The organism is Luteimonas sp. RIT-PG2_3, from assembly GCF_054902115.1.
Map to the genome: position 1 here is coordinate 1 of NZ_JBUBPF010000008.1, position 57671 is coordinate 57671.

The 57671-nt window shown below is 62.6% G+C and carries 37 protein-coding genes, 2 tRNA genes and 1 pseudogene (1 of these 40 running past the window's edge); 10 read left to right on the plus strand and 30 right to left on the minus strand.

Annotated elements, in window-relative coordinates:
• From ACYX7E_RS13095 to ACYX7E_RS13130, 8 genes are all read right to left on the minus strand, one after another.
• Positions 1 to 5019: DNA repair ATPase (locus ACYX7E_RS13095; RefSeq protein ID WP_462081032.1), on the minus strand; the 5019-nt coding region annotated here is incomplete at its 3' end.
• A 170-nt stretch (positions 5020 to 5189) separates the two neighbouring features.
• Positions 5190 to 7184 (minus strand): hypothetical protein, encoded by a 1995-nt coding sequence (locus ACYX7E_RS13100; protein ID WP_462081033.1) that lies wholly within the window; start codon positions 7182 to 7184, stop codon positions 5190 to 5192.
• A 124-nt stretch (positions 7185 to 7308) separates the two neighbouring features.
• Complete coding sequence (locus ACYX7E_RS13105; protein ID WP_462081034.1) at positions 7309 to 7941, minus strand: hypothetical protein; 633 nt, start codon at positions 7939 to 7941, stop codon at positions 7309 to 7311.
• 27 nt (positions 7942 to 7968) lie between these two features.
• Positions 7969 to 8724, minus strand: a complete 756-nt coding sequence (locus ACYX7E_RS13110; protein WP_462081153.1) for a PspA/IM30 family protein — start codon at positions 8722 to 8724, stop codon at positions 7969 to 7971.
• Positions 8721 to 9404 (minus strand): YjfI family protein, encoded by a 684-nt coding sequence (locus ACYX7E_RS13115; protein WP_462081035.1) that lies wholly within the window; start codon positions 9402 to 9404, stop codon positions 8721 to 8723. Before ACYX7E_RS13115 ends, ACYX7E_RS13110 begins: the two co-directional genes overlap by 4 nt.
• A gap of 323 nt (positions 9405 to 9727) precedes the next feature.
• Positions 9728 to 10366, minus strand: coding sequence for a hypothetical protein (locus ACYX7E_RS13120; protein WP_462081036.1), 639 nt, complete (start codon positions 10364 to 10366; stop codon positions 9728 to 9730).
• Entirely contained in the window at positions 10366 to 10722 is a 357-nt protein-coding gene (locus ACYX7E_RS13125; protein WP_462081037.1) for a type II toxin-antitoxin system prevent-host-death family antitoxin, read from the minus strand. The genes ACYX7E_RS13120 and ACYX7E_RS13125 overlap by 1 nt, the downstream gene beginning before the upstream one ends.
• A 234-nt stretch (positions 10723 to 10956) precedes the next feature.
• Positions 10957 to 11652: an aspartate/glutamate racemase family protein gene (locus ACYX7E_RS13130; RefSeq protein ID WP_462081038.1), complete on the minus strand. Its 696-nt coding sequence runs from the start codon at positions 11650 to 11652 to the stop codon at positions 10957 to 10959.
• Between the two features lie 209 nt (positions 11653 to 11861).
• On the opposite strand from ACYX7E_RS13130, the gene ACYX7E_RS13135 reads away from it, so the two are divergent.
• Entirely contained in the window at positions 11862 to 12875 is a 1014-nt protein-coding gene (locus ACYX7E_RS13135) for a hypothetical protein (RefSeq protein ID WP_462081039.1), read from the plus strand.
• 32 nt (positions 12876 to 12907) lie between these two features.
• Here the strand turns inward: ACYX7E_RS13135 and ACYX7E_RS13140 are convergent, their stop codons facing one another.
• The 4 genes from ACYX7E_RS13140 to ACYX7E_RS13155 form a co-directional block, all read right to left on the minus strand.
• Positions 12908 to 15055, minus strand: a complete 2148-nt coding sequence (locus ACYX7E_RS13140) for an Atxe2 family lasso peptide isopeptidase (RefSeq protein ID WP_462081040.1) — start codon at positions 15053 to 15055, stop codon at positions 12908 to 12910.
• A 3-nt stretch (positions 15056 to 15058) separates the two neighbouring features.
• On the minus strand, positions 15059 to 17983 hold the full coding sequence (locus tag ACYX7E_RS13145; RefSeq protein ID WP_462081041.1) for a TonB-dependent receptor domain-containing protein: 2925 nt from the start codon (positions 17981 to 17983) through the stop codon (positions 15059 to 15061).
• An 86-nt stretch (positions 17984 to 18069) separates the two neighbouring features.
• Positions 18070 to 19218 (minus strand): FecR family protein, encoded by a 1149-nt coding sequence (locus ACYX7E_RS13150; protein ID WP_462081042.1) that lies wholly within the window; start codon positions 19216 to 19218, stop codon positions 18070 to 18072.
• Positions 19211 to 19825, minus strand: coding sequence for an RNA polymerase sigma factor (locus tag ACYX7E_RS13155; protein WP_462081043.1), 615 nt, complete (start codon positions 19823 to 19825; stop codon positions 19211 to 19213). The genes ACYX7E_RS13150 and ACYX7E_RS13155 overlap by 8 nt, the downstream gene beginning before the upstream one ends.
• A gap of 451 nt (positions 19826 to 20276) precedes the next feature.
• Between ACYX7E_RS13155 and ACYX7E_RS13160 the strand changes: the two genes are divergently transcribed.
• Positions 20277 to 20411: a diacylglycerol kinase gene (locus ACYX7E_RS13160; protein WP_462081044.1), complete on the plus strand. Its 135-nt coding sequence runs from the start codon at positions 20277 to 20279 to the stop codon at positions 20409 to 20411.
• Between the two features lie 183 nt (positions 20412 to 20594).
• The gene (locus ACYX7E_RS13165) at positions 20595 to 20990 is read left to right on the plus strand and encodes a DUF4124 domain-containing protein (RefSeq protein ID WP_462081154.1); all 396 of its coding nucleotides are present in this window, start codon (positions 20595 to 20597) and stop codon (positions 20988 to 20990) included.
• A 379-nt stretch (positions 20991 to 21369) separates the two neighbouring features.
• On the opposite strand, the gene ACYX7E_RS13170 is transcribed toward ACYX7E_RS13165, so the two are convergent.
• The 6 genes and pseudogenes from ACYX7E_RS13170 to ACYX7E_RS13195 all read right to left on the minus strand — a co-directional run bounded on the left by ACYX7E_RS13170 (position 21370) and on the right by ACYX7E_RS13195 (position 32538).
• Positions 21370 to 23925 (minus strand): coiled-coil domain-containing protein, encoded by a 2556-nt coding sequence (locus ACYX7E_RS13170; RefSeq protein WP_462081045.1) that lies wholly within the window; start codon positions 23923 to 23925, stop codon positions 21370 to 21372.
• Positions 23912 to 24997: a hypothetical protein gene (locus tag ACYX7E_RS13175; protein ID WP_462081159.1), complete on the minus strand. Its 1086-nt coding sequence runs from the start codon at positions 24995 to 24997 to the stop codon at positions 23912 to 23914. The genes ACYX7E_RS13170 and ACYX7E_RS13175 overlap by 14 nt, the downstream gene beginning before the upstream one ends.
• Positions 24998 to 25255: 258 nt before the next feature.
• A pseudogene (locus ACYX7E_RS13180) lies at positions 25256 to 25402 on the minus strand (competence protein CoiA family protein); the annotation flags it as partial.
• Entirely contained in the window at positions 25386 to 26597 is a 1212-nt protein-coding gene (locus ACYX7E_RS13185; RefSeq protein ID WP_462081046.1) for a Druantia anti-phage system protein DruA, read from the minus strand. The gene ACYX7E_RS13185 and the pseudogene ACYX7E_RS13180, both read right to left, overlap by 17 nt.
• Entirely contained in the window at positions 26594 to 31786 is a 5193-nt protein-coding gene (locus tag ACYX7E_RS13190) for a DEAD/DEAH box helicase (RefSeq protein ID WP_462081047.1), read from the minus strand. The genes ACYX7E_RS13185 and ACYX7E_RS13190 overlap by 4 nt, the downstream gene beginning before the upstream one ends.
• The gene (locus ACYX7E_RS13195; RefSeq protein ID WP_462081048.1) at positions 31783 to 32538 is read right to left on the minus strand and encodes a hypothetical protein; all 756 of its coding nucleotides are present in this window, start codon (positions 32536 to 32538) and stop codon (positions 31783 to 31785) included. Before ACYX7E_RS13195 ends, ACYX7E_RS13190 begins: the two co-directional genes overlap by 4 nt.
• 466 nt (positions 32539 to 33004) lie before the next feature.
• Here ACYX7E_RS13195 and ACYX7E_RS13200 point away from each other — a divergent pair, with 466 nt between their 5' ends.
• Positions 33005 to 33238: a hypothetical protein gene (locus ACYX7E_RS13200; RefSeq protein WP_462081049.1), complete on the plus strand. Its 234-nt coding sequence runs from the start codon at positions 33005 to 33007 to the stop codon at positions 33236 to 33238.
• Between the two features lie 180 nt (positions 33239 to 33418).
• On the opposite strand, the gene ACYX7E_RS13205 is transcribed toward ACYX7E_RS13200, so the two are convergent.
• From ACYX7E_RS13205 to ACYX7E_RS13230, 6 genes are all read right to left on the minus strand, one after another.
• Complete coding sequence (locus ACYX7E_RS13205) at positions 33419 to 33898, minus strand: hypothetical protein (RefSeq protein WP_462081050.1); 480 nt, start codon at positions 33896 to 33898, stop codon at positions 33419 to 33421.
• Entirely contained in the window at positions 33891 to 36224 is a 2334-nt protein-coding gene (locus tag ACYX7E_RS13210; protein WP_462081051.1) for a hypothetical protein, read from the minus strand. Before ACYX7E_RS13210 ends, ACYX7E_RS13205 begins: the two co-directional genes overlap by 8 nt.
• Complete coding sequence (locus tag ACYX7E_RS13215; RefSeq protein WP_462081155.1) at positions 36221 to 37729, minus strand: site-specific integrase; 1509 nt, start codon at positions 37727 to 37729, stop codon at positions 36221 to 36223. The genes ACYX7E_RS13210 and ACYX7E_RS13215 overlap by 4 nt, the downstream gene beginning before the upstream one ends.
• 30 nt (positions 37730 to 37759) lie before the next feature.
• On the minus strand, positions 37760 to 38872 hold the full coding sequence (locus ACYX7E_RS13220; RefSeq protein WP_462081052.1) for a tyrosine-type recombinase/integrase: 1113 nt from the start codon (positions 38870 to 38872) through the stop codon (positions 37760 to 37762).
• A gap of 351 nt (positions 38873 to 39223) precedes the next feature.
• Positions 39224 to 39928, minus strand: coding sequence for a glutamine amidotransferase (locus ACYX7E_RS13225; RefSeq protein ID WP_462081053.1), 705 nt, complete (start codon positions 39926 to 39928; stop codon positions 39224 to 39226).
• A gap of 7 nt (positions 39929 to 39935) precedes the next feature.
• The gene (locus tag ACYX7E_RS13230) at positions 39936 to 40862 is read right to left on the minus strand and encodes a dihydrodipicolinate synthase family protein (RefSeq protein WP_462081054.1); all 927 of its coding nucleotides are present in this window, start codon (positions 40860 to 40862) and stop codon (positions 39936 to 39938) included.
• A gap of 122 nt (positions 40863 to 40984) precedes the next feature.
• On the opposite strand from ACYX7E_RS13230, the gene ACYX7E_RS13235 reads away from it, so the two are divergent.
• Both ACYX7E_RS13235 and cuyB read left to right on the plus strand, forming a co-directional pair.
• Positions 40985 to 41899, plus strand: coding sequence for a LysR family transcriptional regulator (locus ACYX7E_RS13235; RefSeq protein WP_462081055.1), 915 nt, complete (start codon positions 40985 to 40987; stop codon positions 41897 to 41899).
• A gap of 70 nt (positions 41900 to 41969) precedes the next feature.
• Positions 41970 to 42731 (plus strand): cysteate racemase, encoded by a 762-nt coding sequence (gene cuyB / locus ACYX7E_RS13240; protein ID WP_462081056.1) that lies wholly within the window; start codon positions 41970 to 41972, stop codon positions 42729 to 42731.
• Positions 42732 to 42798: 67 nt separating this feature from the next.
• Here the strand turns inward: cuyB and ACYX7E_RS13245 are convergent, their stop codons facing one another.
• From ACYX7E_RS13245 to ACYX7E_RS13255, 3 genes are all read right to left on the minus strand, one after another.
• Positions 42799 to 43854 carry a diguanylate cyclase gene (locus tag ACYX7E_RS13245; RefSeq protein ID WP_462081057.1) on the minus strand — a complete coding sequence of 352 codons (1056 nt, stop codon included), beginning with the start codon at positions 43852 to 43854 and terminating at the stop codon, positions 42799 to 42801.
• Positions 43855 to 44186: 332 nt separating this feature from the next.
• Positions 44187 to 44262, minus strand: a tRNA-Glu gene (locus ACYX7E_RS13250).
• A 46-nt stretch (positions 44263 to 44308) separates the two neighbouring features.
• Positions 44309 to 44384 (minus strand) — tRNA-Ala (locus ACYX7E_RS13255).
• Positions 44385 to 44683: 299 nt separating this feature from the next.
• On the opposite strand from ACYX7E_RS13255, the gene ACYX7E_RS13260 reads away from it, so the two are divergent.
• The 4 genes from ACYX7E_RS13260 to ACYX7E_RS13275 all read left to right on the plus strand — a co-directional run bounded on the left by ACYX7E_RS13260 (position 44684) and on the right by ACYX7E_RS13275 (position 51485).
• Positions 44684 to 46168: an aminotransferase class III-fold pyridoxal phosphate-dependent enzyme gene (locus ACYX7E_RS13260; RefSeq protein ID WP_462081058.1), complete on the plus strand. Its 1485-nt coding sequence runs from the start codon at positions 44684 to 44686 to the stop codon at positions 46166 to 46168.
• A gap of 334 nt (positions 46169 to 46502) precedes the next feature.
• Positions 46503 to 48644, plus strand: coding sequence for a S9 family peptidase (locus ACYX7E_RS13265; RefSeq protein WP_462081059.1), 2142 nt, complete (start codon positions 46503 to 46505; stop codon positions 48642 to 48644).
• A complete protein-coding gene (locus tag ACYX7E_RS13270) occupies positions 48644 to 50104 on the plus strand; it encodes a serine hydrolase domain-containing protein (protein WP_462081060.1) in 1461 nt (486 codons plus the stop codon). The genes ACYX7E_RS13265 and ACYX7E_RS13270 overlap by 1 nt, the downstream gene beginning before the upstream one ends.
• Positions 50105 to 50216: 112 nt before the next feature.
• Entirely contained in the window at positions 50217 to 51485 is a 1269-nt protein-coding gene (locus ACYX7E_RS13275; protein WP_462081061.1) for an alpha/beta hydrolase-fold protein, read from the plus strand.
• A gap of 214 nt (positions 51486 to 51699) precedes the next feature.
• Here ACYX7E_RS13275 and ACYX7E_RS13280 read toward each other — a convergent pair whose 3' ends face one another.
• From ACYX7E_RS13280 to ACYX7E_RS13290, 3 genes are all read right to left on the minus strand, one after another.
• On the minus strand, positions 51700 to 54087 hold the full coding sequence (locus ACYX7E_RS13280) for a S9 family peptidase (protein WP_462081062.1): 2388 nt from the start codon (positions 54085 to 54087) through the stop codon (positions 51700 to 51702).
• 211 nt (positions 54088 to 54298) lie between these two features.
• Complete coding sequence (locus ACYX7E_RS13285; RefSeq protein WP_462081063.1) at positions 54299 to 56938, minus strand: TonB-dependent receptor domain-containing protein; 2640 nt, start codon at positions 56936 to 56938, stop codon at positions 54299 to 54301.
• A gap of 418 nt (positions 56939 to 57356) precedes the next feature.
• Positions 57357 to 57671: the end of a helix-turn-helix transcriptional regulator gene (locus tag ACYX7E_RS13290; RefSeq protein WP_462081064.1), read on the minus strand. 789 nt of this gene lie beyond the right edge of the window; the window shows 315 of its 1104 coding nt (coding positions 790-1104); its start codon lies beyond the right edge, outside the window — the gene reads right to left on this strand; its stop codon occupies positions 57357 to 57359.

Sequence of the window (57671 nt, forward strand, 5' to 3'; positions counted from 1 at the left end):
CAGCGCGTCGAGCAGTTGCGGCCATGGCGCCGCGGGTGCGCTGTCCCGCGACTGGCTGTGATCTCCGATCGACTGCAGGCCACCGGCGATATCGGCCAGTTGTGCCACGACGCGACCGCCGACATCGGCCTCGTCGCCGCCCATCGCTTTGTTGCGCAGGAAGTCGGCCTTGATCTGGGTCCAGCGCTTGCGCTGGCCGTCGTCGAGCACGCCGCGCAGTTCGGCCAGCTTCAGCAGGTTCTCCTCGGCACCGGTCGTCAGCAGTTGTGCCTCGCCAAGATAGTGGTCGGAGATCAGTTGCTGCAACTCGGCATCGTTCATCACTGGCGAGATCTTCTCGGCCAGCTTGTTCATGTTGCGGTAGCTGCCCTGCAGCCGGAACGGCGGTTCGACGCGGTAGCGGTCATCCTGGGCGGCACTGACGATGTACTGCTGGTTGACCTTGTAGACGATGTCGCGGACCTTCATCAGGCGCTGCAGCGTGGCGACGATCTCGTTGATCTCGGCACCGCTGTAGGTATGCGACAGCGCGTTGCCGGAGACCTCCTTGCCATTGGCCTTGTCGACCAGCAGGTACAGGTCCTTCAGGTCGCGGGTGGCCAGCGGCGCCAGCACCGGGTTGGATGTCAGGCAGTTCTCGATGTAGCTCAGCGTGAAGACTTCTTCCATGCCGCCGAGTACGTCGCCGAGGTTGTAGATGTCGGCACGGTTGGCCAGCATGTCGGGAATCTTGAAGACTTCGCCGGACTCGGTGTACGGGTTGCCGGCCATGACCACGGCAAACCGCCGGCCGCGCATGTCGTAGGTCTTGGTGCGCCCCTTCCAGACGCCTTCGATGCGCCGCGTGCCGTCGCACAGCGAAATGAACTTCTGCAGGAACTCGGGATGCGTGTGCTGGATGTCGTCTACGTACAGCATCACGTTGTTGCCCATTTCCAGCGCCAGGTTCAGCTTCTCCAGCTCCTGTCGCGACGTGGCGTCGGGTGCCTGTGCAGGATCGACCGAACGCACCTCATGGCCCAGCGCCGGGCCATTGATCTTCATGAAGATCAGGCCGAGCCGGTGCGCCACGTACTCCATCAGCGTGGTCTTGCCGTAGCCGGGCGGCGAAATCATCATCAGCAGGCCCATCAGGTCGCTGCGCTTGTCGTCGCCCACCGTGCCCATCTGCTTGGCGAGGTTGTCGCCGATCACCGGCAGGTACAGGTCGTTGATCAGCCGGTTGCGCACGAACGACGTCAACGGACGGGCCTTGAACTCCGACAGCCGCAAGGCTTCGCGCTCGCGCACGATCAGTTCATGGCGCTCGCCCTGATAGCGGCGGAAACCGGGGACGTAGTGCTCGTCATGCCGGCGCAGCCGCGACAGCGTCTCGTCGATCGACAGCGCCAGCGTGCCCCCGGCGATGCGCGGATGTTCGCCCAGCAGCCCCTGCACGGTGGTCATGAGCTCGATCTGGCGCACCTGGTGCGGCAGCTGCCTGCCCAGCAGCATCAGCGCGACCGCTTCATGCACGAAGCCGGCCAGGCCGGCATGCGCGGGCTGCGCGCACATCGCCTGCAGCCATTGCCGGGCCAGGCTCCAGCGGGCGGACAACTGGTCCTGCAGCCGCGACATCGCGGCCTGGAACGTGGCCGCGAGCCCACCGTCCTGGAGCGATCTGTCGAGCGCGGCGACCAGTTCGGGGGCGTATCGGCTGATGCTGAAATCGGGCCTGCCCGACACGATCTCATCGGCAAGATAGGTCGACGCGCCGCGCGGATCGGGATGGGCCAGGTCGAGCGGATGCGCCTGCGCGAACGCCGCCAGCGCTTGCGTGAGCTCCTGCCGGGCGTGGTCGAGACCGAGATCGCTAGCGAACAGGCGCCGGATCGCATGCGCGGACGTCAGCCGGTCGATCCAGTGCTGGGTCGTCGCATCGGACTGCTGCGACCACCAGGCCAGCGCGAGCGCACGCGTATCGGGGGTGTGGATCAGCGGGCCCGCCTGCTGCCGCAGCGGCAGCAGGGCGCGCAGGATCAGCGTGGCGTCGTGGTCGTGGATGCCTTTCTCGTAGCCATCGCGATAACGCGGCGCCGCGAACTGGGCGACCGTGCGCGACAAGGCTTCCAGGTCCGGCAGTTGCCGTTCCAGCAGGTCCAGCGACAGGCCATCGCTGCCGGCCAGCGCTGCCGACAGGATCTGCCCGGCCAGGTATTCGCCGCGGTAGACCTCGGCGGATTCGGAATCCAGCGTGGCCTGCCAGTAGTCGCGCAGGTGGTCGAGCGCTTCGCTGCGCACCGGCTCCATGTACTCGGTGCCGGTCAGGTGGATCGCCAGTCCGTCGCCGCGCGGCAGGATGGTCAGGTCCAGCGGCTGGGTGTTGACGCTGAAACGGTGGCGCGGGCCAAGCCGGATGACGTTGCCGCCATCCTCGAGCAGTTCGCTGCGGTCGCGCAGGGCGCGCACGGCCTGGTCGCGGGCGGCCTTGATCCTGGCGTCGACATCGTCGGCCTTCATGGCGTCGCGGTAGCCACGCAGGCGCTCGGCGAGTTCGCGCAGCTTGAGGATCAGCGGGTCGCCGGCGAAGAAAGCGTTCAGTTCGTCGGGCGTGGCGAAGCGTTCGGTGCGGCGGCCGAGTCCGTCCAGGATGCGGTTGGCCGCGTCCATGACCGATGCGGCCTTGCGCTGGCGATCGTCGAGCAGTGCCTGCTTGTGGGACTCGAAGGCTTCCAGCAGTTCCTCGCGCTTGCCGAGGATGTCGCCGAGGAACTGTTCGTGCTCGCCGAACTGGCTCTCGAGTTCTTCCAGCTGCACCATCAGGCGCGACAGTTGCTCATCGGCGCGTTCCGGCGTGGTTGCCAGGCCGAGCGCGCTGGTGATGGCCTGGCCGAACAGCGTGAACTGGGCGCCGAACTGCGCCACGGTCTCGGCGCTACCGAGCGACTTGCGCTGCTGCTCGGCGCGCGCACGGGCCTGGTTGAGCCGGGCATAGATCTGCGAGATCGATTCCACGACGCGCGTGCGCTGGGTGGCGTCGTCGACCTTCAGGCTGGCCATCAGTTCCGACAGCATGTCGAGGTCGGCGCTCATCGCGCGCATGCCGTCGAGGTGCTCGGCGAGCTGGCGGGCGGTGCTGGCGGCCGCGGCCTGGCTGTCGAGCTCCTGCAGGCGCTGCTGGAACGGTTGCAGGGCCTTGTCGCTGCCGAGGAACGTGCCGGTGGCGCTGCCGATGGCATCGTGTGCCTGCTGCAGCTCGGCCGTCATCGCGTCGATGGCGGCGGTGTCGATGTAGCGGTACTCGCGGATCGTCAGCAGGTGGCCGCGCTGGCGGGTGATCGCGTTGAGGGCGTCGACGAACTCCTGGATGGTGTTCCAGTTCTCCGGCAGCAGCCGCGACATCAACGTGCGGTGATCGCCGCGGGCGCTGGACATCGCCGTGTCCGACTGGCGACGGATGCTCTCGACCTTCTCGTACTCGTCCAGCACGGACTCGCCGGTCGCGGTGATCTCGTGCAGCAGGGCATCCAGGCCCTCGCAGTTGTCGTTGTCGAACCAGTGATGGGCGTCGAACAGGCGACGGGTGTCGTGGGTCAGCGACTGGTAGCGCTGGACCGAGACCTCCTGTCTGTCGATCGTGCGCGACAGGTCGTACAGGTTCGAGATCGCACGGACCAGTTCGGCATTGCCGATGCGGCCGAGGAAGCTGGTGCCCGGCGGCCGGGTCGCGGCGAACTCGTCGCTGGTGAACGGGGTCTGCCAGACCTGCATCTGGTGGATGCGGGTCGGGTCGTTGTTCTCGGCATGGAACAGCACCATCCGCCCGTCCACCAGGCGGGCATAGCCATGTGCGAACAGAGGGTTCTGCAACTTGCGCTGGATCAGGTTGTAGACGAACAGCGCGGCAAGGCCGCTGGCCCGCTCATAGAACACGTACAGCACGTCCTCGCCATTGGGCGAGCGGATCGCACGCTTGAACTGCATGCCGTCCATGGCCGCATCGAAGGCCTTGTGCTCGCCGTTCTGCAGGTAGTAGCCGCCCGGGAAGATGATGCCGTGGTCCTCGGGCAGCTGCACGCAGGCCTGTACGATCGCATCGACGCGCGTGACCTTGCCGGTCAGCGTGTTGTATACCAGGCCGCGCCACTCGGTTTCCCGGTACGGCAGGATCTTCAGCAGGATCAGCGAACCGACGCGGGCATAGTCGAAGACCGCATCGTCCAGCGACTGGGTCTTGTCGTCGACCGGCTCGCTATAGATGCCGGCCCCGGACTCGGTGTTGTTCTCGACCTTGATCGTCAGGTCGCCACCGGTGGTTTCGACGAATAATGTGTCGTAGATGTTCAGGTGCGGAAAGCGGCCATTGACGGCGATCTCGCGCGTGGCGCGCGTCCATTCGAAATCGAACGGAGGGGGCAGGGCGATGTCGCGCTCGCCACGGGCATCGATGTAGGTGATCGCGCCATCGCTGCCGATCGCCCAGCGGAACACGCGCACGTCGGTGCGGCGTTCGCCGATCTGGAACGACGCCAACAATTTGCTGTCGATGACGATCAACTGCAGCAGGCGCGCATCCTTGTAATACGCGTAGAGCTCGTTGAAGTCGTGGACGAACGCCTGCTGGCCCAGGAAACTCCCGGCCAGTTCGACGGGCGAGACGTCGTAGCCGTCGGGGGTCTCGACGAGCTTGTACAGACCGAAGACGTCCTCGATCCGGGTCTGGGTCTTCAGCCCGATGAAGACGTTGAAGCCGAACAGCAGCTGGTCGCCGACCTGCACGATGTCGCGGCCAACGCAGTTGTTCTCGGTGCGGATGCGCAGGCGCCCGAGGATCTCCATCCGGCTGTCGCCGAACTCCTGCAGGCGACGCGTGTTGAGCGTGTCGGCAACGCCGCGCAGGCGCGCGCCTTGCTCGCTCAGGCGCTTGCGCAACACCTCGTAGGCGCCGCCCTGGGCCACCGCCTGGTCGATCTGCTGGTGGTTGCCAGCCTGGGCGGCGGTCGCGGTGTCCTGCTTGTTGTCGGCGCTACTTTCGGCCATGTCATCTCACCTTGCTGATGTTGCTGCCGGTCCCGGCTTGCCCGTCGCGAACGTGTCCATTCCTGCGTGTCGCCCGTCTCCAGACCTGTCGTTCGATGCGAATCGACACCACAGCCGTCGGTGTGGCCGGAACCTGATGGATGCGGGTTCCGGCCGGCGGTCGGGATGACTCAGCCTTCCTCGACCCTGGCGTGGTCGTCGGCCAGCGGGCGCGCGGCATTCTGGCCGCCGGCGCTGACACCGAGGTAGCGCTGCAGCAGGTCCTGCACCAGCGGGCTCTTGCCGGCGAAGCCTTCGATCGAGCGGCCCAGCGACAGCGACTTGGCCAGCGCGTCGAACATGCCGCCGTCGCCGCCGACCAGTTCCACCTTGGCGCCGCGCAATGCGGTCGCGATGACCTCGGCGTTTTCCTTGGAGACGCTCTTGCCGGCTTCGATCGACGCCAATGCCTGCTCCAGGCTGGTCTCCAGCGCCATCCGGTATTCCTCGTGGTTGCGCGCGGCGTCGCTCATCGTGCCCATTGCCTCGAACTTCGCGGTCAGGCCTTCGGCCTCGGCCGCGAGCTTGCGACCGATCACCAGCGCATCGGCGGAACCGATGGCTTCGGATGCGGTCGCCTTCGCGCGGCCCATCTGCTCCTCGCCACCGGCCTTGGCGGCCAGCGTTTCAGCCAGCACGCGGGCGTCGGCATTGCCCTGCTTGTAGTTGGCCTCGGCCTTGGCCTCGATGACGCGGGCTTCGGCGGCGCCGACTTTCTCGATCGCGCCGGCGGTGGCTTCCTTGACCAGCGCATCGGCCAAGCCGGGCGCGGCCTTCTCGGCCTTGACACCCTCGGCCATCGCCTTCTTGGCTTCGGCTTCCTTGCTGGCGGCGTCGAGCTCCGCCTGTGCCAGCGTGGTGATCTCGACCGCGCGGTGCTTGGCCGCGGTCTCGGCGGCCTCGGCGGCCTTGACCTCGTGCACCAGCGTCTCCTGCGCCTTGGCTTCCGCGGCCAGGATCGTCACCTGCTTGGCGCGATCGGCCTCGGCGACCTGGCGGACTTCATTGATGCGCTCTTCCTCGATCGCGACGGTCTTGTCGATCGAGATGCGCTCGCGGGTGATGTTGGCGACATCCATGCGACCCTGCTCGACGACCTTGTCGCGCTCGACGCCTTGCAGCTGGACCTCACGGTCCGTGGTCACGCGCTCGAGCTGGCGCGCGCGTTCGACGCGCTCGACCTCGATGCTCACGGCACGCTGGCGGTTCTGTTCGGCGACTTCGACTTCGCGGATGCGGTTCTGGTCCCGGATCTGCACGGCCTGCTCGGTTTCGAGTCGCGCGTTTTCGGAGATCAGGCGCTGCTCTTCCTGCACGCGGATGATCTCGGCCTCTTCGCGTGCCTGGATGCTCTCGATCTCTCGCTTCTGCCGCGCTTCGGCCTCGGCCTGCTGGCGTTCCAGCGCCAGCGTGGCCTCGCGCGCCTCGACGTTCTTCTTGGTGATCGCCAGGCGCTCGTTCTGCTCGAGTTCGTTGGTGACCACGTTGTGCGCCGCCGTCAGCTCGGTGATCTTGCGGATGCCCTCGGCGTCGAGGATGTTGGTCGAGTCGAGCAGGTTCTTCGGGGTCTGCTCCAGGTAGTCGATCGCGACGTCCTCGAGTACGTAGCCGTTGAGGTCCTTGCCGATGACCTTGACGATCTCGTCGCGGAATTCCTCGCGATGCTCGAACAGCTCGATGAAATCGAACTTCTTGCCGACGGTCTTCAGCGCCTCGGAGAATTTGGCGTTGAACAGCTCATCGACCGCGTTCTTGTCCGATGCCCGGTCCGCGCCCAGCGCCTTGGCCACGCGCAGCACGTCTTCCTGGGTCTCGTTGACGCGCAGGTAATAGGCGACGCTGATGTCGGCGCGCATGTTGTCCTTGCAGATCAGGCCTTCCTTGCCGCGGCGGTCGATCTGCAGCGTGATCAGGCTGATCTTCATATACTCGGCGCGATAGAGCACCGGGATGATCAACGCGCCGGTGAAGTGCACCTTGGGCTGCGAGCTCATGTCGTTGACGATCAGCGCGGTGCCCTGATCGACCTTGACGTAAAACGCCTTGAACAGGCCGACGATGCCCAGCACGAACACCAGCAGGACCCCCAGACCGATCAGGAACGGGGCAATCATGGACAGGTTCATCACTACAACTCCTTTGATGGATTTCGGTGTCGCTCAAAACGTTCTGGATCGATCCTGCCTACCGGCTGCGAGACGGGATCGGTGGTGCGTGTGTCGTCATGCCTGGCCGGGTCGCATCCCGGAATCAGGCCTGCCTGAATCGTTCCTCGGGGATCACCCGATAGGCATGCTGCTGGCTGTCGAACTCGATCAGAACGACCGCGTCGCCACGCTTGAAACGGTCGGGCGCGCGGGCACGCACCTGCAGGATCAGCCCTGCGCCACCGTTGTCCATCGACGCCATGCCATCGCGCTCGTCGACCTCGGGCGTGGTGACGATAGCCGTGCGGCCGAGCAGGGAAGGGGGAATCGGCGGGCGCAGCTTGACGATCAGCCTGCGCAGCGGTCGCAGCAGCAGCGAGGAGACCACGACGCCGGGGACCAGCGCGGCGATCAGCACGCCGATACCAGCGAGCAGGCGCAGGCTGTCGGGCACGTGTTGCAGTACCAGCAGGTGCACGAAGTACGTCGCCATCCAGCCGAAGAATGACACCAGCAACATCACCAGCATCACCGGCACGCCGCCCAGGCCCAGCCGCGCGAGCATGCCGGGCCCGGTATTGACGTCGACGTCGCTGTCGCCGAGCGCGATGCCCTCGAAGCCGTCGATGTCGATCAGGCCGGTCGCCGCCAGCGCCCAGTAGATGACGCAGAACGCAAGCACGATGCTGTAGGGCAGCGTCGGGAACGTCAGGCAGGTCTGCAGGAACGCGTTCATGGACTTCCCCTGTTCATGGCGATGTTGTCACGGTTGTTTCGGCTTGCCGGGCTTAGGGGGCGCCGGCCTGGTGGTTGTCGACGCAAGCGACGATGCCGACGCCTTGATGCGCTGTTCCAGCCTGGCCAGCACGGCATCCGCCTGTTCCTGGTCATCGATGATCCCGGCTTCCCTCAAGCGTGCGTCCAGCGTTGGCTCTCCATGGTCGTGTGCGTTGCGAGGCGATGGATTGCCCTCCTTGTCCGAAGCGCTGCGCGCCCGCTTCAGCAGGTCGAGTGCGCTGCGCGGCGGTGATGCACCGATCCCCCCGCGTCGCTCGCCGACGGCCTCCTGTGCGCGCTGCAGGCTTTCGCTGACCCGGATGGTGTCGAGCTGGTGCTTCAGCCGACGCAGTTTACCTTCGCCTTGCTGGATCAGATGCTGCAACCGGACAATATGTGACTGGATGCGCGCGATCTGCTCGTCTGTTTCCGACAGATCGCGCTCAAGCCCCGCGATCAGCGTTGCGATATCCCGCGCCAACGCCTTCCGCCGCTGGCGCAACGCCTTGCCGGCCTGATCTTCGCGTTCGGCGATCGACAGCAACAACGCCTGCCGTCGTTCGTCGTTGGTGAACAGGCTGGCCCTGGCGTTCAACGCTTCGTTGCGCAGGTCGCGCAGCGCGGCATCCACGTTGCGGATCTCGTCGTCGAGGATGCGCTGCGAGTGGTTGCCCAACAGGGTGTCGCCGATCTCGTTCCAGTCCTCCTGGGCACGCTTGAGCATCAGCTTGAGCGGATTCATGCGTGCTCCCCGCCATCGTCGTCGGTCGCGACCAGATAGCTGGCGTAGGCTTCGGTCGCGTTGATGACGTTGTCGGCCAGCGTCTCGATCTCGAACCACAGGCTGGCGAAGCTGGAGCGGCTGTCGAGGGCCCCTGACATGATGTAGGCAGGTTCGCCGGCGATGATCTGGATCGAGATCGTCGTCAGCGGCAGCAAGCGGTGCGTCCGCAGCACCAGCGCATTGAAGGCGGCAGGATCGGCGACGGCCGACAGCGGCCACAGATAGGCCTCGACGACGACCTGTTCGACGCCGGCCACCACGAAGACCGGCAGGTCGCCATAGCCATGCATCTGCAGGCAGACACTGGGTTCGGCGCCTTCGATCCATTCGATCGAGACCATGCCGGTGCCCGGATGGCCACCGTGGTCGCCGCCGCTGCTGGGCGACGCATGCGCCGACAACGCTTTGTGGATTGCCTGCGTCGTCCAGGCGGGCGTGTCACCGGACAGCAACGCCACCGCCTCGGGCGCCGTCCAGCCGGCGCTGGATTCGCGCATCGACTTCTCGATCGCGGCGAGGTCGGGGGCGTGTTCGGGTCGGATCCAGACATCCTTCTTGACCAGGCCCTGCTGACGCATCCGTTCCCGGTAGCTGCGCTGGTGCAGGGTCGATGGCTTGGCTGGCAGGGATCCTTTCATGTAAGAAGGCTATGGCTTACATGAAAGCACGTCAAGCGGTCTTTGCGAGGCAGTCGCGCCCCGGGCTCAGCCCGGTCGCGGCCAAGCACCAGCACCGCGCGCCGGGATCGAGCAGCGCAGCCCGACGGTATAAAACGGGTCCGCAACGCGCGACCAGCCCGAGCCCGTGCGGAGGCGAGGGCACGCAGGCAGGGGCCGCGCAGACGGCTGGCCGCGAGATCGCCGTATCGTTACATGCGCCGGTCGAAGCCTTGGGCATGCGAGGCTAGAACTTACGAGGCGAGAGCAGGGCGCGCCGATGCCGGCGTGGCCAACGCGCTTGCTCAGGCCTGCAGCGAGAGCGCGGCTTCCAGCAGCGGCTTGGCCCAGTCGGGCGTGCGCGCCAGCGCGTCGAGGTCGTCCACGGCCGGAAAGACCAGCCTGCCGTCTTCCATCTGCGCCAGCAGCACCGGATCGGGCACCGCTTCGCCGGGGGCGACCTCGGTACTGTTGTCGTAGACCTGCAGTTGCGCCAGCACCGGCATCAATGCGATCAGGTTCTGCAGCGCGGCGGGATAGCGCTCGCGGATCTTGCCGTCGGCAATGTCATGGCCGCCCGCCAGCACGCGTGCGCGGACGCGGGCGATGTGCTGCTCGGGCGACGACAGGCCGCAGAACCAGATCGCCACGTCGTGCGTTTGCGCCGCCGCGTGGATCCTGGCCGGCACCGTGCGGCCGCCCAGCGTGGTCTCGAACGCGTAGTGAAGGTTGTCCTCCAGCGCGACGTCGAGGCGGCGCATGCCTTCCTGCCACGCGGCCGCATTGGCATCGCCCTGGCCGCAGCCGGTCGCGGCGACCAGCTCGCGCGCGAAGGTATCCGGGTTGAACCAGCTCAGTCCCGCCTGTTGCAGCAGATAGCCGCCGATGGAGCTCTTGCCGGCACCATTGACGCCGGCCAGCACATACAGCACGGGTCGCGCCATCAATGGCTCGCGCCGGCCTTGACCTTGCCGCCGAGCTTGGCTGGACCGCGAGCGAGCGCACGCAGACGATCACCGGCGTCGGCCGCCTGCAGCGAGGCCAGGCGTTCGTCGAAACGATGGCGCAGGGTGTCGAGCGCGGACGCGTGCTTCGAACCCGCTTCATCCAGCGCACGCAGGATCACGCCGTACTCCTCGGCCGACAGGATCACGGCCTCGGGTTCGTTGTGGTTGGTGACCACCACCTTGCCCTGGCGGGCGATGGCCTTCATGACGCCGCGCCAGCCGAGCTTCTTCACGTCCGACGCCGGCGCATGCGGCAGGTCTTCGATCGCGTCCAGTTTCAGCATCATCGCCATGGCCCGTCTCCCATCAGATGGATGAGGGAAATATACCCTTTTTGGGTGAAATGGGTATATTTCGCGGCGTGGGGGGGGCATGAACTTGATGTAGAAAGTAATAAATTATTCTCAAATTATTGAATATATTATAATTTATTGACTTGAAAATTGAACGTACCATGGGTTTGTCCAACGCGACCAGCCTGCGTGGGGCGCAGACAGCAAGCAGCTACCGGGTCCGCATCGCCTTGATCAGGAGCCCTGCAATGCGAATGCCACCGCCGCGCGCGCATGCAGCAAGGTGGTATCGAACAGGGGCAGGGGGCTGTGACCAGGCTGGATCAGCAGTCCGATCTCGGTGCAGCCGAGGATCACCGCCTGCGCGCCACGGGCCTGCAGCGATCGGATGACATCCTGGTAGGTGGCCCGAGAGGATTCGCTGACGATGCCGGCGCACAGTTCGTCGTAGATGATCCGGTGCACCGATGCGCGCTGCTGCGCGTCCGGCACCAGTACCTGCAGGCCGCGGTCGACGAGGCGCTGCTTCAGGAAATCCTGTTCCATCGTGAAGGCCGTGCCGAGCAGGCCCACGATCCGCGTGCCTGCGTCCAGCGCAGCCTGTCCTGCCGGATCGGCGATATGCAGGAAGGGGATGGACACTGCCGCCTGGATCCGGTCGGCGACCTTGTGCATCGTATTGGTGCACAGCACGACGCAGTCCGCGCCGCCAGCCTGCAGTCGGCGGGCCGCGTCGACCAGGATGGCGGCCGCATCCTCCCAGCGCCCCGCGTGCTGGGCCTGCTCGACAGGACCGAAGTCGACGCTGTGCATCAGCAGTTGCGCCGAACGCAGGGGCCCCAGCCGGTCGCGGACCTGCTGGTTGATCAGGCGGTAGTACTCGGCGCTTGATTCCCAGCTCATGCCGCCGATCAGGCCGATGGTGCGCATTGGAGACTCCTGTGTGCCGTGTCCGGAAGACGCAGATGCGGTCGTTGGTACCACCTGCCGTGCTGTTCGTCACAGCCGTCGCCGGTGCAGCGCCACGAAAGGAATCATCTGCCTGGCCGCCCGCAGCACAGCCGTTCGATACCGGCTAGGCGTCGACGACCATCATCCTTGTAAGGGCTTCCATGCTCAAGCACATCACGCGCGCCACGTTGTCACTCCTCCTGGCCCTGAGCGCCTCGCATGCCCATGCCGAACAATGGCTGCTGGTCGGCATCGAAGGCGAACAGGCCCCCGACAGGAGCGTTGTCTATTCGCGCTTCAGGGGATTGATGACACCCCTGGACATGCCGCTGGAGGCGGCGACCAGCGCAGGCCCGCAGGCCTTGTTCGATGCCAAGATGACCAAGGTGATGGTGCAGCAGGTGTTCGAGAATCCGTCGGCACCGCTGGCCATCATCTATGAAGTGCACATCCATTGCGGCCGCCGCGAGATTAAGATTGTCGAGGCCACGCTGTTCACCCGCAACAGCACGCAGGAGACTTCGAGTCCCAACGTCACGACCAGGATCGGCGTCGGCTGGCCGAGTCGCGTCCATGCCATCGCCTGCGAACCAGACAAGCTCGACAGCGCGTTGAATGCCGCGGCCAAGGGAAACACGCGACTGCTTGCCGACATGGGGATGGTCCATGTCGGCGAGCTGCCGTTGCTGACCGACATGGTGACCTACAGCTATGCCAATTTCTGGAAGGAAACACCGGAACCGCCGATCACGACCAGCCTGACCGCCGCCGAACTCAACGCGAGGAAGCAGGAAGCCCTGGCCTTCACCGAGCAGATGGCGGAGACCATGAAGAACGTGGAGAAGGAGGCTGAATTCATGCAGGCCATCCATGACAACTTCGATCGCAAGAGCGACGAGCAGAAGCATGCGTTCGCTGGCATGCAGGGCTGGACCGAGGACAGGGTCATCGGTGCATGGGGTGCCCCCGAACAGGCGGCCACCAGCGGCGAGACGCGCAGCCTGGTGTTCGGATACACACGACCCACCTACGAGGTCGTGCAGTCGAGCGTGGACGTCATCGGTGCGCGCGGCAAGGTCGGCGAGATGACGCAGTCGCATGTGCACGAGAGCTTCCGCAACTGTCGCAGGCACCTGGTCTTCCGCAAAGGCGGCAAGGTGGCAGGGTGGCGGTTGTATGACTTCGGTTATGACTGTCCTTGAGGCAGGCTGCCAGAGCAGATCGCCGTCGCCGCTCAGCCTCTGCTTCTGGATTCTCCCGGTCCGTGCTTCACCTGCGACCGGGCATCACGCAGCGCTCTCCATCTCTGGTACTGGTCCGGGTCCACGGGCGTGCTGTCTTCGATGCCCATCAGCCAGAACTTGAACCATTGCACGTTGCGGCGATAGATGTTCAATCGATGCCGGGGCATCCATTTAATGTGGTGTTCGCCGGGAAAGACGTGCATCTCCACGGCTTTGCCGGCATCTTTAAGGGCGCTGAACTCCTGGTTGGAGACCAGGAACTCTTCGTCGCTGACATTGGCCAGCAGGGCCGCGTCGATACGATCCACGTTGAGGTGGTACGAGTTGAGGCGATAGTTCGGGAGCTGGGCCGAGGGTGCGCCGCCCCACCAGTCGCGCATGTGACGGCGCACCTGCGTCGATTCCATGTCGTACCAGGACTCCGGGGTGACCACTCCGCTCACCGAGGCAGCCGTGATCCGGTGTGAGTTGATCAACGCGTAGTGCACCTGCATCGCGCCGTTGCTCAAGCCGGTCATGCCGATGCGAGCAGGATCGATCAGTCCTTCCCGGTCCAACTGGTCCAGGATGCGCTCAAGCGCAGAGAAGGCAGAGATGCGTCCGCGCAGATGATCGAAATCCGACACCTCATCGCGATGCTCGATTTCCTTCAGCATGTCGACCGGAATCGACATGCTCAATACCATCATTCCCTCCGCCGCAAAGACATGCCCTGGATACTCATCACCGGTGTCGCCGCGAAGGAAGCCGGATGCGTTGTAGGGCAGGACCACAAGCGGATAGCGCCGTCCTGGCGTATACCCGGCAGGAAGCGTCAGCCATCCGAAAACATCGTTTGCATACTGGTCTGTCCACGTCAGCTTCCTGTGACGGGTCAAGCTCATCCCGGCGAACGAAGGATTGGGGTCCAGGACCGTCTCGCGCGTTCCATCGGCAAGTGACAGGGCCACGATCTTCCTCGGAGTATCCCGGGTCTCGTGCAGGCAATACAGCCGGCTTGCACGAACCTGGCAATCGTCCATGACGTCGTCTCCGGCCCACACGCTGCGGACGACGTCCTGTTCGGGATTCCAGGCCATAAGCTCGCGCGTGCCTGCGCCGACGTTGCGGCGGATGAAAAAGACTTCTTCCGCGCCCGCGCTCCACCAGGGGCCAGAGAAAGACAAGCTCGCACAGGCGTCATGCCGGCATTCGCGGGTGCGACCCGCGATGGATGCCTGCAACCTACTGCCGGAGACCAGGCCTTTTCCCATGTCCTGGAACCATGCGCCGCGTTTCTCGCTGCCTGCCGCACGCGCCATGCTTGCGCGGTCGGTAGGGGTGCGGGCGAGCGTATCGAACTCGTCGCGTTCGGCAGGCAGCGCCTCTCTTTCGGTCCCGGATGCCAACCCGTAAACCCTGATCGGAGGACGGCAGGCGCGCTCGATCGACACCGTGTCCGTCCAGCCCTCGCCGCACCAGTGACGGGTCGGCCAACGCTCCGAGAACGGCCTGAAGCGGTCGTCGAAAAGATAGCCGCGCTCACCCTCCTGCTGCAGGGCCTGGCGGGTCGCTTCGATCGGCTCTGATACCGAGTACAGCAAGCGAGTGCCGTCCACGGACAGCCGCAGATCCATGACATCCCGGTCGCCGGACGTGATCTGGTGTGGCTGGCTGCCGTCGAGGGGCTGTTCCCAGACATGGACGCGCCCGTCCAGACGCTTGAGATGGAAGAACCGGCTCGAGTCGGCGGCCCATACGGCCGATGCCGGCGGCCTGTTGCCGTTGGTGATGTACATCTTCTCCGGATTCAACAGAAGCTCGCCGCCATCGGCCAGCTCGGTCGATGGATGATTTCCCGTCGTTGAGACCACGTACCACATCAGGCGATAGGTGTTGCCCTGCAGGTCAGGCGTCTGCAACTGGTAAGCGATCCTGGTGCCGTCAGGGGAGACGCTGATCCTGCCCTGGTGGTGCCCACCGATATCGCGCAACTGCACGAGATCCTGAGGGGTGACGTGACGGACCTCGGTCCGTGCTCCTGCGTTTGGGCTTGCGCTGGCCAGCAAGAGGCCACCTGCGATGGCCGCGAGACATCCGTTGCGGATGGCAGGTCTTGTCCTGGCGACGGTGCTGTGCCCCGGTGTGATCTGTGACATGGCTCAGAACCCCTTGACCAGCTGGACATAGGAAAAGCGCTGGCGGATGTCGGCGATGCTGGGGTCGTAGCCGTTGTTGATGACGTCGGAAAACGGGGCTTCGCGATCGAACAGGTTAGCGATGCCGATGCGGATGGTGGCACCCTGCGCCCAGCGCGAATTGCCTGCCCACAGTGCATCCAGGTCCAGTGATCCCTGCAGATCGAAAATGACCTGCGACGGCACCTCCAGCCCGTTGGCGATGTTGTAGTTGGTATCGGCGTACCCCGAACCGTAGCGGCCGATCAGCGAGGCGCCGAACGGGCCGCTCACCCATTCCAGGCCCGTGACGACGCGCCAGCGCGGAATGGTGCCGCGATAGTCGGCGATTCCCACCCGCTCTGTAAGCGGGGCGTCCGGAAAGTCTGCGGCCCGGTAGTTCCTGATCCATGTGGCCGCGAGGGAAGGGCGCAACTGGCCGGACCCGACATCCATCGAAAAGGACATTTCCAGATCGACGCCACTGGTATCGAGAGCGCCGAAGTTGATGGCCGAAAAGTTGACGCTTGTCAGTCGCCCGGGAAGCCCGGCCGCGATGTCCGCTGCGGTGGGCGCCTCGCGGATGACGCGATCCGGGAAGAGGGATTCGTTCCTCAGGATCATGTCGAGGTTCAACTGGTTGGTCCGCAGGTCTTGGCGGATACGCCAGTAATTGGCCGCAATCCGCAGCTTGCCTGCCACGTCCGGGACATAGACGAAACCCGCGGAAAATGCATCCGATTCTTCCGGCTGCAGGTCCGGGTTGCCGCCATAGGTCGCGATGATGGACGTGGTTTCGTTGCCGCGCCGGATATCGTTGGTGACAGTCGACAGCGACAGCGGCATGCTGTTCAGATCCCACAGCGTGGGGGCGCGGAAGCTGTCGCCGTAGGTTGCGCGCAGCAGCAGGGACTTGCTGACGTTCCATTCGACGCCGAATTTTGCGTTGAACGTTCCACCGAAATCGCTGTAATGGTCATAGCGACCTGCGGCGGTCAGTGCCAGGCGGGTACTGGTTCCGTCAACCGACGAATCGCCTGCAATCAACGGAAACCGGAGTTCTGCAAAGCCGGCGGACACCTCGCGACTGGCGCCACCGGGCAGGTAGTCGATGCCCATGCCGGGAAAGGTTCCGGTGATCTCCTCGCTGCGCCATTCGGATCCCCAGGCCGATTGCACGGCACCGGTGGGCAGCGAGAACAGGTCGCCACGCATGAACCCGCTGACGCCTGCATAGTCGGCCGACGCGATGAACCGCTGCCTGTCCGGTGCCTCAAGCAAGGCTCGCGCAATCTCCGGGCTGTTGGCGCGCTCGCCGAACAGGTTCAATGCGGTGGCGGGGTCGGTCAGCGCGAGCAGGGCATCGACCTTCGCGGAGTCCACGCCGTTGGTGGCGCTGTTCTGCCACCCATCATCCTTGCTGCCGGCGGCCGAGACTTCCCAGTCCCAGGCATCGCCGAAGCCGCCTTTCAGGCCGGCGACAAGCCGCAAGGATTCGGAGCCGGTCTTCTGGGCGCGCGGACCGACTTCATCGAACCGATAGTTCACCCGCACCGGCGCATCGAACGGATTGAACGGATTGGTCGCCGGTACCAGCCGGTTGGTGACCACGGACGCCATCAGCTGGTTCTCCGATCGCCAGTGGCTGTAGGTCGCTTCTGCAAAGCCCTGCAAGCGTTCGCTGATATCGACTTCGCCGAAGGCGCTCACGCCATAGCGTTCGGTGGCCGTGACGGTGGATTCGAAGCGCCTGCGCGAATCCAGATTCTGCTGGGCGGCCGTCGCAAGAAAATCGGCGGGCGTCAGCCCGATGCCGGAGGTGCCGGCGGGGACTGCAGCACAGGGCGCGGGCAGCCCCGGCAGGTTGCTGCCATCGGCCGAGCACACCGTTCCGGGATTCGAGGCATTCACGCGTCGGTCCGGGCCACCGAAGGGGCGATAGTCGGCATCCGCTGTCAGGGCCCGATCCGCACCCAGCAATGTGCCGCGATCGAAGTAGTCGAAGATCAGCGTGCCGCGTACCCGGCCGCGTTCGATGCCGACGGTGCCGGCAATGCGCTTTTCTTCCGCGCCATCCGCGGCCGCGCCGTACCGCACTTCGAGGGACGGCCGTTCAACCCCTTGCTTGAGGATCACGTTGACCACGCCTGCGATGGCGTCGGCACCGTAGATCGCGGACGCGGAATCAGGCAACACTTCGATCCGCTCGACCGCCGTCAGCGGGATGGTGTTGAGGTCCACGACCCCTCGCGAACCGAACAGTCCCGAGGTGATCGCGCGTCGGCCGTTGATCAGCACGAGCGTGTTGCCATGCCCGAGTCCACGCAACTGTACGGCCGATCCACCCTCGCCGCCGACGCTCGAGGTGGAGAAGGGCTGTTGGGGGAGATAACGGAAGATGTCTGCGACGTCGGTGACGCCAGACCGTTGCAGCCGCTCGTTGTCGAAGGTGATGACAGGGGAGGGGCCTTCCACGTCGAGTCGGGCCAGGCGCGAGCCTGTGACGGAAACCCTGGCAATCTCCGAGACCGCTTCATCATCGACTGCGGTCTGCGGCGCGGGTCGGGCGGGGCGCGTGGTGGCAGGGGGATTCGTCTGCGCCTTCACGACGACCATGGCTCCCGAGGGATCCTTGCGCAACACCCAGCCGGTCCCTTCCAGCAATGTTGCCAGTGCTGCCTCAGAGCTCAGTTCACCGGATACCCCACGTGTACGGACGCCCTTCATCTGGTCGGCGCGATACAGGATCTGCCCGCCGACCTGCTGTCTGAGCGCGTCGAGTGCGCCGGCCAGATCGCCCCCGGGAACGCTGACCTGTCTTGTGCGCGCATCCTGCGCCCAGGCGGCCAGTGATATCGAACATGCCAATGCGCATGCGATCCCCTTGAACAACGTCGACTTGCTTGCCATGGATTTCCCCGGATAAGGGCGGGCCGATTGCCCGCGTCCTTGTTGGAGACGACGACGGATCGTGTCTACCCCCATCGCGATGGCAATCATTGCCGCTGATAAAGATCGATCCGATTGGCGTGTTTGACGGCTTGCAGCGGGAACATCTGTTCGAGCAAGCGCACGAATCCCTCGCTGTTGTCGGCGCGGAACCCACCATCGATCCGCAGATCGGCCAATGACGGATCCTTGATCTGGAGCTGCAGGGTGTTGAAGCGATTGAATTCCGCGATGGCTTCGTTCAGCGGAGTGGATCGGAACAGCAGTTCGCCATTCCGCCAACCCAGCAGTTGACGCGCCTGTTCGACCGAACGCGATTCGACACGGACAACGCCGTGCGTGACCGTGGCAACAGCGCCTGCCTGAAGCACGGCGCTCGGCATTCTTGTAGCGCTTGTCCCCGTATCTAGGCGCACGGTTCCCTCGGTCACCACCACACGGACAACGCCTGCTTCCCCGCGCACTGCGAAACGCGTGCCCAGCGCGGTGACGCTTGCATCGCCGACGCGGACGCTGAAGGGGCGTCGCGCATCCTTGGCCACCTCGAAGTAGGCTTCCCCCTGCTGCAGGGTGATGTCGCGTGTCCGCCGCGAGAACGAGACATCCAGACGCGTCTCGGCACTCAGATCAGCCCGCGAACCGTCGGCCAGCGGGAAGTCGCCGGTTTGACCGCGCACGGTCGCCACATGGATGGGATCGCTGGCGTTGTGATACTGCATCCAGACCACGCCGGCCAACACCGCACAGAGGCAGGCTGCGGCGAGTCCGGCCGGGATCAGGCCGACGCCGCGCCGACGATATGCGGCTCGCGGCCTGAAGCGCAACTGGGACAGGGCATCGCCCTTGAACGCCGCGTTCTCCATGTTCCCCTGCGCCTCGGCCGCCTCCTGATGCCGAGCGAGAGGCGTGGGCTCGGGCCAGAGCAGCGCCGCACGACGCCATTCGCCCTTGGCCGGGACTTCACCCGGTGACAGGCCTGCGGCAACGGCCTTCAACCGGTCGCCTCGCTGCCACACCATCTCGAGCCTCAGGAATGCGACCTGATGCGCGGTGGCCGCATCCAGCCAGACATCCAGCGCCGACTGGTCGTCGCTGGTCCATGCCTGGCCCCCGTCGCTGCGCCTCGCCAACCATGCGGCGGCCTCGTTCTCGATCCGGCGGTGATCCTGCCGGTGCTGTGGTGTCTGACTATCCATGAGGATGCTCCCTCTCCCTGTCAGCCTTCGGCTGCTCCGGTGCCGCCACATCGGCTGACGGCCGGTTCAAGTAGTGGTGCGCCAGGTAGCGAAGACCCTTGGAGATCTGTTTTTCGATGGTCTTGACGCTGACGCCCTGCCGCCGCGCCACCTCGGCATAGCTCAGGTCCTCCACCTTGTGCAGCCAGACCGCCGCGCGGCAACGGTCCGGCAACTTGTCCATTGCCCCCATCAGCTGGCGCAATTCCTGCCAGATGCTGGCGTGTTCCTGCGGCTCGGGTTCTTCCATAGAGACGTTCAAGGCCTCCATGTCCCCCATCATCTCGATCGAGACCACGCGTGCATGGCGCACCCTGTCGATCATCAGGTTGCGGGCGGTTGCGTAAAGGAATGCCCGGGGCTGGGCGGGACGTGAGAAGCGTGCGGCCTCGTAGACGCGCACATAGGTGTCCTGGCGCAGGTCATGGATTTCCGAACGGTGCGGCCACGAGCGCAGCAGGAAGCGCGTCAACGCATCCTCGTGCACCAGGATCTCGTGCGCAAACCATTGGTTCAATGACGTGTTCATTCCTCGCACTTTAGCGGCATATATGCGGAAATCAGGCATGAAAACACGCCATATCGAGATCGACGGCGAGGATGGGGGTAGGCGACAGCGATGTCCGTCCTAGTCGGCTCGCGAGTGGATTTCCGCGGGCAACACGGTTCCGTTTGTGGCTCGTGGTTAAGGTGCGGAACGGCGAGTCCGACCGGCCCGGACAACACGCGTTGGCGGAGCAGGTGAGTGGTCCCCGGCGTGGCAAGCGGAAAGCGGCCCCAACCTCATGGCCTGCCACGACATCACCTAACTGGACGGTGATCTGCGACGGTCGCTTCGTCGCACGCCGGACCAAAACTGAATGCAGTCCTCGCGCTCAGTGTTTATCCAACATCGTTCCGACGTGCCTCCGACGAAAAGGTGCTGATGCTCCCCGCCAATCCCGGGAAGCGCCCGGAAACGGACACGAACGATGATGCATTCAGGAGCTGCTGCGGGCGGCCGTCGCCGTGGCGACTTCATGCTGGACCTTGACATGTTCGCGCGCGGGGTGCTGATTGCGACCCTCGGCATGGTGCTGGTCACGGAACTGCTCAATACCGGCATCGAGGCAGTCGTGGATCGCGTGGGTTCTGATTTGCAAGCGCTCAGCTAGAAGGCGAAAGATGCAGGATCCGCGGCCGTGACGGTCAGCCTCGGCGTCCACGTGGCGACGTGGGCGCTGGTGCTGTGAGGGGCCCCATGGCGGACAGCCGCATCCTGGCGGTTGTCGCTCCGACGATGTAACCTCGATCGCATTCTGTTTATCGGGGGATTCAGAATGGGGAGATTGCTCTACGTGCTGTTTTTGTTTCCGCTCACAGCATCCGCGCAGACGGTTTACAAATGCGTCGGTGCTCGTGGCGCGACGGTCTATCAGGATGAGCCATGCCCGCAGGGTGCGCGTGCCGACAAGGCGTGGGATGGCGCTGCTCATCAAACGACGCCGGAGCAGCAGCGCGCAAACGATGCGCGCATTCGCCTGACTGAGCAGCAGCTCGCCGCGCGGCGCGCACGGCAGACTGCGTCGGGCAGCTACCACAGTTCCTCGGCTCCCACGGCCTCAGACTCCAGGCATCATCGGTGCGAGGCTGCAAAGCGGAATCGGGACGCTCAGCTTGAACGCATTGGGTTGCGCCGGACGTATGACATCTTGCAGCGCCTTGACGCAGCCGTGTACGAAGCCTGCAAGTGAGCCGTGGTGTAGGGGCAGCCCAGTAGTCCAGCAGGGTGGCCGGGGCATGTCCAAGTCTCAATCGTTGACCCGGAAGGCTTGCCGAACTTGGACCCGAGCCACAACCGGGCTAGCCATGCCTACCAACACAATTTCGCAGTCTTGGTAATTTGATATCGCGTTGCGTGAAGAATACCCAATATTTTGTTGGGCTTTGGTTCCATATTGACCGATCCACTGTTGCGTAAGGCCGGTACGGCCCAGCGTTGCGCCAAGGATTGGGAGACAGTGCAACAATTGTTCCTCCCTTACAGAAGCGGACGGCCTTCAGGTGTTGCGCCAACACCAGCAGAATGGATGGATCTTGAGTTCTGTTCGCTAGGCGAAACTTGGGCGCAAGTTACCTGAATGCAGTAGCTTGTAGAGTGGTCGCGAGAACACTTTCGACCACGGTGCGCTCAGCTCCTTGCAATCGACCAACTTCCTCGACCAACGCCGCATAAATCGGCTTTAGAAGCTGAACATCTTCTTCTTCAAGCTCAGCTAGCTGTCGCTCATTCTTATCCCACTGCGAGTCAAGATCAATAACAACAGCAACGCGTCGAATTGAGCGAGGGAGCTGGAGAGCCATGTCTCCACCTAAGCACGAGAGAAAAACTCGCGCACCTCCCGAGATCTCCCCGGTTGCTGCGTCAAACGAATCGTCAAGTAAAGGTGAAGCATAGGCTTCGATGGGTGATAGATCTGCGTCTAGAACCACTATGGTGTCCAGATCGTGCATGACATCCATAAGAGCTTTCCTGACCGGGGCGCTTGAAGTTAGGCCCATTGGTATCTCCAGAATGCCGCTTAGGGAACTATCGATCCGTCCCAGAACGCGAACCAACTGTCGCGCTTCGTGACCGCGCAACACCAGACAGCCTTTCGCTTTTGCCGTCACTTGCGCCAGAACAACCAGCGCGATGGCTTGTCGACGATTGACACCAAGTGCTACTAGCCGGGAGATCCCCGCGTCCTTGCTAAGAGCGCCCTGCATCTGCCTTATCACCAAGTCATGACTGTTTCCTTCTTTACCGCCCGAGCTCGTAGAACGATCCTTTGAAGCCGACGTGAGTACGCGAAAGATCTCCGCCTGCGCGAGCGAAGCTACACCGTCTTCGATCGCACGTGAGAAAGCCTTTCCCACAGAAGAATCTATCTCTCCAGACCTCTTCTTAATGCGTCGCTCAAGCTCCTTGCTCTCCCGTCGGAGTTCGTCATTCCTGTTCCGCAGCACCTCCAATTCCGCATTCAGCCCGGCTCGCTCCTTCAGCTTTTCAGCGACATGCTGTTCAACAATACCGTCTACGCGCCGGCGAACATCCTCTCTGGACGAGATCAAAGGAAGAATATCTTCGAGTGATTGAGAGTCCAAGATCACTCGATCTAAAGCGTCTGCGACCCTGGCTGCTCGCAAGCTAGCTTCGCCGACTTGTTGGTTGCGAATTAGAGCGGATAGATCTCGAACCTGGGACTTAGTAATCGTTACTTTCTTCTCTTCCGCGATATTCTTTACGAGTTTCTTGAATGCGGTCTCAAGTGGTGACAAATCCAGTTGTGACGCGGGAACCTCAGGCATTCCCATCGATACTTGCCTTCCCTCGAATACCCAAACCTCCAGGGATCCCCACGACTGCCACGGCTGTTCAAAGGCATCGTCTCGCTTCGGATCACACGATTTTGGTGGGGCGATGGCTACGCCGTCTGAAAGAGCGAACAGCGGATACCTCGGGGAAACGGACTTCTTCGAAGACATCAACTCTTTGATATAGCTTCTTACTTCGTCAGGTTCCGAACTTGGAAAAGGAACGTTGACAACCTCGATCAAAAAACTCGGTTCATCAACGTAATGGAACCGAGTCTTCCCAACCGTCACGTCTCTTTCCTCGACTTCCCATCGCACAATATCGCCACGATGCGGCAGATGGCGTCCAGAAGTTCGATGGGACATTACATCGCCACTTTCAGGAAAAAGACGGATGCGCTCTTCTGCTGTAATTAGTGAAATGTTCCCTTCTGCTACCAGCGCTAAAGGGCGAACGAACACCGCTTTATCCGTTTCATTGGAGCAAACCCCAATGATGTCGAACTGAGAGATGTCTGCCTGCTCTTTCAATGGCTTCGGCGCCATGACACGAAGCCCTGAGGACACCGTGGATACGCTGCCGGGCCGATGGCGTGCTTGACTCAGAGCCTTCTGAAGAAGTTTGTGCTCATGGGAGTTTTGAGCAAGTGATTCTGAAAGTAAAACAGCCCTGGCCATGTCTCCGCTGCGGGCGCTCATTAGCGCGTCCACCAACGTTTGGATGCCGTCTGTGTAAGGAGCGAGGGCTTCATCGATAGCTTGCTCATCCCCAACGATCACGGCTGACAAGAGTGTAGCCAAGTGATCTTCTGCTTCGGAGTCAGCCACGACGGATTCGGCCCGATGTCCATCACCTTCGTCGAAGAATTCGGAAACCTGCTCCTCGACAGAGGAGGGGTCATCTAATGGTTCGTGACCAACTGCGTCACCAATTCGGCTCTTCAAGAACATGATGAGGGCAGGGGATGGATCATCGTCGAACAAGTGCACTAACGCGGATCGCGCGAGTTGCTTCCCTCGCTCTTCTGGAATTGGCTCGTCCATCTGTTCGTAGAGAGAAAACTCGGACAGCACATCCTCAACAGATGCCGGCTCAGCCATCGTGATGTTGCTATGGAACCAAGCACGGACGATGTCATCGGTTGACCTGGGAAGTCGATCGCAAAGCGATCGTATCCGCTCAACTCTTCCATAAGGAAGATTCTGCACTCTCGCCTGCTTTAAGAGGAGTTGTCTCTTGGATTCAGTGAAGAATCGCTTTAGTTCTCCCTCATGTGTTCCTTTGGCAAGAAGGAAGAAGAATCTATCTGAGTTCAGATCACGGTACGCCACGAATCACCTCCGTAGACAAGATAGATAGTAGTTTTGGCAGGAGAGCACGCGCATCATGATGATATGCCCATCGGATCAACTGCTCCTTGCTCCTAACCTGTCTAAGTTGGTTCACCGCAAGAGAGCCAACAATAAGTGAAACAGTCACTTCGATCGACGAGTACCATGGTGCGTCGAAGCCTGCGCCATCTGCTTCAACAGACTTGAGAACCTCACCAAACGAGCCCGCATTAAGAGCATCAAGGTGTCCTCCAACAACATACTCGTTCCCATCGGGTAGTGGCCGCAATGCCGCGCCATTCACTCGAAGGTTTCGCCATAGTCGATGCGATGGAACCTTGACTTGCACGTCGAGGGATCTTGCTATCAGCTGGCTCGCGCTCGAATCGAATGTCTGGACAGATTCTTCTCCGACTTGGAGTAGGACGCCCATAGGATAGGAAAGGTCGCATGACGAGAACCGGAGTCGACGCATGGATCCTTGAGTGGTGCCGATTAAAGCCTCCTTGGCACTTCCATCGAAACGGAAGATGAAGAAACCATGAGGAGTCGGTTCTCCGAGAACAACTTGCGCAGTGTCCAGAAGGCATTGCGGCGCCCCGTTCGACGAACGAACTAGGATCTCTGAAACCGAGATGTCAAAGACTGGTACACCATCTGGATCAATGCGATTTGGGGTGGGCCAAACAAACTCTACCTTCTCGCTTCGTTGAATGACCCGCCGCTGCAAGTACGAGGCCAGCTCACCCATCACATCGGTAGAACCTTCCTTGAGGACAGGCAGACGGATTCGGTACGCGAACCAAGCCCTATCAGAGCGTCTCTTTTCTACGTGAAGGTGTTCAAGAATCGGATCGCGGAGTGGGATTTGGCTCACAAGCCAATAGCACTCGCCTAGCTCGAGTGGTTCGCTTGGCGCAAGTAGGATGCCTCCTTCGATCGTGGCGCGGAAGAAATTTCCGGTGAATTTGAACTGAGACAGTGCTTCTTTGATGAGCGAATCTAGCAAGGGCTCGGTTGGTAACGTTTCGAACTCGGCAGGCGGCACCTGAAGGCGAAGGCCTGCAAACATCGGCCGAGCGAGGTCTGCTCCTCGGAACTGACTTGAGGCACGTGAAACGATTCTTATGCGTGAATCGAAGCCACCCGGTCTGGACGGCAGCCGTAAGTACAGACTGGTAGGAAAGGGTTGATCACTCCTCCACAGTAGCGCTGGGTTTCCAAATGCACTTCCCTGATGACGAATGGAGCGTATATCAACAGTGGGCTCGCTCGGTGCTCCTCCTGCTCCCGGCTGGTACAACTCACAGGCTCTGCTTGAATTTCCACCATAGTGCGCGAAGTGCGGCTCTCGAACAGAGCCGCGCCGCAGAAACACACGTTGTTTGCATACCGCGCAGCTAAGCTCTAGCCACGAGTAGACGCCGGGCGCATCTGCCCGGACGTCATGGCCTCGATGATTAATCGCCCATCTCATTGACGGACAGGCCCCGGTCGAGACTCGCGACTGGTCGCATATGGATGGATGCAAGTAGATCGGCCACCTTCCAGTCCTGGTAGCTTCTATCGCGGCCCGCTCTCGGTACTATCCAGCGCTCTCGGGCAATGAGAGATATCTCCGCGACTGTCGGCAAGTTGCCGTACAAAGCCCGCTTGCTATCGCCACACAAGTACGCTTCAGCGTTGCTTGCAAGCTTGGCAATAAAAACCTCGCGGGAGAAGCCGTGGCGCGCAAGTGAGGTATCCATGCCAAGGCGCTCCAATGCACGCCTGATGACACGAATTCGCCAGTTGGGTCCGGATCCAAAATTGAAGCCATCGGCGTAATCATCCCCAATGTAGTCGAGATAGTACCTCAGTTCATCGAAGATTTTTCCGGAGAAATGGAAGTGCCCCCACCCAGAAGTGAAGCCAATCGGCTCAAAGATTTTGCATCCCGAAAGTTGTAGTCGGTTGTAGATTGAGGAGCGACCAAGGGCTGACGTGGTCGTGACAGCCACAAGTTTTGCTCGCTTCTTTTGACCAGAGATCAGCCCAGTTGAGTTGTTATAGCGATGATTGAACGCATCGGCGACATCCCGCGTTCTGATCAGGGACGCAACAAGCTTTCCACCAAGTAGCTGACTGTATGGGGGCAACGCACCGAGTACATATGCATCCATCAGATTTACCAGCGACTCCGCTCGCTGATGATGGTCCCAACCAATGTGTGCATCGCGCGCAGCTTGATTGAAAACAGCATCTCCAAGCGCAATGATGCCCATCAATTTACCGTGCGCGCGGTCCCACACAAGGAAGCGCATGCGGCGACCGTAACCTTCTGAAACGGGTATTTGCCAGTAGAGCGAAGCTATGCGAAACAGATCCGATTGCCAGGTTCGTTTGTGAACGAGTTCCAGCTCTGGAGTGATCGCAGCAGGGTCAATGTCCTTTCCGTCTGCAAACCATTTGATCAAGTTGGCCTGATTGCGAGCCAACCACCGGCTGTTTGCCTCGAGCTTTTCGGCTCGCTGCGAACGATGGAAGTGTCGATATGACTCCTTATCCAGACTGGGTGGCTGAAGAGAGCCGTCCGGGCTCCGCTGAAATCCAAGGTCACGCAGATGCTTGCGCACCAATCTCTTTAGGCGTGCCTCGCGCGCAGATATTTCGATAATCTTAGCTTTGCTCATGACAACTCAGCGAATGCATTTGGCAAGTCACGAGAAAGCTCATAGGGAGTGAACGTGAGGCGGAGAGTTCCGCCTTCACTGACGCGAGCTTCGCAGGCGCGCAAAGATGGACAAGCTGACAAGATGAACCGCTTTCCTTGATGTTCCACTCGCACTTTTGCCTCAGTATCGACCACCTCCCAGCCGGCTAGTTTGATCAATTCGATCAGCGGCATCAACGCCTCTCTTTCCTGGTCAGGCGCCATCTCCTCAGGGACTTCCCCTCTCAAAATGTAGCGCGAGAAGTCCAGACCAAGATTGCGATCCAGATCGGAATGGTGAAAGCGGTTGCCGTAGTGCCGCAAGCAGTTCTCGCAAGATGCTGAGCAAGTGCAGTCCTTCATCAGGCGAACAGCTTCGTCAAAGACGGTGGCGAAGGACTTGCGTGCCTCGAGCGCATAACCAGCTCCACCAGATAGCGTGTCGTACACGAAAATGTCTGCGAACTCAGACTTTCCATCGCTACCGAATCGAAATCCTGCACTCATTTCTCTTGAGTCGACATCAAGGACCCGTGCAATAGATAGTGTCAGTGCGTCACAGAGGGTCTGAAGTGCGTCCTCCAGTGGCTTTCGCTTTCGACGGTCAGCTGCCCCAAATCGCAAGGGGCTGTTCAACGCAACGCGCAACAGAAGAATGTCTGACGGGAAGTCATAGCCAAGGAAAACCCGCCGGAACTCACCGTCACACTTTCCAGGCGGCTGTCCTTTGAAGACTTTTATGTAGTAGTCCCTCGTATGCGATACCTCTGGCTCACCTTCAAGAAGAACCTTGCCACATTTCACACACACTCTAAATCCATCCGCGGCTGATGATGGATCCCCCTCGTTGACCACGACCAGGTTCTGCGTGCGTGTAGCCGCTAGCCCGCCATATCTTCCAAATACTGAGGTTTCAAGTCGACGATCCGAGTCCGGCATTGGCAACTGAGCCTGAGTGACACGACTGAACACTTGCTCATCGTCAAATTCATCAATCTCCCTTTTCCCACTCGGATACACAATCTCCGGGCGAATAACGGAAACGCTGCGCAGGGACTCTGAGCCGCACTGGGGGCACAGCATCTTGCCGTCATCAGATGCTACGAAGCCAGCTGTAAAGGTGCATTCCGTACAGTGCTTATAGATTCTGACTTGCTCAAACAAGGGCTCAGCGCGATTAGGCTCAGTATCTGGTCCAGAAGCAGCGACTGTTCCGATGCGGTACGTCTTCTTGTTCAGCACCACAAGTCGCCCCGGAGCGTACTCTGACAAAGCTACATTCATGCCTTGCTGCGCTTGTTCGCACACCTTGAAGTTTGAGCCTCCGGTCGACTCTTGAACTTGTAGAGAACACAAGTCTCTCGGAAACGCATACGAGGGAAGGAGGCCATGGCCAAAAAGAAATTCAATGAAACTCAGCTCAAGGCCTTCCTTAGTCGACGGCGCAATATTCCTGAGCACTTCGACAAAGTGGCGGGCGACATAGTTCGCATCCATACCGACAGGAAGCCACTGCTGCGCCCGTGCTATCGAGTCTTTTCCAGCTTTGGCATCAAGAAGCCATCGCGTAAATGCAACAAAGCTTGAGGGCATATCCGAGGTGAAGAATTCCCACGTGTCACCCAATGCCGTGAATATGTCAGATGTTTTCTTACCACCGGCCAATGGACGAAAGAAATCTTGGAGCAACTGCGCATAAACGTGACGCGCAGCTATGCGCTCGTTCGTAGTGTCCAATACGGGCTTCGGAGGGTCGCCAGCAAGCATCCTGTCTGGGTTGGAAAAATAATAGGCATCATGGGCGCCAGATTGCGCATAAGTGACAACTGTTGATACCGCTGAGCCTCGACGACCCGCACGGCCTGCTCGTTGCTGATAGTTTTGTCGCATTGGAGGGACATTGCGCATTGCAACCGCAATCAATGAGCCAATATCAATGCCTACTTCCATGGTCGTCGTGCAGCTTAGAACATCTACAGCTCGCTCGCCTGGGCGCAATATGTCGCGAAACTGTCGCTCGAAAACTTCTGTGGTGGGCGCGGGACTATCAGCGTCTTTGTACGACAGTTGCGCGCTGTGCTCTTGCACGTCGATGCTCATCGGCCTCTCGTTAGCTGCGATGGCCGAAGCCACTGGGTCGCGCCAGAACCCCTTGCGAGCGCGCAGATAACTAGTCTTAGCTGGATCAACGAGCGAGGCGCCCAACTGGGTACAGTTTGGGCAATGCCCAAGTAGCAGCACAGGCCACACTGTGTGGCATTTCTCGCATTGCACCCACTTGTCATTCAATGCCGTCTTGAGGACCAAGCGGCTGGGGTTCAAGTAGAGTGAACCGTCCGGCTTCTGTTGACAGAGTGCTCCCGCAAACACACCCGCGATAGCCTTTACGTCAAAGCCGTTAGCCGTAAGCAATGCCTGCTGAAGTTTAGACAGTCCATCGATTGCTTCAGCCGGGTCGTTTGGATAGCGCGAAGCCTTCCTACGAACTCCTTCAGGCAGATCCATGTCGAATGCATATCGAGACAGCAATCTCTGGATCCAAACAACCGCGATCGAATCAATCTGCTCCTGCGGGTGATGGGGCAAGAGCTTCCTGATGGAAGCCAGAGCGGTCTTGCTTGGAATTGCGTAGCCAAGAGTGAGAGCACTGATTGAATAGTATGGAGTTCCAAGCTGCTTAAGTAGCAGTGCTGAAAAGCTCGGGGGAGGTTTTGGAAGTTCATCTAGCGCTGACGCCAAGTCTCCGCCATGGATCTGCTCAAAGTCCCTTATGTGGCCTTCGAGCTTTGATTGATCACCACCATCGAAGAACCTCAGATTGTGATCAACCAAACACTTCAGGAATCCAACGTACAAACGACCGTCCAAGCGCGGGTCCTGGCCTATCGCGATGAGTTCCTGAGCTGCGATGAAAAGGGCTTGACGGAAAACATCGAGCTCAATCTCACGAGGTATATCGCGCGCGAGACGGGCGGCCTTTTGGCGACCATCAGAGAAGATTAGAGTCTTTCGACCGCCATTCGGCGATTGACGGGTGGGCGTCGAAGAAATTGGCTGCGTGGCGACTTGTGCGCGAACGATGTGAGCGAAAGGCGCTTCACCCTTCGTTGCGAGGTCCATAGCAATAGGTGCTTCCTTGCGAACGGGTTGGCGACATGCTGGGCAGCTATCGCTGAGGATATCCCTGCCACGATCTTTGACGGACTTGCTCGGATACAAGAGGGGAAGAAACGCGCCGCTGGATGAACCCTCCGGCTTCGTAGGAACAAGTCTGCCTGTGCGCGCGTGAAGCCATACGACATCCCCCGATACTTCATCTAGATCGCTTGGGGGAATCACATAGAATTGAGCTTCAACAAGCTGCTCATCGCTCCAGGTTCCATTTGAGGCCTTGTGCCAGAGAAAGTCTCCGGCTTGGCGTTGCATGTAGCCTCGGAGATATGCCGCGCCGCACGACCTGTGCGTCAGGAGCTCATAGACGCGAGCGCCGCACTCACATCGCAGTTGTTCGTTGGCATGAAGTCGGCCGAGCATAGATACCTTCTCGCCGGCCTTTGCCGTGCACTCCGAGTTCGTACATGCGTATAGCCCGGCCAAGCCCCTGAAGAAAAGGTGCGATCGAATAGGACAGAAGGGGCGCCCCTTTTTTTCATCTCGCGCAAAAGCCATTAATGCCAGTAGAGACTCAGCAGCATCCTCCTGTCCAACCGCCTCCGGAAAAGCTATCTGCGCCACTGCCGTGAGTGTCGCAGGTGAGTGGCTCAGGAACTCAGCCACTAGCGCAGCAACGGGGAGCTGCTCAAGCAGCTCATATGCGAACTGCTGCATCCGAACCATGGCCGAACGCGGAGCCTCTACATGAATTCCGAGGGAGTTTGCTAGCCGAACCAGATTGGCAAGTGCTTCTTCTGGTTCTATGTGAGCAGTGTGAAGCGACGAATAGTCGAACCCGGCAAAGATCTTCTGCTGAGATGTGCTCGCTTGCGCGCCGCTTCTGCGAAGCTCGGGGACGCTAGTCACAAGATCAAATTGATCAGCAGCCCCGCCAGTCAATCTAGCCGCAAACTCTGTTATATCGTCCCGTGCTTCTTCAGATGAGCCAAGGCTCGCGCTCGTTAGGATGTATCGAATTCTGGTGCGCGGAACTTGTAGGCGCGACTGTAGTCGGCGCAAAAGGTACGCGACCTCGGCACCTCCCGATCCACGATACATATGTGCTTCGTCAAGGACGATAGTCAGATAATTGTCCGGACTTGCGTGAAGCCATTCTGCTGTCTGCTCAAAGATATTAGCTTCCATCGGCCTGAGCATCATGTACTCAAGCATTGAATAATTTGTAACCAAGAGATCCGGACTCGCTTCTTGCATCTCATGACGCGTCAAGAGTTCGACGTCTGAGTGGCCCGTCCTAAGTTCGCTCGCTATGAATGCTTCGAGATCCTTTGCCGGCCATTTCCCTTCCTTCGTGAGACGGGCCCGGTACTCTTCTGTCATCCCGTCGAAGTAGAGCTTATTGATCTCGGCTACAACCCGATCTCTGTTCTTGGCGGGAGTCGCCGTTCCTGGGTATGGCGTCCGACTCGTATACATGCCAAACGTCGCTCGTCTTGCGCTGTTACCTTGGAGTGCTTCACTAACAGTAGCGTCTCCGAACAAACGCCTCAGGCGCGCCAACTGATCGTTGACAAGCGCGTTCATTGGGTAGAGCAGAAGCGCCCTTACTGCAGGCTTCTTCCATGTTCTTTCTGAACGGGACGCTTCCAAGGCCAAACTGGAAAGGATTGGCATAAGGAAACTCTCCGTTTTTCCGGAACCCGTGCCGGTCGCCACAACGAGGTCGCGACCCTTCCCTATGAAGCATTCAATTGCCTTACATTGATGTTCATATGCAATCTTGGGAATTCCGGTTTCCGGCTTGCTCGAAGCCAGTGTCAGAATGGAACTCACTTCTGACGGCACCTCCAGCGCAGAGTAGTTAACACCGGAGGCATACTGCGGCGTTGCCTCTAGCCTTGGCTCCTGATACGTATTTCCAGGCTTGGTGATTATGCGGTCGCGCTCACTGATCAGTGCTTCATCCCAAATGTGGTACTGCGCTCGCAGATACTGGTGGAACGTCCTTAGAAGTGACTCATGGACGGACCTTACAGAATAGGTTTGCGTGATCACTTCGAATTCTCCAGAGCGCAGCCAAGAGCAGAAAGTTGTGCACTCAAAGATGGCGCGAGGCTGGAATCCACGGAGTAGGTAGTGGTGTAGCCTTGACGCGAAACTTGATTGGCCAGCAGAAGCGCGAGGCGATAACCCTCTGTGGGTAGGCGTTCTGATACCTTAAACATCGTTTGAGTCCCTTCCTCATGCACTCTGACGACCACCGGAAGACCAACGAATCTGGCCAGAGCAAACATCACTCGACTTAGCGGCTGCATCACGGGTGCCTCAGTAGCCAAGGCGCCGTTGCGCAGCTCACCGGAGAAGTAGCGGTAGCCCCCAACATGCCGTTGCCGGCACAGGGCTATTCGCTCTGGGGCCAAGATGGCGTAGGGCTGCTTGCTCCAGGAAAAGTGCCGACCGCGACCGCCATTTCCCAAAACCATGAAGTACTCAATATCGTCTGCTTGAAATGCGGCTGCTGCTTGCAACTGGTGGGAAAACACCAGCGCTTTCGCCTGTTTCTCAATAGAGACTCTAGAAAGACCCATCCAGCCAACCAGATCTTGGCGAGGAAACTGGTTTGCGACGTCGTGGCAAACGAACCGTCCAAGCCCGACGTACTGGACATTCCCAAGTTCTGCCGTCTCGGAAGGGACGGCGCCAATGAAGGTGTAGCGTGACTCGACCTCGATCACCCGATAGGGCGTGAGTAGCCAGTAACCCCCAAAGAGCGGTTCGACCTCCCTAAAGAGATGCAGCAGCTTCAAGCCAGGTCGGTAGAGCGAGGGTGCTCCTAAGCGAGCAAATATGCTCCGGATCCGGGAGGTATGGACCGGCCGAGGTTTCAGCGTGTCACTCTCAAGTGAGAACGCCAAGCTATAGATTACCCCTCGCGTGTACTCCAGAAGCGCCGGCCTGTCGCTCTCATCGGGCGACTGAAGCCATGCCTCAGAGACAGGCTGTCGGATGGCCTCCATACTTTGAAATCCCCTAAGCCCCAAAGCTGCGTTCTCTAACACCGCCTCATCCCTCGCCCTCCGGCCAATTGGAGTATACGCAATCTGGTACGGACAGGGCTGGGGCACGGCTTGCCTTTTGCCTAGCGGTCTGTCAATGGGAAATACACGGATTCCTCGGCTCTTTGCTTCGAAGAACTACAATCGCTGGAGTCGAATTGATAGACGAGCCATGTCTTGGCGGAATACCGCCGGCCGAAACTAAGGAGTTGTCGCGATGAGCACCGAAGGGCAGGGGATGTACGAAGCAGACGGACTCAAAGTCCTCGACAACATGGAAGCAGTCAGAGCCAGAGGATTCACTATCTCGTATGACGAGGGCCTGGAAGATCTAGACCGAAAGATCGACGCGTGCTGTGCGCTGCTGCGAGATGACAATGGGCTATGGTTTGTGAGATTGAATGATAAGAATGGGCGCGAGATGCTCGTGTATCGCGATCCTCACCCTTGATCATTGGATTTCCTTACACAAGATGTGGTTACGAGAAAGCTCAAGGCATCGGCCCCGCTGGAGTACTAGTCCCAATGAACTGTCTCCTAACTTTCAGATAATATTTTCTCCATGCTCAGGGCTTTTGCCGACAGCACGTCAAGAATTCGTAACGTGGAGAAGCGGCGTAGGCCAGGTCGGCTATTTTGGCCTACGGGGTGGGAGTGACTCTATTGCCGCCTCCGGCAGCGCGCCTAACTGCGCGAGCTGATCCCTTGAGTCGCGGAATAACTCATAGAACTGCGCCCACTTACTGAAGCCACCAAGTTCGCCAACGGCGCGGATCATCGCAACGTGGGATGCCGTCAGCAGAGCGACCCGAGATTCGAGCTCGGCAATGCGCACGTCGCGATCTGCGAGTGCGCTAGCCGCGGCGGCACCTGAGAGCTTGCCCGTCCTGCCACGCCAACGACGGAACTCGGCTTGCCGTTCCTGATACTGGGCAAGCATGTGGCTGCGTTCGGCGCTCCGGGTGATCGACGACGCCGCATTGATTCGCGGATGGAGCCGTGCAACTGCCCGCGCGGTGATGTCCTCGTCGCGTGAGAGTAAGTCCTCCAGCACTCGGCGCATTTCCCGATCGGAATCGAATGCAGGTTGTTCGAAGCTGTCGTTATCCATCGATGACTCCCGTGCGGTGAGGAAGAGAGAGGTCGGGACCATCGGGAAATGGCTTTTCGCCTTGTTTGGTTGCCAAGAGCGCACGTACGCCAGCAAGCCGGACCTTTGCGTGCTGAATCTGATTGGTGCGCCCGATGCTCTTTGATGACTTGGCCTCAGCGGTCTCGACGGCAGCGACCAGCTTGAGTTCGAGTGTCTGCAGGTGGCGTCGGTTCTCCGGCAAGTTGGTTGCCGAAAGATGGCGGCAGCCGGAAAAGCATTCAAGATGCTTTGGACACGGATCGACTGTGAAGCTGTTCAAGCAATGCCCGTAGGGAGTTGCGTGAAAGCCGTCGGCTTCCACCCTCAGGAACTCGAACGCGGCGGTGTCACCCTCACCGATCTGAATCCGCTTGAATGCATCCACGATTGGACCGCTGGCTTTACCCGCTTGGATCATCTTCGCAACAGTGCTGGCTTTCTCACCGAGCGCCATTTCGACATCATCAGGTAGTTCGAGCTGATCCAGATCTTCGGCTAGGCTGCGATGATCGTACTCGTAGCTCTGAGCTACGCTGCTGCGATTGAAGCGTTTTGAAATGATGGTGTCGGCTACGCCGAGACGGAAAAGCTCGGTATTCTGTAGGTGACGTAGCGTATGGGAGGTGAGCACGAGGTTCTTGTCGCCTTCAGATTCCCCGTACCGTCCGAACAGCGTATCGCGGGACTTCTGCTCGCCAAGGGAAAGACTGACCAGGCTTGTATCGGGCCGGCCAACGGAGACGTATCGAGTGATATCGCAAACTCCGTTGTTTCGCTCCTCAGCTAGGGAACGTTTCGGATGCAGGAAGAGTAGCTCCCAAGAAGCAAAGCTACGGTCGGTAAGACTAAAAAGATCGGTGTCCGGCAACTTGGAAGCGGCCGCAGCACGCAGATAGTTTTCAAGGTCTTCGATTCTCACGAAGACTTGGTTCATGTCCTGCTTGCCCGCTAGCGAGATGGACGTTCCATCAGCGCTTCTTAGTGCCAGTGCACCACCATCCTTACCATCGAACTCGGCCATCCGACGAAAGTACATACGCGCGGTCGCGCTGATGGCGCCTGCAGTCTGAACGCTCATCTTCTCTTGCTCCATCTGGAGCTCGTCGAAGCACTTGGTAGAATATTCTTCCCGACACTTTTGTATCCACCACCGCTTTTTCTGCTCGCTCATGTCTAGCCAGAAAGCGTTTCCGGTGAGGTGCGTGTAGATTTTCGTCAGCGGCACAAGCTCACTCGGCGCAAAGTCTGCTAGAACGCGTCCTGTTTTAGTTTGCTTCCTAAGCGTGTCCCGTAGCGGACTTGTGATCAACGCAGCTCGCGTCAGGGTCTCACTCACAATCTCCTCGAACATCTGAGGCACATAGTGAGTCCTTTCGATGAGCACCTTGCTGTCGGCGTTCCTTGTCTGCTGCTTTTCGGCGAAGTGCCGGATCATGAGCGATTGGGAATATCCACCCAGCTCCCCTGCGAGCCGCTGCTTCGAGTCGTAGTAGTGGCGGCTTGTGCGCCACTCAACAGGTAGGAGCGTGGCCTCTCCGATTCGGAAGCCCGTCAAAATCATGATGCGAATTGCTGCAAAGCGAAGTTCGTCCATGAAGGTCAGGGGCTGCTCAGTCATGACGATCCTGACCAGCTCCCAGAACGCGCGACGTTCGGGTAGGCGCTCTGAGCGCTTGCGCTCTTCCAGATTGTGCCGAATCTCCTCGTGAGAGTTTAGAAACTTTGAACGCCGCGTGGCCCTGGGCTGAAGTCGTACGCTGGCCAGGGCAGGGTAAAGCGGTCCGACGTCGGCCAAGTGGTTGTTATCAAACAACACCTTGGTCAGGCCCGCGATCAAGTCTCCAAGCTTGCCCGATGCCTGAATGCTGTTTCCGGTACGAATCGCACAAACTATGTCGTCAACCGTGACACTCCATGGCTCGCTGTCTACCGCACACGTGGCGATGACCCGCAAGGGTCGCACGACATTGTTGGCGACGTGACCAAAAGAGTTGCGGCGAACAAACAGCTGTTCGATGACCGCTGCTTTGATGAGGTCCTGCCACGCGGGCGACAAAGTGTGACCAGACAGAAGCGGCAGCCCGCTGGAACAGCGGGCAGTATTGAGCGCATCAAGTGCAGACTGTTCCGAACTGAAGTGGCGCAAGAGACACTTGGGAGCGACACCTCCCGCTAGAGCAGTGAGGTCCCAGTGACGCCCTTTGATCGCCGTGCCGCTCTGGTCCAGCGGAATTTCCCAGGCTACCCCACGTGTTGCAGCTAGCTCCTTTCCGAGCCGGATGAAAGCTGAGAAGTGGGGATTCAAGACGGCGAACCTTCCAACTCGGCCACCACCGCCTGAACTTCGGCGATAGTTCGTTCGAGCTGCAGATAGGCTGGCGATACCCCGTTGCCGCGAGATGAGTCATGGAAGAAGCGCGCCACACCTCGAAAGTCGGCTAGTACTTTAGAGTGCACCTGTACGTCGTGAATCGGCATGAACTTCCTGCATCCATAGCAGGACAGGATAGGGTTGTAGGGACACGCAGGCTGCCCGGAGGTGCATCCACCGATCCCCGCAATCGGCGTCCCATGGGGCGCTCCGCCTATCTGCTGAGCTTCTTTCAGTTGCGCGAGCTCTTCAGGATCAATAAATCGGTCATGGGCAATGCGAGCCACGCGCCGATAGATCTCAGAGATTCCCAGTGCCTTGTTCACCCGCTCAGCCTGGTTGGCCGACGTTTCGTAGTACACGAGCGCAGTAGTCTTATCCGAGTGCCCAAGGAACTCGGCTAATTCCTCGTGATTCGCGCCGGCATCAACGAGGCGCTGCGCGGCTGTGTGTCGCAAATTGACCGCAGTCGCACCGATCCGAATAGAATCGCGAAGTGAGGAACTGATGCGACGGCTCGCTTCATTAGCGGATGCGACGCCGAACACTCTAGCGCCCGCATCATCGCCGTTGGACTGAAAGTGCCGATCGATCTCGACGAAGAGTGGGGTCCACTCGCGTTTCACACGCCTGAGCAGCGACTTTGAGGCACTGGAACTCCGCTGCTTTACCATGCGGAATGTGATGTAGACGGACGCAAGCATATCGACGCCTTCCCGACGAATCCTTACATCGCGAAACGTAAGCATTGCAATCTGAATCGGCCTCATTGCGAACTGGTACGCACACAGCAACATCGCTGCATCCTGCACGTCTTCGATAGCCAGCAACGACTTCTTGGCCTGGATGGCCGCCGCATCCAGAAACCGGATTATCGCGGCTTCATCGTCCGCCGATATGAAAGCTTCCCCGGATCGAACGACGGCGTATTTGTCTTTGAAGGGCAGGGGGAGGGTAGATATGACATTGTGATAGGAGTCTGACCAGCTATTGATGCGATGTTGGCAGAGCAGTTTAAGGATCGACTTGGCGCAGACGTAGGCCTCTGTAGGCAAGCATCTAGCGAGAAGGACGGTCCAAACGGAAGCAATTCCTGTAGGTCCAGCGGCCAAAAGTCCAGCAACGTCTTCATGCCTAAGGTGCTTTCCGCCGAGTGTGTACTGTGCGGCGGTCCGTGGCGCGAAGCCCTCTCCAATGATGCGCATGAATACGTGTTTTAGCAGGGTTCCAAAGGCCTCTCCAACTGGGGAGAACTCAATATTGACAAGGCTTCCATTCGCATGGACTGCGAAGCAGTCAGCTATTGAGGGATCTCGAATTGAGCGAAGCGTGTCATCGAAAGCGTCGTAGTACCTGATCACGGGCGGCAAAGGCGGAAGCTGCGCGGCAACTTCACGCAATGGTGACGTTTCGATCTGTGAATGATGATCACGCTGCATATCCACTCATCTTCTTTCCAATAGCGGAATTCAGAAAGGAATTGCTCTCAGAACTTCACTTCGATCATCGAATGCGTTGTTCCACACGGAGGATAGACGATCTTCGAACACCGCTTTCGCATAGCGAATGGGCATTTGTGATTCTCTCGACCAGCCGAAAAAGGCCCTGAGCTTCTGTAGTGCTTCATCCATTGAATCCCCATGGTGAAGCAGCTGATTCAATCGTACTACCGCGCACGTATGACGAAGATCATGGGGTGTGACCGATTGTTTCCCACTTTGTTCCTTCAGCTCTCGGAGACTGGATGGTGGCAGGCCGGCGGATATTTTCAGGAACATCTTGGTCAAGGATTCAGTGGAAAGTGGACTATCCTGCTGTGTATTCAGCAGGAAAGCGTGCCCCGGCCTGCCTCGATAGTTTTCAACATAGCTTTGCACTAGCCGCGCGATCGCTTCGCTCACCGGCACTTGTCGGACAGAGTTGGCAGACTTGATGCTGGGCCTGGAATACCGCGGGTCATCGTCGTTATCGGAGTACGGGCTCGCTTGCACGTTCATCCAGCATCGAAACCTCTGCCGCCTTTCATCAAAGCCGTCCTTGATCACGTCTGCAGTTAGCAGCAGAAGCTCGCCGCGTCGAACTCCTTGATGGAGCATCAACACGAAGGAAATATAAGCAAGCCATCGCGTGTGCTGGCGTGCAAAGGGATTGGTAGCAGATGCCGGGTCTAGCATTTCGTAGAGCGCCTTAATCACGCTCGCCGGCAATGAACGAACCTGGCTCGGGTGGCGGCTCCTGCGGACGTGGAGCTGGCTATACAGGTGGGATAGCCGATGCAAGCGAGCTTCAATCTGTCGGAGACGGTCCGTCGGCAACGTTGACTTAGACAACCAGGTCACCACCGACGTGACAAATGCTAAGCCAGCTCTCCAGCGTGATTCGTCGGCCGGACCAACAGAAGGTTGATTGCGGATGGCTATGAACCAAGACTCTAAGATCTCGGCGAGCACGGCGTCGTTCAAGTGGCCCAAGGCGTCATCCAGCGCGTGGGCGCCAAACTGATGGTCCGCATGGACGTACAAACTCTCGATGTACCGAAGCTTCTTTACCTGGCTAGATGCTGCGAGGTCATGGTTGGACATCAACGCCCAGACGCTAGCCCAGTAACGAGGCAGCCTGTGGACATCGTCAACAAGTAAGGCGCCACGTAAAGAAGCTGGAACTTGGGGGTCCGTGAGCACATTGAGCAAAGGCTGGTTCCTGTTGAGGAAGCAACGCCATATGTACCATTTAACACAGACTCTGTTGCAGACAGAAGGCTCCAATCCGGCGCTTAGACGCAACACAACGAAAAGTACTAGATTTTCGCATAATGTCTATTATGTAAAGAAAGGCATGGGCAGGCGGCGCCAGCCCAGTCCATCACTCGGTGTCCTTCAAGCCCACTTTGTTTGCCCATCCCAAGCCAACGTCGGTCTCCAGACCCATCCCATCTACCCCCGCAACCCATCCACCCAGTCCGCGAACACACGGTTGGCTGCCATCGACAATGCCGGCCCATGTTCGGCGGCGTCGCGGCGGATCTGTTCGGGATCGATCCGGTGTTCGATCAAGGTTTGCGTGTGTGCGGTCAGCCAGCGCTCGATCCGGGTGTAATCGGCTTCCAAATGGCACTGCAAGCCAAGGATGCCGGGGCCGACGGAAAATACCTGGTTCGGGAATCCCGGCGTTTCGGCCAGTCGTTTTGCGCCTGCGGGAATCTCGAACTGGTAGCCGTGCCAGTGCAGCACCGGCACCGGTCCCAGGTGCCGCAGGCTGGAGGCGTGTCCGGCATCGGTTAGGGTCAGCGGACGGTAGCCGATCTCGCGCGTTCCGTTGCTGGTGACGTCGGCGCCCAACGCTTGTGCCATCAGTTGCGCGCCCAGGCAGATGCCGAGGGTCGGCTTGCCAAGCGCAAGGCGTTCCGCGATGGCGGCGCGTTCTTCGGTCAGGAAGACGGTCCTTGTGGTCTCCCGGATGCCGAGCGGCCCCCCGAGGGTCACCAGCAGGTCGGCGGCGATCACGGCCTCGGTGTCGAGGTGTTCGACGCCGGCAGTGACGTAATCGACGCGACAGCCGCGCTGGTCCAGCACGGGGGCTAGGAGGCCGAGGTCGTCGAGGGCGACGTGGCGGATGGCCAGGACGTTGCGGAGGGTCATGCGTGCGTCATGCCTGCAGTTCCGCTGCGTCGAGCCCGCGGGCGTCGCGTGCGAGTGCTTCCAGCACGGCGACCAGCGCCACGCGTGCCGTGTCATCGAGGGCTTTCAGCGGCAATGGCAGGCACGGGCGCTCGACGCGTCCCAGCAGTTCAGCGGCGGCGGCAACGACGCGCAGGCTGCCGCCATGCTGGTCGAACAAGGCCCAGAGCGGTTGCAGGCGCTGCGACAGTCGCGTGGCTTCGGCCGCGTGGCCCGTTTGCGCGGCCCGCGTGATGGCCAGTGCGGTGTTCGGGAACAAGCCGCCGATGACCGAGTACCAGGCCTCGCATCCGGCGTTGAGTCCACGGGCGGCAGAGGCATCGCCGCTGACGCCGATCGTGACCTTGGCCGGCACCTGTGCACGCAGGCGCTGGACGCGTGCCCTCGCCGCGTCCGGGTCTGCGGGGACGCCGGGGATCTTGATCGAGGCGACGTTCGGCAGTTGGGCGATGCGTCCATGCAGTTCGTCGCTGAACTCGAAGCGCGTGGTGCCGGGGTTGTCGTAGACGCACAACGGGATCGACAGGTGCCGGGTCACCTGTTCGTACAGGCCGAAGACCTCGTCTGGCGTGAGTGTCTGGTACGACACCGGCGCCAGCAGGACGCCGCTGGCCCCTGCCCGCTGCGCGTCTTCGGCCAGGGCCAGGACGTCGCGCGTGCGCAATGCGCCGATACCGACGATCACTGGGACATCGCCGGCGTGCATGACCGCAAGCCGCGCCACCCTCGCCCGCTCGGCATGATCGAGATAGGCGTAACTGCCGGTCGAGCCCAGGGCGCCGATGGAGTCGACGCCAGCCGCGGCGAGCCGCTGGACCAGGCCTGCGAATGCGGCCTCGTCGATGCCGTCTTCGTTCATCGGGGTCAGGGGAAAGGCGCTGAGGCCGGAGAACATGGCGGGAGGCTCCTTGTGGATCGCTTGATCGCCCGGATGGTGACACGGGGCGACGGCCATCGACAGTCTCCAGTTGCTGGCCGGCGCTGCGTGCGGGCGCTGGAGTCGTTTACGCTTGGCGCATGGAACTCAAATGGCTCGAAGACTTCATCAGCCTTGCGCGCAGCGGCAGTTTTTCGCGTTCGGCCACCGAGCGCCATGTCACCCAGCCCGCTTTCAGCCGCCGGATCCAGGCGCTCGAACTCTGGCTGGGCGTGGCGCTGATCGACCGCAGCGCCTACCCGACCCGGCTGACGCCGGCCGGCCGCCAGTTCCGCGAGGTCGCCGAGGAAACCGTGCGCCAGTTGCATGCGGTACGACAGGGCCTGCAGGACGGCACCGGGTCCGGCGCCGGCACGATCTCGGTCGCGGCGCTGCACAGCCCGGCCTTGACGTTCTTTCCGCGCTGGTTCGCGGCCATCCAGGCGCGGACCGCGGCACTGGGTTCGCTGGGTAGCCACCTGTTGCCGGACAACTTCCACAACTGCATGCAGGCCTTCGTCGAAGGCGGCCACGACTTCCTGTTGACCTTCCATCATCCGCGCGTGCCGATCGCGTTGGACCCGGCGCTGTATCCGGCCCTGGTCGTCGGCACCGATGCGCTGGTCGCGGTGCGGCGCGCCGACGCGGGCGGTGCGGCGGCGCCGATGCTGCGCTACGCGCCCGACTCCTACCTGGGGCAGCTGACGGCCTCCGTACGCACGCCGCCGGAACCGGCCTGCGATGGTCCGGTGCATGTCAACGAGAACGCGATGGCCGAGGCGCTGAAGTACATGGTGCTCGCAGGACATGGCCAAGCCTGGTTGCCGCGTAGCCTGATCGAACGCGAGCTCGACAATGGTGCGCTGGTCGCCGAGGACGCGTCGATCGCGCTGGAGATCCGGCTCTATCGCAATGGCGAACGGCGTCGTCCGGTGCTCGACCAGGTCTGGCAGGCGGCGCAGGACGAGCTGGCCGATGCCGGGGGGCAGGCCGGCGCCCATGCCGGTCGCGAATGACGCATTCGGATAAGGCATTGGACGCATCGCCGCATCGTGCCGAAGCTGGTCTCCCATCACGGAGACGACGATGCTCGGCGTACTGGGCGGCATGGGGCCGCAGGCCACCCTGGATTTTCTTGCGAAGCTGACGGCGGCGACGCCGGCCGAACGCGATCAGCAGCACCTGCCGATGATCGTCTGCTCGACGCCCGACATCCCCGATCGCAGCGATGCGATCCTGGGCCACGGTGCCGATCCGTTTCCTGCGATGCGTACCGCCTTGCGGCGACTGGAACGCGCCGGCGCGCGCCATGTCGCGATTCCCTGCAACACCGCGCACCACTGGCATGAACGCCTGCAGGCGACGACACGCCTGCCGATCCTGCATATTGTCGATGCGGTGCTGGAAAGCCCGGACCTGCAAGCCGCCCTGCTCGACCGTGCGGCGGGATCGCGCGATGCGCCGCTGGTGTTCGGCCTGCTGGCGACCACCGGCGCGGTCGCGGCCGAGATCTATCCACGACGCCTGTCGCTGCATGGCATCCCCTGCCTGGTGCCCTGCCCCGATGGCCAGGCCGAGGTCATGACGGCGATCCGCAACATCAAGGCCGGCGAACTGACGCAGGCACGCACGATGCTGCGCGCGCAGGCGATGGCCCTGCTCGATCGCGGCTGCACGCATGTGGTCATGGGCTGCACCGAAATCCCGTTGGCGCTCGATGCCATCGTCGATGCCTGGCGGCCGGCGCTGATCGATGCCACCCAGGCGCTGGTGCAGGCCTGCATCCGCCAGCATGCGCATGAAGTGCAGCGACGCAGGTCGCTGCGCAGGCCGACGCTGGCGGCCTGAGCACCAGGTTCAGGGCATCCGGCAACCACCGCTGTCTGGCGTCATCGCCAGCGCCCCCGCCCTCCCCTCAGCTGGCTTCCACGCGATCGCGGCCACCGGCCTTGGCGCGGTACAGCGCGGCATCGGTATCGCTGATCCATTCGCGCAGACCCGGATGATGGGCCGCAAGCTGGGTCACGCCGATGCTGGCGGTGCAGACCAGGCCGGGCTCGGCATCGAAGGTCATCTCGCGGATCGCGAAGTGGATGCGGCTGGCGATCAGCAGAGCGCCTTCGATCCGGGTGTTCATGAGTAACACCGCGAACTCGTCGCCACCGTAACGCGCAGGCACGTCGTCGTCGCGGACGATCGCGCGCAGGGCATCAGCGACCTGCTTCAGCACGAGGTCGCCCATGCCGTGGCCGTAGCGGTCGTTGATGCTCTTGAAATGGTCGATGTCGATCAGCAACAGCGACGCCGCGCTGCCGTCGCGCTGGAAATGCAGCAGTGCCCGGCGCGCGCGCGAATCGAAGTGGCGGCGGTTGGGCAGTTCGATGCCGGGATCGATCCGCGTCAACCGTTCCAGCTCGCGGTTCTGCGCGGCCATCTTGCTGGTCAGGCGATACATCGCGTGGCTCAGCGCGACGTTGTAGGCGAACAGGAACGGCAGGCTCAGCAACAGCGTGCGATACGAGAAGGCCGGATGCAGCGCGAAGCCCTGCACGGCCAGCACTGCGACGATGCTTCCGAGCAGGACGATGCTGGAACGACGCAGCAGCGGCCAGCCGCCGGCGGCCAGGCGATCGGCGGTCAGCACCGAGATCAGGATGGCCGACGGGATCACCGCCAACTGGATCACGCCGATCCAGGCGCCACCGAGGGCAGCGTCGATGACCAGGTTGCGGTGCTCGGCATGCACGCGGTCGCGCGAGCGCTGCGAGATCCAGCGGGCCAGGTGCGGCCACAGCAAGGCATTGAGGACCAGGCAGGCCCACTGCCAGCCGGGTGCGTTCTGCTCCCACAGCACCGAGCCGATCGGCAATGCGCACAGCGCCATGCCCAGCACGCGCATGCGGTGGATCCGACGGACGAACTGTCGGGCACGGACATGCGGCTGCTCGACGATGTCGGAGTCAATTGACATGGCGACGTCTTGATCGGTTCATTGGGCCCCGCGGCCAGTATGCCGGGATCTGCAAAGTCGTACAGCGTTTTCTGCGACGCAGGTCATGGACCAGGCGATGACCACGACGCATAAACCAGCGCCGGCTGCATTGCATGCTGCAACAGTGCGGCTGCCGTGACGCGACATGTCGTGAAGAGGCCTGGCGTAACAGGCCTGTCCTGAGAAGTATGCAAGGCGGACGTCCGCAGCGAACCGATGCCGGGCCATCGATGCCCCGGCGCACGGCTCCCGGGAAACACGATGCCCACAAACAACCAGGCCCGCTTGCGCGGGCCTGGATTGCTGGAAATTGGCGTCCCCACGGGGATTCGAACCCCGGTCGCCACCGTGAAAGGGTGATGTCCTAGGCCTCTAGACGATGGGGACGCACGATAAACCTGATTGTCGCTACCGACAGGCCTAATGCCGGTAGTGGTGGAGCCAGGCGGGATCGAACCGCCGACCTCCTGCATGCCATGCAGGCGCTCTCCCAGCTGAGCTATGGCCCCACGTGTTGGGAGCGCGAAATTCTAGGGGCGATCCTGCGAAGCGTCAACAGCTTCCTGCAATTATTTTCACATCGCCCGGATTCGTGTTCATCGATGGCGGCACGACCGGCGTCTTCCTGCGGTGTCCGCCGCGTGCCGCGACGGTCGTCACGTGTGGCGTGGCAACGCGCGACACAGACTTGCTTGCACGCCTCACGGCGTATGCCGACAGCGGACGGCGCCGAGTTCCGGTAGTTCCACAGATCCCAGCACAACGGGCTTTCCAGAGAATGGCGCCTTCCCGCCAATGGAGATCACGGGTGCCTTCTTTCCTGGAACAACTGCACAGCATGCGCGCCGACATCGGCGCGATCCGCACCACCGGCCTCGACGACGCCACGCTGCTGCGACTGGCGCCCGCGCATCCGGATCTGGTGGCTGCCGTCGACGCCGCCCATCGACTGCACGCGCAACTGCGGACGCAGGATCCCGCGCTGCTCGCACTCGATGAAGATGCGCAGGTGGCCGCGGCACAGGAAGGCCTGGTCAATTTCTATCCCGGCGATGCGGTCAATCCCTATGTCGCGCTGGCGGCACGCGGCCCGTGGATCGTCACGCTGAAGGGCGCGGTCATCCACGACTCCGGCGGTTACGGCATGCTCGGCTTCGGCCACACGCCGGGCCCGGTGCTCGAGGCGCTGGCGCAACCGCAGGCGATGGCGAACGTGATGACGCCCAACCTCGGCCAGCGACGGCTGACGACGCGGCTGCGTGAAGAGATCGGCCACCGGAATGGCCAGTCGCCTTATGGGCACTTCTTCTGCCTGAATTCGGGGTCGGAGTCGGTCACTCTCGCCTGCCGTATCGCCGACGTGCTGGCGCGCCAGCTGACCGATCCGGGCGGCCCGCATGCCGGTCGCACGATCAAGCGCCTGGCGGTCAAGGGCGCGTTCCATGGCCGCACCGAAGGCCCGGCCTACTTCTCCGATTCCTCGCGCGCGGGTTACCTGCGCCATCTTGCGAGCTACCGCGACGAGGACAGTCTGATCACCGTCGATCCCTACGATGTCGACCAGTTGCAGGCGGTGTTCGCGACCGCCGAGCGCGAGGGCTGGTGCATCCCGGCGATGTTCCTGGAGCCGGTCATGGGCGAAGGTGACCCCGGCCGCGCCCTGACCCGCGCGTTCTACGATGCTGCTCGCCGCCTGACCCGCGCCCACGGCGGCCTGCTGCTGGTCGACTCGATCCAGGCCGGCCTGCGCGCCCACGGCGTGCTGTCGTTCGTCGACTACCCGGACATGGCCGGTATCGACCCGCCGGACATGGAGACCTTCTCGAAGGCGCTCAACGCCGGCCAGTACCCGCTGTCGGTGCTGGCGGCCGGCGATCGCGCGTCCAGCCTGTACAAGCCTGGCGTCTATGGCAACACGATGACCAGCAACCCGCGTGCGACCGACGTCGCCTGCGCGGTGCTGGACATGCTGACGCCGCAGATCCGCGGCAACATCCGCGATCGCGGCCAGGAGTTCCTGGACAAGCTGCTGCGCCTGCACGCGGAGCTGCCGGAGTTGGTCACCGGCGTCCAGGGCACCGGGCTGCTGTTCTCGTGTGAACTTGCGCCATCCTTCCTGTGCTACGGCGCAGGCAGCACCGAAGAGTGGCTGCGCGAGCGCGGCATCGGCGTGATCCATGGCGGCACCAATTCTTTGCGCTTCACGCCGCACTTCGCGATCACCAGTGAGGAAGTCGACCTGGTCGTCGACGCGGTGCGCAGTGCGGTGCTGGAAGGGCCCAGGCGCGATTGAAGCCGGCGAGACTGAAGCCTGCGCGATTGAAGCCTGCGCGATTGAAGCCGGCGAGACTGGGGCCGGCGTCATTGAGGCTGGCCCCATGGGCAGGCGCCACCGGGGCGCGCCATGGCACGTCCTGCCTGGCCCCTGCGCGCACCGGCTGGGGCTCGACTGGCCATCCACCGGGGCGGGCGGCCGATCGCCGCCCCGCATAGGTAGTAACACGGTTGCTCCCGTGCCTGCCCCCTGCCTAGCATCCGGGGTTGACCACCAAGGATCTGCAGGCATGCCCGATACCCGCGTTGCACCCTCCCCGGCTCCGCGAGGGCCTGCCCCGCACGCGGCCCGGATGCGCGACCTGCGACAGTGGACCACAGGCCTGTTGCTGCTGCTGGCGCTGTGCGTGCCGATGCTGGCGATGGCGGCACCCAGTCTGGAGCAGGCGAGCCTGGAGCAGATCCGCAGCTATCCGTTCCCGGAAGAGCTGGTCGCGGCCAAGGGCAGCGACCGCGTGGTCTGGCTGGTCAACGATGCCGGCAAGCGCAACGTCTGGACTGCTTCCGCGCCCGACTACCAGCCGCGCCAGGTCACCCCGTACGTCGATGACGACGGCCAGGAGCTGACCAGCCTGCTGTTGTCCAACGACGGCTCGCGCATCGTCTACGTGCGTGGCGGCGAACATGGCGGCAACTGGAACGGTGGCGCCCCCGCCAACCCGACCTCGGTGCCCGGCGAGACCACGGTCGACATCTGGACCGTCGAGATCGATGGCCGCCAGCCCAGCGCCCCGCGCAAGCTTGCCAATGGCGACGACCCGGCGCTGTCTCCGGATGGTCGCCGCGTGGCCTACATCAAGGACAACGCGGCCTGGATCGTCGACACCAGCGGCCGCGGCGAAGGCAAGCGCCTGTTCTGGACCCGTGGTCGCGTCGGCAACCTGCAGTGGTCGCCCGACGGCAGCCGCCTGGCGTTCGTGACCTCGCGTGAAAGCCATTCGCTGATCGGCATCTATCGCGACGACAAGACCCCGCTGCTGTGGGTGTCCCCAGCCGCCGCCCGCGACGGCCAGCCGCGGTGGTCGCCCGATGGCCGCCAGCTGCTGTACGTGCGCAGTGCCGGCGACGGCGGTCCGCCGCGCGAGATGCTGCGCTTCCATCCGCGCGCGTGGTCGATCTGGGTCGCCAACGCCGACAACGGCGTCGCCAGCCAGCGCTGGGCCAGCGGCCGCACGCTGCGCGATTCGTACTACTGGGAGCAGCCGGAATGGGCGGCCGACGGCCGCATCGTGTTCCGCTCCTATGCCGACGGCTGGCAGCACCTGTACTCGCTGCCGGCTGACGGCGGTGCGCCGCTGCTGCTGACGCCCGGCAACTACATGGTCGAGAACTTCGCACTCAGTGCCGACGGCAAGCGCATCTTCTTCGACGCCAACACCGGCACCGATGTCGACGATATCGACCGCCGCCACCTGTTCGAGGTCGCCGTCGACCGTGCGCAGCCGCGCCCGCTGACGCCCGGCAAGGGACTGGAATGGTCGGCCAGGCAGACGCCGCGTGGCGACCTGCTGTTCTTCAGCTCGACCGGCACGCGTCCGCCGCAGCCTTCGCGCCTCGACGCCAGCGGCGCGATCAGCCTGCTGCCCGGCACCGCCGCTCCCGGCTATCCGGCCGACGCGCTGGTCACGCCGCGCCGCGTGACCTTCAAGTCGACCGATGGCCAGACCGTGCACGGGCAGTTGTTCGAGCCCAAGGCCGGCAGCTTCACCGGCAAGCGCCCGGCGGTGGTCTACGTCCACGGCGGCCCGCAGCGGCAGATGCTGCTGGGCTGGCACTACATGGGCTATTACTCCAACGACTACGCGGTCAACCAGTACCTGGCCAGCCGCGGCTACGTGGTGCTGTCGATCAACTACCGCCTCGGCCCGGGCTACGGCCACGGCTACCACTTCCCGGAAGCGGCCGGCGTGCGCGGCGCGTCCGAGTATCGCGACGTCAAGGCTGGCGGCCAGTACCTGCAGTCGCTTCCCGGCGTCGATGCCGGTCGCATCGGCATCTATGGCGGCTCCTATGGCGGCTACCTGACCGCGATGGCGCTGGCGCACGACTCCAAGCTGTTCAAGGTCGGCGTCGATGTGCACGGCGTGCACGACTGGGTGTCGGACGAGTACGGCAACCTGTTCAAGCGCGATCGTTTCGAAGTACCGGCCGATGCCGAGCGCGCGATGCAGGTCGGCTGGGAGTCGTCGCCGGTGTCGGCGATCAAGACCTGGACCTCGCCGGTGCTGTTCATCCATGGCGACGACGACCGCAACGTCATGGTCGGCCAGACCGTCGACCTGGTGCAGCGCCTGGAAGGTACCGGCGTGCACCAGGAGACCATGCTCCTGGTCGACGAGACCCACAGCATCCAGCGCTACGCCAATGTCATCCGCATGAACGCCGCGGTGGTGGAGTTCCTGCAGCGCTACCTCGAACCGAAGGCGCAGCCTTGATGCCTGCGCGCAGTCTCCTGCGCAACGTGCAGGCCGGCGCCTTGGCGCTGGCCTGCGGACTGGCCGCCACGGCATCGGCTGCGCCCGCCACGGCATCTCCGGGCGGCCTGGCCGATGTCCCGGGGGCGGCCATCGATGCGGTGTTCGCCGACTGGAACCACCCCGACAGCCCCGGCTGCGCGGTCTCGGTGCTGGACCACGGCAAGGTCGTCTACCAGCGCGGCTATGGCCAGGCCAGCCTCGAACTGGGCGTGCCGATCAGTCCCGACACGGTGTTCTACATCGCATCGACATCCAAGCAGTTCACCGCGCTGTCGATCGCGCTGCTGGCCCAGCAGGGCAAGCTGTCGCTGGATGACGACGTGCGCCGCTACGTGCCCGAGCTGCCCGACTACGGCAAGCCGATCACCGTCTCGCACCTGGTCCACCACACCAGCGGCCTGCGCGATTACCTCGGGCTGGCCGCACTGGCCGGCCATGATGTCGCCGACAGCCTGCCGCTGCAGCAGGCGCTGGACCTGATCACGGCGCAGAAGGCGCTGAACTATCCGGTCGGCAGCGAGTACCTCTACAGCAACTCCAACTACCTGCTGATGACGGTCATCGTCGAGCGCGTCAGCGGCATGAGCCTGCGCGCCTTCTCCGACCAGCACATTTTCAAGCCGCTGGGCATGCGCCATACGCAGTTCTACGACGATGCCACCCGCATCGTGCCAGGACGCACCATCGGCCATACCCGCAACGACGATGGCAGCTGGTCGCTGCTGCGCACCAGTTACGCGCTGGTCGGCGACGGCGGGCTGTTGACCAGCGTCAAGGACATGGAGGCCTGGGAGCGCAACTTCCTCGACAACCGCCTCGGCCTGGGCGGCCCTGCCCTGCTCGAACAGATCACCACGCCGGGCAAGCTCGACGACGGCAAGCCGATCGACTATGCCTTCGGCCTGATGGCGGGCAACTACCGTGGCCTGCCGACGGTGTCGCATGGCGGCTCGTTCCTGGCCTACAAGGCCGACATGCTGCGCTTCCCGCAGCAGCAGTTCGCCGTGCATGCGCTGTGCAACGCGCAGAGCGCCACGCCCGACCGCTATGTCCGCCGCATCGCCGATCTTTACCTGGCCGGGCTGTTCACCGCGCCGGTGCCGACACCGCCCGCACGTCGCAGCAGCGACAGCGAGGCCAAGCCCGAGCGCTCGACGCCCGCCCAGCGTGCCGCGCTGGTCGGCGACTACCGCAGCAGCGAGCTCGATGTGGTCTACAAGGTGCGGCTCAAGGACGGTCAGCTGACGTCCAGCGCCGGTTACCTGCCCGCCGAGACCTGGCGCCTGCTGGACGCCGACCATGCCCAGGTCGATGGCGCCAGCGTGCGCGTCACCCGCGATGCGCGTGGCCAGGTCGCCGGCTTCGTGCTCGACGCCGGACGCGTGCGTGGCCTGGCGTTCGAACGATTGCCCGACTGAAGCACCGCCCGAGCGAGCCGCACACCGCACCCGACGCTGCACCTGCAAGCAAGACCCAGCGCGGCGGCGTCCGTGAGGACGCCGTCTCCATCCCCGTCTCCGGAATCCACCGATGATCCTGCAACGTTCGTCCCTGCTGTGTACGGCACTGCTGACCGCCATCACCCTGGCCGCGTTGGTCGCGGTCACTCCGCAGGCATCGGCACAGGCCACCACCGCGCCCGTCGCGCCATCCGGCACCGCGACCGACATCATCGCCGGCCAACGCGTGGTGCTGCCGTCGCGCATCCTCGGCGAAGAGCGCGAGCTGCTGATCCACCTGCCCAAGGACTACGCCCAGTCCACGCAGCGCTATCCGGTGATCGTGCTGCTCGATGGCAACAACCACTTCCTGTACGCATCGGGCACGGTGGACTTCCTGTCACGCAACGGCCGCATGCCCGAGGCGATCCTGGTCGCGGTGCCGACGATGCACAAGCGCTCGCGCGACCTGTCGATGCCGCTGGTCAAGGACAAGGAGCAGATCGCCAAGCGCGACGCGCACGACCCGCCGGGTGGCTCGGCCGAATTCCTGGCGTTCCTCGCCGACGAGTTGCTGCCGTGGGTCGACCGCGAGTACCGCACCCAGCCGTACCGCATCCTCAGCGGCCACTCGCTGGGCGGACTTTTCAGCTTCTATGCCCTGCTCGAACGGCCGGACGCCTTCAACGCCTACATCGCGGTCAGCCCGTCGCTGTGGTGGGATGGCCGGCGCTGGGTCGAGCAGTCCAAGGAGCGCCTGGCCGCCCTGCCCGGCAAGCATTTCCTGTACTTCTCCTGGGGCGACGACGAGGAATCGATCCGCGACTCCAGCCAGGAGCTGGTCGACTGGATGCGCAAGCAGCCGCTGCCGTCGCTGGAATGGGTGTCGCGCTACTACCCCGGCGACGACCATGGCACGACGCCGCTGCGCACGTTCTATGACGGTCTGGAGAAGCTCTACGCGCCCTGGCAGCTGCAGGTGCACGATCCCGAGAAGCGGCCGCTGGCGGAACTGGAGGCGCTGGCGGCCAATCACTCGGCGATGCTCAGCGAACGCTACGGCTATCCGATCCCGCCTAGCGCCGATACCGAGTACGCCCTGGTCGACTGGCTGGTCGAACACAAGCGCTACGACGAAGCCCTGGTGCGCGCGAAGGCCTTGCAGGCTGCCCATCCCGAGTCGCGCGACGTCAACGGCCAGATCTCGCAGATCCTCGAAAAGCAGGGCGATGCCGCGGGTGCCCTCGCGGCGTATCGCCTGTCGTTGCCGGAGAGCAGCGAGTACGGCGATGTCTGGCATGTGAAGCATCGCCTGGAGACGCTGGAGAAAGCGGCCGCGAAGGCGGCGCGGAAGCGTTGAGGTTGGATCGAGGTATCGGGGACGCCGGGTCGAGACCCGGTCTACCCGATGATCGACCGTAGGGCGGGTCTTGACCCGCCGCATCGCGCGACCGGGATGTTCGTGGGCGACTGATCGCGTGCTTCTGAAGAAATGCGAATGCGCCGTGCATGGCTTGATCGCGCCCATGGGCGCTCCCACGGGGCAATGAGCCGGGTCTTGACCCGGCTGCCGCTCAGTCCCGGTCGAGCGTCAGCAGGTCGTTGCGTTCGCGGGTGTCGCCGAGCAGGTGCTGGGCGAAGTAGACCCAGCGCGAGCGTTCGAAATAGCCCTGGCGGTCGGCCAGGTCGTGGTCGCGGCCGGGAATCAGCAGGAAATCGTAGCGCTTGCCGGCATTGACCAGCGCGTCGGCCAACCGCACCGAATGCGCGAACTGCACGTCCTTGTCGAGGTCGGAGTGCACCAGCAGCAGCCGGCCCTTCAGGTTGCCGGCCAGTGCGGCATTGCTCGGGATCGGCACATCGAGCCCGTAGTAGTGCTCGGTCGAGCTCCACTCGTAGAGGTTGTTGTCGTGGTTGCCGGCGCCAGAGACGCAGACGCGATACAGCTCCGGATAGGTCAGGAACAACGACACCGACATCAGCCCGCCACCGGAGTAACCGGTGACGCCGACCCGCGACAGGTCCATCCAGGGCCGGCTTGCGGCGAGCTGTTCGAGGCTGGCGCGGCTGTCGGCCAGTGGGTAGTCGCGCATGTTGCCGTGACCGTGCACGAGGTAGGCCTTGTCGCGCACGCCCTGCGCCTGCCCGCGGGTCGCGCTGGTGACGACGATGAAGCCCAACTGCGCCAGCGCCTGCATCGGCGACGCGGCCTCGAAGCGGACCGGGATGGAACCGGCACTGCTCGAGTTGGGCATGACCCATGCGATGACCGGATAGCGGCGCGTGGGATCGAAGTCGAAGGGCTTCCAGATACCGCCATGCAGGACGGTCTTGCCGTCGGCGGCCAGCGTTTCGACGCTCTCCGGCGGCTGCCAGCCGGCAGCGCGCAACGGCACGATGTCGAGCCGTTGCAGTTCGGCGACCTGCTTGCCTTCGCGGTCGCGCAGGACCGAGGTCGTCGGCAGGTCGGGGCGCGAGTGGGTATCGATCAGCCAGCGTCCATCGGGCGACAGGCTGCTGGCATGGTCGGCATCCTCGGGCGTCAGCCGCTCGATGCGACCGCCGGCCAGCGCGACGCGGTAGCTCTGCGCGTAATGGCGATGCACGCCGGGTTCGCGCCCGTAGCCGCTGACGTAGAGCCAGCCGCCGTCCTCGTCGATGCCGAGGATCTGCGCGATGTTGAACGCGCCTTCGGTGACCGCGCCGACCAGCGTGCCGTCCGCGTCGTAGCGGTACAGGTGGTTCCAGCCGCTGCGATCGGACAGCCACAGGACACTGCCATCCGACAGCACGCGGAACGTCGGCGCACGCAGCGTGAAGTACGGCGTACCGCGTTCGTGCAGCAGCACCCTGGTCTTGCCGGTGGCGGCATCGGCGACGACCAGTTCGACCTCGCCGTAGCCGCGCGACATCCTCGCGAAGTAGAGCTTGTCGCGGCTGCCGCCAGCACTGATACCGCCACCGGCGTTGCCGATGTCGGTCGAACCGATGAACTGTCCCGGCCAGCGTTCGCTGTCCACGCGCACCAGCGACTCGCTGTCGAGGTCGCCGATCCACAGCTCGGTGACCGGCAGGTCCGCTTCGCCGGGCATGGCATAGCGCATCTCGCGCAGCGTTGGCCGTGGCGTGGTGCCGGTATCGACCAGCCAGGAGGCGCCGACCTTGCGGTTGTCGCCACGCTCGACCCAGAAGCGACGCCCGCCTTCGAACCAGCCCAGCCGCCAGCCCAGCGGCGTCTGCGTGTCGGTGATGCCTCCCTCGCGACCGAAACTGCGCCACGGCGCGGCATCGTCGGACAGGGCCTTCAGCGTGCCGTCGGCGCGCTGCAGCCAGAGATTGCGGTCGCGCACGCCCAGCCATCCGCCGCCGGCGATCGCGACTGCCTCGTCGAGTTGCGGGCGCGCGGCCGTTGCCTGCCGGGTGGCCTTCGACTGTCCCGGCTGCCATTGCCAACGCTGGTCGCCGATCCTGAAGCGCAGGCGGCCATCGGCCTCGACGCCGTCGATCTTCAGGTCTTGCGCGTTGCCGGCTGTAGCGGTGTTGCGACCCGCGCCCCCGCCCTCGCCTGCGCCGGCACGCGCCACCGCGAGCAGTCGGTCGCCGGTGTACGCGTTGCGGGTGCCGGTGGTGGCGTCGCCGATCACCACGCGCAGTCCGCTGCGGTCGCGCTGCTGGAACCAGTAGCGGCTGCCGTCGATCCACCGCGGCGCCGCCAGCGCGACGCTGTAGCGGCGGTCGAACGCGTCATCGCGACGATCGTCGATGCCGGCATCGCCATGCAGCCGCTTCGCGACCTGCTTGGGCGTGAACGCCTCGGCAGCCGCATAGTCCGCGCGTTCGGCCATCGCCAGAGATGGCAGCAGAGCCGCCAGCAGCACCAGGCCACGCGCCACCAACGCATGCAGGGTGGCCTGCGGACGACGGCGCGCATGGTGGGTGCGGGGCGCGGGCAAAGTGTTCATGCGGGGACTCGGTCGATGGGGCGGATATTCGATGGTGCCGACGTCGACCACCGCGCCGGGGTGCGGGATGCGGCGGCGGAGGTGTGGGTATCGCGGGTCGCACTGCTTGCGTCGCTCGCGTCGGTCGCGGTGTGCGAGACAGTCGAACGCGCGGCTCCAAAATGCAGAATGCCCCGGACCGCGTCAACGGTCCGGGGCATCGGGGCGACGATCAGAACTTCACTTTCAATCCGACGTAGGCATAACGGCCACGATAGTCGGCGATGTAGCGGTCCCAGCCATCGGAGCTGGAGGCCACGAACGGCAGGTCGGCGTCGAACAGGTTCTCGATGCCGACGTAGACGCTGGTGCCCTTGAACAGGCTCTGCGACGACGACTCGTCACGCCCGAACGTGTAGCTGGCCTGCAGGTCGACGGTGGTATACGAGGACACCCGGCGCGACAGCACGTTGGGGATGATGTCGCGATAGCCATCGCTGTAGTTGACGCTGGTCGATGCGTCCCAGGCGCCACGCGTCCACTGCGCGCCGGTGACCACGCGCAGCTTCGGTACCGGTCCGACCGCACCGCTCCACAGGTCCAGATAGTCGTTGCTGACGCCGTTGGCGCTGTCTTCGAACTTGGTCAGGTAGGTGCCGTTGACGTCGAAGGTGAAGTCGCCCAGGCGCTCGGTCGGCAGCTGGTAGCTGGCGCCGACGTCGATGCCGGAGACCTCGCGGGTGCCGCCGTTGTCCAGGCGCAGGTCGAGCGTGGGATACAGCGTGACCGGGTCGCGGGTGATCGAGCCAGCGGTGCCGGTGCCGTACAGCAGCGCCTGGCCGTCGGGGCTCAGGATCAGGTCGGTCAGCTTGAGCTTCCACCAGTCCAGCGTGAACACCAGCCGCTGCGAGGCGTCGGGACGGAAGATCACGCCGACGTTGACGGTCTCGCCCTTCTCCGGCTGCAGGTCGAGGCTGCCGCCGGTGATGCGGTCGACCGGGAAAAAACCGCCCTCGCCGTTCGGGCCGCGCGGTGCCGGGTCATAGAAGAAGCCACCCGGCTCGGTGCTGTACGTGACAGGCGCATTGAGGTCCGACAGGCTCGGTGCCTTGAACGATTCGGCGTACGAGGCGCGCAGCACGACCTTCTCGTCGAGCAGGCCGACGCGGGCCGAGAACTGGCCGACCGTGGATGAGCCGTAGTCGCTGTACTTCTCCCGGCGGACTGCACCGGTGATTTCGGCGGTCTGGAAGAACGCCGGCTCCATGCCCGCGTCATACAGCGGCACGCGCACTTCGCCGAAGTAGGCGGTGACGTCGCGGTTGCGCGAGGTCGGCGTGCCGCCATTGCCCAGCCACCAGTAGTTGGCCTGCTGCCAGGCCGCGTCCGGATCGTACGACGTCTCGACGTAACGGCGCTCGGCGCCGACCGCGAAGAACGCAGTGCCGGCCGACCAGTCGAACAGTTCGCCGTCGACCTTGGCATCGAGCGTGCGGACCTTGTTGCGACGGGTGTAGCGGCTGGTCGGGCTGATGCCAGCCAGCTGTTCGGCGCTGTTGCCCCAGTAGCTGAAGGGATTGAAGGCGGTCAGGTCCGTACGCGCGGCGGCTGCGGCGGCCAGGTTGACGTCGATGTCGTTGCGGTAACGCTCGCGCACGGTCTTCTGGTAACCGGACACGCCGATCTCGTAGTTGTAGCGACCGAGTGCACCCTTGAAGCCCGCGGTGCCCTGCAGGTTGGTGGTCTTGAAGTCTTCGGTGATCAGGCCGTGCTCGTCGATGCCGAACAGGTACCACACGCGCACGGCTTCACCGAACGGGTTGTACGGGTTGTTGGCCGGCACGTTGACGTCGACCATGGCCTGCGAGGCCAGGAACTCCTGGTTGCGGTGGTCGACATAGCCGCGGGTGAAGAAGATCAGCTTGTCTTCGATGAACTCGTAGCTCGCCGACCAATGGCCGGACAGGCGGTCGAAGGCCGGCGACGTGCCGTACTCGTTGGTCGAATAGGCCTGGGCGTCACGGTTGAACGGAACGAAGTCGTTGATGTTGGTGCTCGACTGGCCGGGCCCGAAGCGGGTGATGTCCAGCGACAGCGGGCTGCCGGGCGCGGAACTGCGCACGATCTGGTGCGGCGTGGAGACGCGGCCGCTGCGGCGATCGAGGCCACCGAAACGACGATAGTCGCGGCTGGCGGTCAGTTCGCGATCGAACTTGTTGATGTCCTCGCGGCGCTGGTAGGACAGGCTGCCGGTCAGGCTGAACTTGTCCTGTTTCAGGCCGAACAGTGCAGCGGTGCGCACGAACTGCTGGTCCTGGCGCGTGGTATCGCCGTAGGAGCTGTGGATCTCCAGGCCCTGGTAATTGTCCTTGAGGCGGATGTTGACCACGCCGGCGATCGCATCGGAACCATAGATCGACGAGGCGCCGCCCTTCAGGATTTCGATGCTCTTGATCGCCTCGGCCGGGATCGCACCGATGTCGGGCACGTCCTCGCCGCCGAAGCGACGGCCGTCGACCAGGACCAGCGTGTACGACGAACCGACGCCGCGCAGGTTGATCGAGCTGTTGCCGCCGCCGTACTCGTCGGTCTGCGGGGATTCCGACTGTCCGGTGTTGATCGGCAGCTTGCGCAGGAAATCGCCGACCGACTCGCCGGGCGTGCGCGCGAACTGCTCTTCGCTGATGAACTGGATCGGCTGCGACATCGTGTCGACCGATGCCGCGGTGACCTTGATCGAGCTGCCGACGACGGTGATGGTGTCGAGATTGACCGCATCGGACTTGCGGGCCTCGCTGGTCGGTGAGGCGGGCGGAGCCTGGGTCGCGTCCTGCCCTGCCGCGTGCAGCGCGGGGGCACAGGCAAACAGCATGGCGGCGATGGCCAGGGGCCGCAGCTTGGGTGTTGCAGTACAACGGTTGCCAGAAATCAGGTACATGACTGAATAACCCCTCGAAATCGCTGCGTGGAAGAACCGGCATCGATTCTTGCGGGGCCACACCGCAGCCGCATCGCGTGGAGCACGGATCTTGGCTTGCGTGAGCCTACTGAAATACGGGCCTGGCGGCCCGGGCAGGCGCTTCGGGCCGGCGGGCAGACCAGGTCGGGCGATGGCGCCGACGGCCTGGAGGCGTGCTGCCCCGGCAAGGAGGCCCGGCAACCGATCCCGGCGAGGGCGAGCCACGGGCGCACGTCAGCGCGCACGCCGCGAAGTGTACGCGCGCCAACATGACATTTCGAGCACGCCGCGCACGCCCGTACGCGGGCGTGGCAGGTCAGGCGGCCGGTCTTCAGTTCAGGATGCGCAGCAGTTGCAACCGGCTGCGGACCTCGAGCTTGCGGAACACCGAAACCAACTGCGATTCCACCGTCCGCCGCGAGCGGTTCAGGCGCCTGGCGATGTCGTCGTTGCCCAGGCCTTCGCTGACCATGCGCGCGACGATGCGCTCGCGCGGGGTGAGCTTTTGCAGCGGATCGGCCGGCAGCGCGTCGTGCAGGACGCGGCGTGCCCCTGCGCTGGTGCTGTCGCTGGCATCGATGAAGCGCAGCAGGTAACAGGCCTGGCGGCGCAATGCGTGCATGTGTTCGGTGGTCTCGATGCGGAT

Bases quoted from the DNA above. Each gene is read 5' to 3' on its own strand.
- ACYX7E_RS13100 (WP_462081033.1), bottom strand. From the start codon at position 7,184: ATGAACCTGTCCATGATTGCCCCGTTCCTGATCGGTCTGGGGGTCCTG.
- ACYX7E_RS13105 (WP_462081034.1), bottom strand. From the start codon at position 7,941: ATGAACGCGTTCCTGCAGACCTGCCTGACGTTCCCGACGCTGCCCTAC.
- ACYX7E_RS13110 (WP_462081153.1), bottom strand. From the start codon at position 8,724: ATGAATCCGCTCAAGCTGATGCTCAAGCGTGCCCAGGAGGACTGGAAC.
- ACYX7E_RS13115 (WP_462081035.1), bottom strand. From the start codon at position 9,404: ATGAAAGGATCCCTGCCAGCCAAGCCATCGACCCTGCACCAGCGCAGC.
- ACYX7E_RS13120 (WP_462081036.1), bottom strand. From the start codon at position 10,366: ATGGCGCGACCCGTGCTGTATGTGCTGGCCGGCGTCAATGGTGCCGGC.
- ACYX7E_RS13125 (WP_462081037.1), bottom strand. From the start codon at position 10,722: ATGGCGATGATGCTGAAACTGGACGCGATCGAAGACCTGCCGCATGCG.
- ACYX7E_RS13130 (WP_462081038.1), bottom strand. From the start codon at position 11,652: ATGCGCACCATCGGCCTGATCGGCGGCATGAGCTGGGAATCAAGCGCC.
- ACYX7E_RS13140 (WP_462081040.1), bottom strand. From the start codon at position 15,055: ATGTCACAGATCACACCGGGGCACAGCACCGTCGCCAGGACAAGACCT.
- ACYX7E_RS13145 (WP_462081041.1), bottom strand. From the start codon at position 17,983: ATGGCAAGCAAGTCGACGTTGTTCAAGGGGATCGCATGCGCATTGGCA.
- ACYX7E_RS13150 (WP_462081042.1), bottom strand. From the start codon at position 19,218: ATGGATAGTCAGACACCACAGCACCGGCAGGATCACCGCCGGATCGAG.
- ACYX7E_RS13155 (WP_462081043.1), bottom strand. From the start codon at position 19,825: ATGCCTGATTTCCGCATATATGCCGCTAAAGTGCGAGGAATGAACACG.
- ACYX7E_RS13160 (WP_462081044.1), top strand. From the start codon at position 20,277: ATGCTGGACCTTGACATGTTCGCGCGCGGGGTGCTGATTGCGACCCTC.
- ACYX7E_RS13175 (WP_462081159.1), bottom strand. From the start codon at position 24,997: ATGTTTGCAGGCCTTCGCCTTCAGGTGCCGCCTGCCGAGTTCGAAACG.
- ACYX7E_RS13185 (WP_462081046.1), bottom strand. From the start codon at position 26,597: ATGAGCAAAGCTAAGATTATCGAAATATCTGCGCGCGAGGCACGCCTA.
- ACYX7E_RS13200 (WP_462081049.1), top strand. From the start codon at position 33,005: ATGAGCACCGAAGGGCAGGGGATGTACGAAGCAGACGGACTCAAAGTC.
- ACYX7E_RS13205 (WP_462081050.1), bottom strand. From the start codon at position 33,898: ATGGATAACGACAGCTTCGAACAACCTGCATTCGATTCCGATCGGGAA.
- ACYX7E_RS13215 (WP_462081155.1), bottom strand. From the start codon at position 37,729: ATGCAGCGTGATCATCATTCACAGATCGAAACGTCACCATTGCGTGAA.
- ACYX7E_RS13220 (WP_462081052.1), bottom strand. From the start codon at position 38,872: ATGTCCAACCATGACCTCGCAGCATCTAGCCAGGTAAAGAAGCTTCGG.
- ACYX7E_RS13225 (WP_462081053.1), bottom strand. From the start codon at position 39,928: ATGACCCTCCGCAACGTCCTGGCCATCCGCCACGTCGCCCTCGACGAC.
- ACYX7E_RS13230 (WP_462081054.1), bottom strand. From the start codon at position 40,862: ATGTTCTCCGGCCTCAGCGCCTTTCCCCTGACCCCGATGAACGAAGAC.
- ACYX7E_RS13235 (WP_462081055.1), top strand. From the start codon at position 40,985: ATGGAACTCAAATGGCTCGAAGACTTCATCAGCCTTGCGCGCAGCGGC.
- cuyB (WP_462081056.1), top strand. From the start codon at position 41,970: ATGCTCGGCGTACTGGGCGGCATGGGGCCGCAGGCCACCCTGGATTTT.
- ACYX7E_RS13245 (WP_462081057.1), bottom strand. From the start codon at position 43,854: ATGTCAATTGACTCCGACATCGTCGAGCAGCCGCATGTCCGTGCCCGA.
- ACYX7E_RS13265 (WP_462081059.1), top strand. From the start codon at position 46,503: ATGCGCGACCTGCGACAGTGGACCACAGGCCTGTTGCTGCTGCTGGCG.
- ACYX7E_RS13270 (WP_462081060.1), top strand. From the start codon at position 48,644: ATGCCTGCGCGCAGTCTCCTGCGCAACGTGCAGGCCGGCGCCTTGGCG.
- ACYX7E_RS13275 (WP_462081061.1), top strand. From the start codon at position 50,217: ATGATCCTGCAACGTTCGTCCCTGCTGTGTACGGCACTGCTGACCGCC.
- ACYX7E_RS13280 (WP_462081062.1), bottom strand. From the start codon at position 54,087: ATGAACACTTTGCCCGCGCCCCGCACCCACCATGCGCGCCGTCGTCCG.
- ACYX7E_RS13285 (WP_462081063.1), bottom strand. From the start codon at position 56,938: ATGCTGTTTGCCTGTGCCCCCGCGCTGCACGCGGCAGGGCAGGACGCG.